Annotated in this window: 52 protein-coding genes, 1 other RNA gene and 1 pseudogene (1 of these 54 running past the window's edge); 38 read left to right on the forward strand and 16 right to left on the reverse strand. The window is 59.2% G+C overall.

What is annotated here, in order from left to right; all coding sequences use genetic code 11:
• Positions 1-495: 495 nt before the first annotated feature.
• From WMO17_RS09565 to WMO17_RS09605, 9 genes and pseudogenes are all read left to right on the forward strand, one after another.
• Positions 496-936: a hypothetical protein gene (locus tag WMO17_RS09565; RefSeq protein WP_005929376.1), complete on the forward strand. Its 441-nt coding sequence runs from the start codon at positions 496-498 to the stop codon at positions 934-936.
• 164 nt (positions 937-1100) lie between these two features.
• Positions 1101-1235, forward strand: a pseudogene (locus WMO17_RS09570) (DUF4367 domain-containing protein); the annotation flags it as partial.
• A 628-nt stretch (positions 1236-1863) separates the two neighbouring features.
• Positions 1864-2250 carry a hypothetical protein gene (locus WMO17_RS09575; protein ID WP_223382614.1) on the forward strand — a complete coding sequence of 129 codons (387 nt, stop codon included), beginning with the start codon at positions 1864-1866 and terminating at the stop codon, positions 2248-2250.
• Positions 2251-2259: 9 nt separating this feature from the next.
• The gene (locus WMO17_RS09580) at positions 2260-2799 is read left to right on the forward strand and encodes a hypothetical protein (protein WP_097775233.1); all 540 of its coding nucleotides are present in this window, start codon (positions 2260-2262) and stop codon (positions 2797-2799) included.
• A 90-nt stretch (positions 2800-2889) separates the two neighbouring features.
• Positions 2890-3228 carry a hypothetical protein gene (locus WMO17_RS09585; protein ID WP_133300805.1) on the forward strand — a complete coding sequence of 113 codons (339 nt, stop codon included), beginning with the start codon at positions 2890-2892 and terminating at the stop codon, positions 3226-3228.
• A 48-nt stretch (positions 3229-3276) separates the two neighbouring features.
• Positions 3277-3486: a hypothetical protein gene (locus WMO17_RS09590; RefSeq protein ID WP_097775234.1), complete on the forward strand. Its 210-nt coding sequence runs from the start codon at positions 3277-3279 to the stop codon at positions 3484-3486.
• 237 nt (positions 3487-3723) lie between these two features.
• Positions 3724-4029, forward strand: a complete 306-nt coding sequence (locus tag WMO17_RS09595; protein ID WP_035393314.1) for a type II toxin-antitoxin system RelB/DinJ family antitoxin — start codon at positions 3724-3726, stop codon at positions 4027-4029.
• Positions 4026-4346, forward strand: a complete 321-nt coding sequence (locus WMO17_RS09600) for a type II toxin-antitoxin system RelE/ParE family toxin (RefSeq protein WP_055192261.1) — start codon at positions 4026-4028, stop codon at positions 4344-4346. Before WMO17_RS09595 ends, WMO17_RS09600 begins: the two co-directional genes overlap by 4 nt.
• A gap of 13 nt (positions 4347-4359) precedes the next feature.
• Entirely contained in the window at positions 4360-5937 is a 1578-nt protein-coding gene (locus WMO17_RS09605) for a recombinase family protein (RefSeq protein ID WP_349137966.1), read from the forward strand.
• Between the two features lie 368 nt (positions 5938-6305).
• Here WMO17_RS09605 and WMO17_RS09610 read toward each other — a convergent pair whose 3' ends face one another.
• Positions 6306-7175: a patatin-like phospholipase family protein gene (locus tag WMO17_RS09610; protein WP_349137967.1), complete on the reverse strand. Its 870-nt coding sequence runs from the start codon at positions 7173-7175 to the stop codon at positions 6306-6308.
• Positions 7176-7403: 228 nt separating this feature from the next.
• Between WMO17_RS09610 and WMO17_RS09615 the strand changes: the two genes are divergently transcribed.
• A complete protein-coding gene (locus tag WMO17_RS09615; protein ID WP_005944437.1) occupies positions 7404-7997 on the forward strand; it encodes a xanthine phosphoribosyltransferase in 594 nt (197 codons plus the stop codon).
• 57 nt (positions 7998-8054) lie between these two features.
• Here WMO17_RS09615 and WMO17_RS09620 read toward each other — a convergent pair whose 3' ends face one another.
• Entirely contained in the window at positions 8055-9944 is a 1890-nt protein-coding gene (locus WMO17_RS09620) for a peptidoglycan D,D-transpeptidase FtsI family protein (RefSeq protein WP_349137968.1), read from the reverse strand.
• A gap of 102 nt (positions 9945-10046) precedes the next feature.
• Here WMO17_RS09620 and WMO17_RS09625 point away from each other — a divergent pair, with 102 nt between their 5' ends.
• From WMO17_RS09625 to WMO17_RS09645, 5 genes are all read left to right on the forward strand, one after another.
• Positions 10047-11186 carry an FtsW/RodA/SpoVE family cell cycle protein gene (locus tag WMO17_RS09625; protein WP_097781606.1) on the forward strand — a complete coding sequence of 380 codons (1140 nt, stop codon included), beginning with the start codon at positions 10047-10049 and terminating at the stop codon, positions 11184-11186.
• Between the two features lie 153 nt (positions 11187-11339).
• Positions 11340-12644: a UDP-N-acetylglucosamine 1-carboxyvinyltransferase gene (locus WMO17_RS09630; RefSeq protein ID WP_349137969.1), complete on the forward strand. Its 1305-nt coding sequence runs from the start codon at positions 11340-11342 to the stop codon at positions 12642-12644.
• Positions 12645-12752: 108 nt separating this feature from the next.
• Complete coding sequence (gene ftsZ / locus WMO17_RS09635) at positions 12753-13925, forward strand: cell division protein FtsZ (RefSeq protein WP_044954030.1); 1173 nt, start codon at positions 12753-12755, stop codon at positions 13923-13925.
• A gap of 35 nt (positions 13926-13960) precedes the next feature.
• Positions 13961-14500, forward strand: a complete 540-nt coding sequence (locus WMO17_RS09640) for a hypothetical protein (protein ID WP_242959991.1) — start codon at positions 13961-13963, stop codon at positions 14498-14500.
• Between the two features lie 149 nt (positions 14501-14649).
• On the forward strand, positions 14650-16998 hold the full coding sequence (locus WMO17_RS09645; RefSeq protein ID WP_349137970.1) for a diguanylate cyclase: 2349 nt from the start codon (positions 14650-14652) through the stop codon (positions 16996-16998).
• 65 nt (positions 16999-17063) lie between these two features.
• On the opposite strand, the gene WMO17_RS09650 is transcribed toward WMO17_RS09645, so the two are convergent.
• From WMO17_RS09650 to WMO17_RS09695, 10 genes are all read right to left on the reverse strand, one after another.
• Positions 17064-17645, reverse strand: a complete 582-nt coding sequence (locus tag WMO17_RS09650) for a hypothetical protein (protein WP_005944427.1) — start codon at positions 17643-17645, stop codon at positions 17064-17066.
• Between the two features lie 2 nt (positions 17646-17647).
• Positions 17648-17869 carry a YdbC family protein gene (locus tag WMO17_RS09655; protein WP_044954026.1) on the reverse strand — a complete coding sequence of 74 codons (222 nt, stop codon included), beginning with the start codon at positions 17867-17869 and terminating at the stop codon, positions 17648-17650.
• Positions 17870-17965: 96 nt separating this feature from the next.
• Positions 17966-18394 (reverse strand): hypothetical protein, encoded by a 429-nt coding sequence (locus WMO17_RS09660; protein WP_242961881.1) that lies wholly within the window; start codon positions 18392-18394, stop codon positions 17966-17968.
• 66 nt (positions 18395-18460) lie between these two features.
• Positions 18461-21265, reverse strand: coding sequence for an AAA family ATPase (locus WMO17_RS09665; RefSeq protein WP_349137971.1), 2805 nt, complete (start codon positions 21263-21265; stop codon positions 18461-18463).
• Complete coding sequence (locus WMO17_RS09670; protein ID WP_349137972.1) at positions 21262-22404, reverse strand: exonuclease SbcCD subunit D; 1143 nt, start codon at positions 22402-22404, stop codon at positions 21262-21264. The genes WMO17_RS09665 and WMO17_RS09670 overlap by 4 nt, the downstream gene beginning before the upstream one ends.
• Positions 22405-22617: 213 nt before the next feature.
• Positions 22618-23088 (reverse strand): peptidoglycan-binding domain-containing protein, encoded by a 471-nt coding sequence (locus tag WMO17_RS09675; RefSeq protein ID WP_349137973.1) that lies wholly within the window; start codon positions 23086-23088, stop codon positions 22618-22620.
• Positions 23089-23139: 51 nt separating this feature from the next.
• Positions 23140-23769, reverse strand: a complete 630-nt coding sequence (locus WMO17_RS09680) for a stage II sporulation protein R (protein ID WP_349137974.1) — start codon at positions 23767-23769, stop codon at positions 23140-23142.
• Between the two features lie 152 nt (positions 23770-23921).
• Positions 23922-24287: an endonuclease domain-containing protein gene (locus WMO17_RS09685; RefSeq protein ID WP_005944419.1), complete on the reverse strand. Its 366-nt coding sequence runs from the start codon at positions 24285-24287 to the stop codon at positions 23922-23924.
• Positions 24288-24373: 86 nt separating this feature from the next.
• The gene (locus WMO17_RS09690; protein ID WP_044954086.1) at positions 24374-25735 is read right to left on the reverse strand and encodes a DUF711 family protein; all 1362 of its coding nucleotides are present in this window, start codon (positions 25733-25735) and stop codon (positions 24374-24376) included.
• Between the two features lie 24 nt (positions 25736-25759).
• Positions 25760-26029 carry an ACT domain-containing protein gene (locus WMO17_RS09695; protein WP_005944416.1) on the reverse strand — a complete coding sequence of 90 codons (270 nt, stop codon included), beginning with the start codon at positions 26027-26029 and terminating at the stop codon, positions 25760-25762.
• Positions 26030-26261: 232 nt separating this feature from the next.
• Here WMO17_RS09695 and WMO17_RS09700 point away from each other — a divergent pair, with 232 nt between their 5' ends.
• The 4 genes from WMO17_RS09700 to WMO17_RS09715 are packed head-to-tail and all read left to right on the forward strand — an operon-like array spanning position 26262 to position 29077.
• On the forward strand, positions 26262-26741 hold the full coding sequence (locus tag WMO17_RS09700; protein WP_005935606.1) for an Lrp/AsnC family transcriptional regulator: 480 nt from the start codon (positions 26262-26264) through the stop codon (positions 26739-26741).
• Positions 26741-27925: a pyridoxal phosphate-dependent aminotransferase gene (locus WMO17_RS09705; RefSeq protein WP_154259293.1), complete on the forward strand. Its 1185-nt coding sequence runs from the start codon at positions 26741-26743 to the stop codon at positions 27923-27925. Before WMO17_RS09700 ends, WMO17_RS09705 begins: the two co-directional genes overlap by 1 nt.
• Before the next feature lie 10 nt (positions 27926-27935).
• Entirely contained in the window at positions 27936-28811 is an 876-nt protein-coding gene (gene ispE, locus WMO17_RS09710; protein ID WP_154259295.1) for a 4-(cytidine 5'-diphospho)-2-C-methyl-D-erythritol kinase, read from the forward strand.
• Positions 28812-28870: 59 nt separating this feature from the next.
• The gene (locus WMO17_RS09715; protein ID WP_143405596.1) at positions 28871-29077 is read left to right on the forward strand and encodes a DUF378 domain-containing protein; all 207 of its coding nucleotides are present in this window, start codon (positions 28871-28873) and stop codon (positions 29075-29077) included.
• A gap of 197 nt (positions 29078-29274) precedes the next feature.
• On the opposite strand, the gene WMO17_RS09720 is transcribed toward WMO17_RS09715, so the two are convergent.
• From WMO17_RS09720 to WMO17_RS09730, 3 genes are all read right to left on the reverse strand, one after another.
• Positions 29275-29922 carry an AhpC/TSA family protein gene (locus tag WMO17_RS09720; protein ID WP_044954019.1) on the reverse strand — a complete coding sequence of 216 codons (648 nt, stop codon included), beginning with the start codon at positions 29920-29922 and terminating at the stop codon, positions 29275-29277.
• Between the two features lie 92 nt (positions 29923-30014).
• Positions 30015-30219: non-coding RNA, 6S RNA (gene ssrS / locus WMO17_RS09725), on the reverse strand.
• 22 nt (positions 30220-30241) lie between these two features.
• The gene (locus WMO17_RS09730) at positions 30242-30553 is read right to left on the reverse strand and encodes a DUF1292 domain-containing protein (protein WP_044954017.1); all 312 of its coding nucleotides are present in this window, start codon (positions 30551-30553) and stop codon (positions 30242-30244) included.
• A 239-nt stretch (positions 30554-30792) separates the two neighbouring features.
• Here WMO17_RS09730 and WMO17_RS09735 point away from each other — a divergent pair, with 239 nt between their 5' ends.
• The gene (locus WMO17_RS09735; RefSeq protein ID WP_349137975.1) at positions 30793-31536 is read left to right on the forward strand and encodes a peptidylprolyl isomerase; all 744 of its coding nucleotides are present in this window, start codon (positions 30793-30795) and stop codon (positions 31534-31536) included.
• A 231-nt stretch (positions 31537-31767) separates the two neighbouring features.
• Here WMO17_RS09735 and ruvX read toward each other — a convergent pair whose 3' ends face one another.
• Positions 31768-32199, reverse strand: a complete 432-nt coding sequence (ruvX, locus tag WMO17_RS09740; RefSeq protein WP_044954016.1) for a Holliday junction resolvase RuvX — start codon at positions 32197-32199, stop codon at positions 31768-31770.
• Positions 32200-32341: 142 nt separating this feature from the next.
• Here ruvX and WMO17_RS09745 point away from each other — a divergent pair, with 142 nt between their 5' ends.
• The 18 genes from WMO17_RS09745 to WMO17_RS09830 all read left to right on the forward strand — a co-directional run.
• Positions 32342-35698: a PD-(D/E)XK nuclease family protein gene (locus WMO17_RS09745; RefSeq protein ID WP_349137976.1), complete on the forward strand. Its 3357-nt coding sequence runs from the start codon at positions 32342-32344 to the stop codon at positions 35696-35698.
• Positions 35695-39417, forward strand: coding sequence for a UvrD-helicase domain-containing protein (locus tag WMO17_RS09750; protein WP_349137977.1), 3723 nt, complete (start codon positions 35695-35697; stop codon positions 39415-39417). The genes WMO17_RS09745 and WMO17_RS09750 overlap by 4 nt, the downstream gene beginning before the upstream one ends.
• 421 nt (positions 39418-39838) lie before the next feature.
• Complete coding sequence (gene infC / locus WMO17_RS09755) at positions 39839-40417, forward strand: translation initiation factor IF-3 (protein WP_005944384.1); 579 nt, start codon at positions 39839-39841, stop codon at positions 40415-40417.
• An 18-nt stretch (positions 40418-40435) separates the two neighbouring features.
• On the forward strand, positions 40436-40639 hold the full coding sequence (gene rpmI, locus WMO17_RS09760) for a 50S ribosomal protein L35 (RefSeq protein ID WP_005928215.1): 204 nt from the start codon (positions 40436-40438) through the stop codon (positions 40637-40639).
• 54 nt (positions 40640-40693) lie between these two features.
• Positions 40694-41044, forward strand: coding sequence for a 50S ribosomal protein L20 (gene rplT, locus WMO17_RS09765; protein WP_005928218.1), 351 nt, complete (start codon positions 40694-40696; stop codon positions 41042-41044).
• 203 nt (positions 41045-41247) lie between these two features.
• The gene (locus WMO17_RS09770; protein WP_097781620.1) at positions 41248-42030 is read left to right on the forward strand and encodes a TrmH family RNA methyltransferase; all 783 of its coding nucleotides are present in this window, start codon (positions 41248-41250) and stop codon (positions 42028-42030) included.
• Positions 42027-43163, forward strand: a complete 1137-nt coding sequence (dprA, locus tag WMO17_RS09775; RefSeq protein WP_097775256.1) for a DNA-processing protein DprA — start codon at positions 42027-42029, stop codon at positions 43161-43163. The genes WMO17_RS09770 and dprA overlap by 4 nt, the downstream gene beginning before the upstream one ends.
• Before the next feature lie 128 nt (positions 43164-43291).
• Complete coding sequence (gene topA, locus WMO17_RS09780; RefSeq protein ID WP_097781621.1) at positions 43292-45376, forward strand: type I DNA topoisomerase; 2085 nt, start codon at positions 43292-43294, stop codon at positions 45374-45376.
• A gap of 12 nt (positions 45377-45388) precedes the next feature.
• Entirely contained in the window at positions 45389-46762 is a 1374-nt protein-coding gene (gene trmFO / locus WMO17_RS09785; RefSeq protein WP_005944377.1) for a methylenetetrahydrofolate--tRNA-(uracil(54)-C(5))-methyltransferase (FADH(2)-oxidizing) TrmFO, read from the forward strand.
• A gap of 15 nt (positions 46763-46777) precedes the next feature.
• Positions 46778-47794 (forward strand): phosphate acyltransferase PlsX, encoded by a 1017-nt coding sequence (gene plsX, locus WMO17_RS09790; RefSeq protein ID WP_005944376.1) that lies wholly within the window; start codon positions 46778-46780, stop codon positions 47792-47794.
• Positions 47795-48025: 231 nt separating this feature from the next.
• On the forward strand, positions 48026-48700 hold the full coding sequence (gene rnc / locus WMO17_RS09795; protein ID WP_097776548.1) for a ribonuclease III: 675 nt from the start codon (positions 48026-48028) through the stop codon (positions 48698-48700).
• Positions 48701-52258 carry a chromosome segregation protein SMC gene (gene smc, locus WMO17_RS09800; protein ID WP_349137978.1) on the forward strand — a complete coding sequence of 1186 codons (3558 nt, stop codon included), beginning with the start codon at positions 48701-48703 and terminating at the stop codon, positions 52256-52258. It begins immediately after the preceding gene.
• A gap of 31 nt (positions 52259-52289) precedes the next feature.
• Positions 52290-53240, forward strand: coding sequence for a signal recognition particle-docking protein FtsY (gene ftsY / locus WMO17_RS09805; RefSeq protein ID WP_005944371.1), 951 nt, complete (start codon positions 52290-52292; stop codon positions 53238-53240).
• 13 nt (positions 53241-53253) lie between these two features.
• A complete protein-coding gene (gene rdgB / locus WMO17_RS09810; RefSeq protein WP_349137979.1) occupies positions 53254-53946 on the forward strand; it encodes an RdgB/HAM1 family non-canonical purine NTP pyrophosphatase in 693 nt (230 codons plus the stop codon).
• A gap of 323 nt (positions 53947-54269) precedes the next feature.
• The gene (locus WMO17_RS09815) at positions 54270-54566 is read left to right on the forward strand and encodes a YhbY family RNA-binding protein (protein ID WP_005944364.1); all 297 of its coding nucleotides are present in this window, start codon (positions 54270-54272) and stop codon (positions 54564-54566) included.
• 2 nt (positions 54567-54568) lie between these two features.
• Positions 54569-55252 (forward strand): nicotinate (nicotinamide) nucleotide adenylyltransferase, encoded by a 684-nt coding sequence (gene nadD, locus WMO17_RS09820; protein WP_349137980.1) that lies wholly within the window; start codon positions 54569-54571, stop codon positions 55250-55252.
• Entirely contained in the window at positions 55203-55781 is a 579-nt protein-coding gene (gene yqeK, locus WMO17_RS09825) for a bis(5'-nucleosyl)-tetraphosphatase (symmetrical) YqeK (RefSeq protein WP_349137981.1), read from the forward strand. Before nadD ends, yqeK begins: the two co-directional genes overlap by 50 nt.
• A gap of 138 nt (positions 55782-55919) precedes the next feature.
• Positions 55920-56303, forward strand: the start of a protein-coding gene (locus WMO17_RS09830; RefSeq protein WP_349137982.1) for an LCP family protein. It continues 990 nt past the right edge of the window; the window shows 384 of its 1374 coding nt (coding positions 1-384); the start codon lies at positions 55920-55922; its stop codon lies off the right edge, out of view.

The following is a 56303-nucleotide window of genomic DNA, read 5'->3' on the forward strand; positions in this document are numbered from 1 at the left end:
AATGATTCTTCCACAAATTGGATAGAAAAGATCATGGAGGGTGTCGGTATTCACTAGATGGATTCTCAAGAAGCATAAACAGCCCGCTATTTGCAGAGAATTCTGGAAGAAAATTGAAGAAAGCATCCTTCCGGCAACAGCACCCCGGACGTTTGTGAACTCTCACAACAGAGATCAAGAACCAATCCCTGCTTTGCGCTTACACCGTTTTGGTGACATTTTTTCTCCGTCTTGCTACAATATTGTGGATTTTTTCTATTTGTGCTTTGCTATTATCAACATCTAAAATGGAAACCGTGATGGAGGTGATTCCAATGCAGATAATTTCCTTGAAAACAAATTGAATGCTTTGGCAAACGGTGGCCAGTTCTCCATTTCCTACGACATCACGATTCCGTAATAAAAGCATTAGATAATGGGTATAAAAGCCACGATTCTTTAGAGTCGAAAGAAAAGAATCGTGGCTTTGTACGTTTGAATTATGGAGCAAGCCAAATGAATAAGAAATTGGAATTTTTTAGCAGTATGGCGGTTGCCTTTATAGTTTTGATATTGGTCTTTCTTTGCATTCGTTTTTCAGGTCAGGGAAAATTTGCTACACATGGAGGAACCAATCCGTCTGATGTAAAATGTATTTATACTTCAGTTTGGCCGGATAATGAATACACTAGGCTTATTTGTGAGCCGGAAAGTGGAACGATAGAATATATATTGGATGGTTCTAATGCTGGGTATTATGCAATCTTTTATAATAATATCTCTGAAGAAGAAATACAAAAATATATTGACCAATTGAAAACCTTAGGATACGCTGAAGAGGCATCGGCTTCAGAAAGCGTTTCGACAGGCGTTTTGCTAAGAAAAGATGAAACATGGATAAGCATTGCATACTCAGAGGGAGGATTTGGAATCCGGATTTCAGTAGAAAAATCCTGAATAAAAGAGATGCTGGGGAATCCCGGTTATCCCTATGATGCAGTGGAAAGAAAATGGATTGCTCAATATTGGAGGCTCCAACCACAGCTTCTTTGTTGAAATGTTAATCAGTTAGATACCGCCAGACGGTTTATTTAGAACGAGGTTAAGTTGGAACAGCCGATGCCACACTCGGAACAAACAATAGCGGAGGCCGTACAAGATATGTGCTAGTATGGGAGAAAGATGGCATATCACATACGATCATTGGAAAGATACCGCGTGAAGAGATTCTAAAAATTGCAGAGAGCATTTCCTAACTGGCTGAATTTTTGCCCACACGCTTGTAATTATTTACAAATGTGTGGACACTTTTTCGTTGAAGCGTCCAAAGCTGACAAGATTTTGAACTTTTTTCAAAAAAGCTGTCACAAACGCAGTGTGAGCAACGTTGACTAAGCAAAAGCTCCTGGGGGAGTGTACAAAATGGAGGTTATTCATTAATCAAAATGACGAAAGAAGAAATCATTTCCATGCTATCAAAGGAATTGAACAGTGAATGGACGAATGGAGTCACATGTTTGATGGTGGAAAATTCCGATAGCTATATTCCAGTAATAGTTCATCACAATAAAAATGAACTTATTGTTGAAGTAGGAGAACAAGACAAGAAGATTTACCGCATCGGACGAAATGAGCTAAATAAAACATCTTAGTCATCACCAAAAAAATCATTGAAATCAGTCACAATTTGACGCATAGAATATGAATTCAAACTTGATATGAGGTGATTCCAATGCAGAAAAAATAGAACACATATTTCGAAAATATTGCTACCATCAAACTGTCAAAGAATACAAGTCAAACGGTTCTTTGATTCGTTCTAAAACGGATTACTATCAGGCTATTGGTGGTTAAGTCACTCCGTTTGTAAGGAAAGGGTTGAAAATGGATTTTCTTAAACAAAAAGGGCCATTAGCAAGAGAATTCTGCAACACGTTGATTTACATTATTTCGTTAGTGTCATTAAAGCCTTCAAGCCTTCAGAGGGTGTTGACAGAACTTCAATGGAATGGGATGTGGTTCTTTTCTCTGGCATTTTTCGCTGTCATCTTTATGGAAATGCTGTCCGATTTTTTGCTGGTTACAGATCGCTGCACTGCATGGAAAGCATTAAATGGAAATGTCAGCGAAGCCGAATTTCACAATCTTCAGCAGATTGTCCTATGCGAAAATCAGAAAGTTTCCATTGAGAAGAAACTTGCAAGTACGATACTACTGGTTCTGATGATATGTGCAACTGCTGCATTTGTGTGGTTTACCTTTTTGGTATAAGGTTTTGTTATGAAAGAGATAATTATTATACCACATATTGGAATTGGACAATTAAAATTAGGTATGGCACCAGATGAGCTAGAAAATGCTCTTCTACAAATGAAGAAACAGTGGTCGAATTCTTCTGATGAAGCAATGCAAATGGAGCGTTGTGCTGAAACTGGTGATCCTAATTTGATAACAGGACGATATATGGATAATGATTCGTTCTTTCTGGTGCAGTATCGGAACGGAAAAGCTACTGAAATCGGCATCCAGAGAGAGTTGTCTAAAGTGGCATCAATAAAATTGTTCGGGCTGGATATGTTTAATACAACCGCCGAGTGTATTATTGATAGCTTAATGAAAAAGGACAACGTTGTTTGCAACGAAAAGGACTTGCAACTGGGAACGGAATATCTTTTCCCTGAAATTGGAGTCCGACTTTGGAGAGAGCGAGCATTTCATCTCAAACTGTTGAAAGACCCGTTATACATGGAAGAGATGCAGGCTGTATTAGAAGACGAATATCAGTATCAATACTTCCAGATGGTTACTGTGATGGGTTGAATTGCTAACGATCAATGGGATTTGATATAACTTTTCCGCTTGTAGTACATAGCGATGACCACAGCTATCTGCTAATACGGGTGAACTAATTTGAAGTATTTTATTGACGAAGATCAAAGAAAAGCCTCACACAGCAGCTGCTACTTGGAATTTCAACAAGGGCAGTATCATGACAAGTGCTGGCTTGACACATCTATTAGCATCAGTGATGAAGTATGGAATAGCCGCCATGTTTCAGATCTGATTCTTGAAGTGATTCCAGAGTTTGACTTTTATGGAATAACAATCGTTACAAAAGTACAATGGGATAATATTTTAACAAAAAGTCAATCGGATGGATGTACTTGCAAAGAGATTATTGCAGAAGCAGTTCCTTGGGCAGCAAAGTGTTTTGAAACGAATGATGTGTTCACTATCATAGGGATGTGAGTCGAACTTTCTCGGAGAATAACAGTGATACACAAAGGAGAGTGTAACATGAAAAAAATTCTTACAGCAATCGTATCGGTAAGCATATTTATTGTTGGAATTTTGCTTATACTTTGTGCGGACACTAATTTTTTATGGTATGCCTTTAATCAAAATGTTCGCCTTACAGTAGTTGCAGGGATTCTCATTGCACTTGTTGGTGGCGTTGGTGTGATAATGAATCTTTGGTGTATTCTAAAAGAATTGTACAGTAAATAGTTTATTGAAGGTTAAACTTCCAGTCTGCCATGGTCGCAGCCAAGAGAGATAATATTCAAACTTACTACTCAGCAAAAGCTAGGCACACTCCAAGAATTTATTATAGAGGGTGAATATCCCGCGCTTTGAACAATTTAACGATGAATATATTGTGCGATATGGAGAATTTCATTTGCGCGTTCACCTCGAATTGACTTGCAACGCAAAATACGTTACAATAAATCCGAGGTGATAACCATGGAAAAAACAATGACGCTCAATCTCCGTGTGAACCCTACCGTCAAGCAGCAGGCCGAGGATGTGCTGAAGCAGCTCGGCATCCCGATGGCAACCGCCATTGATATGTACCTGCGCCAGATCACCCTGACTGGCGGCATCCCCTTTTCTCTGTCCCTGCCGAAAGCTCCTGCGGCTCTGAATGCTGACACCATGACCGATGATCAGCTTCATGCAGCCTTGCAGGTAGGCATTAAGGAAATTCAGAACGGTGATACCGTGGATGCGGCAAGCGCATTCGCACAGTTCAGGGAACAGCACAGATGAAGCAGTATGACGTGAAAATTTCTCGTGCAGCCCTCAGCGATATGGAGCAGATTTACAGCTATATTGCTGACCGTCTGCTGGAGCCTGACACGGCTATGGGGCAGTATAATCGTATTGCAGAAGCCATCCAATCCCTGAACATCCTGCCAGAGCGCTGTGCGCTAGTGGAAAGTGAGCCGGAGCGCACTCAAGGGCTGCGGCAGATGCTGGTGGACAACTACTCGGTGTTCTACATTGTGGGCGAGGATACCGTGTCGGTGGCTCGTGTGCTGTACAGTGCATCCGACCTTGTGCGCCGCCTGCGGAGAATGAAATGAAAGGGGTGTTTGCATGACCGCCGTGATTTACGCCCGCTATTCCAGCGATAACCAGCGTGAGGAATCCATCGAAGGCCAGATTCGTGAATGTACGGCCTACGCCGAAAAGAACGGCATCACTGTGGTCAAACACTACATTGACCGTGCCCTTTCCGCCAAAACCGACAACCGCCCGGATTTCCAGCAGATGATCAAGGACAGCGAAAAGCGGCTGTTTGACATTGTGCTGGTCTGGAAACTTGACCGCTTTGCCCGAAACCGCTATGATTCGGCCCACTATGAGTACCAGTTGGAGCGGAATCATGTCAAGCTGGTATCTGCCACGGAGCCTATCTCTGACAGCCCTGCGGGTATCATGGTCAAGAGTATGCTCACCGGCATGGCTGAATATTACTCGGCAGAACTTTCTGAAAAAGTTGTGCGCGGCATGACCGAGAATGTTCTGAAGGGGAAGTACAACGGCGGCACGATTCCCATTGGTTTTAAGGTGGATGAGGAGAAGTTCTTTCAAATCGACCCGCTGAAAGCTCCCTTTGTGGTAGAAGCCTTCCGGCGGTACAATGAGGGCGCGACCATGAAAGAACTGATGAACTGGCTGAACGACAGTGGCGTGACCACCAACCGCAATCAGAAGTTTACCTACAACAGTGTTCAGAAGCTGCTGACGAACAAACGGTACATCGGTGAAAACCACTTCAAGGACATCGTAATGCCCGACAGCATCCCGGCCATCGTGGACAAGGACTTGTTTAAAGAAGTGCAGCAAAAAATCAAGAAGAACAGCCGCGCTCCTGCCCGTCACAAGGCCGAGGTCGATTACTTGCTCACCACCAAGCTGTTCTGCGGAATGTGCGGCGCGATGATGTTCGGCGAGTGTGGTACGGGTAGAAACAAGGTCGTTCATCATTATTATAAGTGCGCCACCGCGAAGCGTTTCAAGACCTGCAAGAAAAAGACCGTCCGTAAAGAGTGGCTGGAAGATTTGGTCATAGCTGAAACCATGAAGCTGATTCAGGACGATGCCGTGATTGATGCCATCGTTGCGGAAGTGATGGAGTTGCAGGATCAGGAAAACACCACTCTCCCTTTGCTGGAAAAGCAGATGCGCGAGGTAGAGAATGGCATTGAAAATATGCTGAACGCCATTCAAGCGGGTGTGCTGACCAACTCCACCAAATCGCGTTTGGAAAAGCTGGAAGCCCAGCAGAAAGAACTTGAAGTTCGGATTGCCGAAGAAAAAATCGCTCGGCCTCGGTTGAGTGAAAATCAGGTTCGGTTCTGGCTGACCCGGTTCCGCAAGCTCGACCCGAACGTGAAAAGCCACCGGGAAACGCTTATCAATACATTCGTGAATGCTGTTTATCTCTATGATGAAAAAGTTTTGATTACATTCAACTACAAAGACGGCACAAAAACCATCACTTTCGATGAAATCGCCGCCAAAGATGCCCCAGAGGGCAATGGTTCGGATTTGGGTTGCTTCGCTCCACCAAAAAACCTCAACGTATGCAAGTACGCTGAGGTTTTTGTTTTGCTGCAAAGCCAGACTCACTGGGCGGGTGGATTCGAACAGCATCGGCCCGCCGAATAGTCCGGAGGGCAAAAAAGCCCCTGCGGGGCTTTTTAGATGCGCGGCTCGCGACATCCACCCGCGCCCACCAAAAAAACCTCAACGTATGCAAGTACGCTGAGGTTTTTGTTTTGCGACAAGGCTAAACTCATCGGGCAGGTGGATTCGAACAGCCGCGGCGCTGTCGCTGAAGATGGCGCAAAACAGCCCCGATGGACCGTCAGGTTCACCGGGGCTGCTGCTATACCATGATTTTGTTGACGTTAACATTTTCGTGATGCCGCGAAAACATCACATGTAGACCTTCTGGCTGCGCACCTGCGCTTCGATCAAAAGAGCTGCTTCCCCGTGGGGGCTATGCACATGCAGGATATCTGTTTGTGCCGCCGTTACTCTTCCGCTGCAGCTTTGGATTCGTTCACAAAGGCGGCAATCTTATCCACCTGAATTTCGGCAACGGCACGGCCGGTCTCGTAGACGCGGCGCAGCTGGACCGGATCGCGCTCCATGGAGCCGATCTCCAGCGGGATGGGCGGGCGGATGACGAACGCCTTGCCGGTCTGCTCCAGCATGGCAATGTGATCCAGCGTTTCGTTGTAGCGCTCGTGACGGTCGGCAACGGCTTCCACAAAAGCGGGGTAGCGCAGGTAGCGTGTCCGGATGACGGGCAGCATCTTGTTCTTCTTTTTCACAAAGCCCTTGGGCTGGGTCAGCACAATGAGGTTGCGTTTGTAGCCGATGGACTCGAAGAACCGCACGGGGATGGAATCGGCAATGCCGCCGTCCAGCAGCTGATAATGGCCGATCTTTACGATCTTGGCCGCCAGCGGCATGGAAGCGGATGCCTGCATCCACTGGATATCCTCGGCATCGCCGGTGCGGCACTTGTGATAGATGGGGTCGCCGGTACGCACATCGGTGCACACCACAAAAAAGTCCATGGGGTTCTCTGCAAATGCCTTTGCGTCGAACACGTCCAGCTTTTCTGGCACGGTGTGGTAGCAGAACTGCTCACTGTACAGGTTGCCGGTGCGCAGCAGGTTGCCGAAGCTTGCGTAGCGCTTATCGTTGCAATACTGGGTGTTGTAGCGGATCACACGGCCGATCTGATGGGACTTGTAGTTGCAGCCGAACACCGCACCGGCCGAAACGCCAATGGCACCATCCAGCACGATGCCATGCTCCATCAATACATCCAGAACACCGGCGGTAAACATGCCGCGCATGGCACCGCCTTCCAGCACAAGACCCGTTTTCATATATGCTCTCCCCTCCTGTGTGCCGGTGCACAGATGCCGGACACACCTTATATTAACTACAGTATACTCGAATCTGTAAAAAGTACAAGAGCGGAAAACCTATAAATTTATCAAGAAAACCTCTTGCCAAAGGAAAGAGCATCCGGTATACTAAGTGAAATAAAAAGAGAAATATGCGCTGCAAACGCATGGGCATGGAAAAGATCAGGTTGGAGGAACTGCTGCACTATGAAGATGCTGGAAGATCGTATTCGCAAAGATGGTATCGTACGCGAGGGCAATGTGCTCAAGGTGGATAGCTTTATCAACCACCAGATGGACATTCCGCTGTTCCGGGAGATGGCAAAGGAGTGGAAGCGCCTGTTTGCAGGCAAGCCCATCAACAAGGTGCTCACCATCGAGGCCAGCGGCATTGGCATTGCAGCCATCGTGGCCAGCGAGTTCAACGTGCCGGTGGTATTTGCCAAAAAGTCCATGAGCATCAATCTGGACTACAACAACTACGAGACCAAGATCCAGTCCTTCACCCACAAAAAGATCTACAATGTGATCGTCTCCAAAAAGTTTCTCACCCCGGAAGACCATGTGCTGATCATTGACGATTTCCTTGCCAACGGCTGTGCCCTGATGGGCCTGCTGGATCTGGCCCAGGAGGCCGGTGCCACAGTGGAGGGCATCGGCATTGCTGTGGAAAAGGGCTTCCAGCAGGGCGGCGAGCTGATCCGCAGCAAGGGCATCCAGCTGGAGAGTCTTGCCATTGTGGAGTCCATGAACAGCGAGACCGGCGAGATCGTCTTCCGCGAGCAGCCGCAGCAGAATTAAACAAAAAACATTGCAGCCCCGGGAAAGTCGGAAGACCTTTCCGGGGCCGTTTTTTGCTTACGCCCCGTCAAAGCTGTCACCGTCGGCGGGCAGGTCGGCAGCGGTCTGGGCGGGATCGGTATCGGTTTCCGGTTCCACGGCGCGGGGTACGCCCTTGTACACCAGCGTCTGTTCCAGAACCTCGGCGCACACCGGGGCTGAAAGGCTGCCGCCGGCAGTCGTCCAGCTGTGGGGTTCGTCCAAGCACACCAGACACAAAAACTGCGGGTCGTCGATGGGAGCCACGGCCACAAAGCTGGCAATACGGGCTTTTTCGTCGGCGCTGTCCAGCTTCTGGCTGGTGCCGCTCTTGCCGCCCACCCGGTAGCCTTGGATGCGGGCATTGCGCCCGCCGCCGTAGAGCACCACGGCTTCCATCATCTCACGCATGGTTTCAGAAGTTTCCGGTTTGATCACCTGCCGCCTGCACACCGGCTCTGTGTGCTGAAGAATGCTGCCGTCCGGGTTCAGGATATCGCTGACAAGATAAGGCTGCATCAGCCTGCCGCCGTTCACCACAGCGCACACGGCTGCGGCCATTTCCATATAGGAGATCTTGCTGCTCTGGCCGAAGGCGCAGGAGGCCAGCTCCACCGGCCCCATGCGGTCGGCGGTGTAGTACAGACTCTTTTTGGGCTCGGCGGGCAGATCGACCCCGGTTGGCTCCCGCAGGCCGAAAGCGGCAAAGTAATCGCAGAAGGCTTTCTTGCCCAGCCGCGCGCCGATCTGGATAAAGCTCTGGTTGCAGGAATTTTCCAGCGCCTGGGTCACGGTCTGGCTGCCGTGGCGCTTGTGGTTGGCGCAGTGGAACCGTGTGCCCGCCACCGAGATGGACTCGCCGCAGTAAAAGGTGGAGTTTTTGCTCACAGCCCCGGCATCCAGCGCGGCGGCGCAGGTGATGAGCTTGAACACGCTGCCCGGCTCGTACAGGTCGCTGACGGCCTTGTTGCGCCACTGGGTCTGCTGGGCCAGCTGCAGGGCGGCAGCGCGCTCGCTGCCGGTAAGGGCATCCACGGCCTTGCGGGCGGCTGCATCGTAGATCACGCGCGGCTGGTTCGGGTCGTAGGCAGGCGTGGTGGACATGGCCAGCACGGCCCCGGTGTTCACGTCCATCACGATGCCTACGGCGCGCGCCGCCACATGATGCTCCTTGACCGCATAATCCAGCGCGTTTTCAAGGTAATGCTGGATGTTGGCATCGACAGTCAGCCGCAGGCCGCTGCCTTCCAAGGGCACTTTTTCGGTCTCGTAGCTCTGCTCCAGTGTGTAGCCCCAAGCGTTGACGGCGGTGAGCACCACACCATTCTGCCCGGTGAGCACATCGTTATATTTCAGCTCCAGCCCGCTCACACCGGCGTTGTCTACATTGGTAAAGCCCAGCACACTGGCCAGAAATTCCCCCTCCGGGTACCAGCGCTTGGAGTCCTGATTGATGCGGATGCCGGTGATGCTGTTCTCTTCACAAAAATCCCGTACGCGGTCGGCGGTGCCGCGCTCCACGCGGTAGCGCAAAAGGCAGTCGTTGGAGGTGCGGTCACTGAATTTTTCCAGCAGCTTCGCTTCGTCCAGCTCCAATATTTCCGCAAGGCCCTGCGCGGCAAGGCTGAGCTTTTCCTCCGGCATCTCGCGCGGGGAGGCCCGCAATGTCCAGCAGCTGCTGTTGGCGGCAAGCAGTACACCGTCGGCGCTGTAGATACGGCCCCGGTCGGCAGGCACCACAGTATCGCGCAATTGCTGGCCGAGGGCACGGCTCGTATACCAGTCGCCTGAAAACAGCTGCAGATACGCCAGCCGCGCGGCAAGCCCCGCAAAGTAGACGCAGCACATCAACGCGGCCACCAGCCGTGCCCGGGCATGGAATGCCCGTTCCGGCAGGGTGCGCAAGGGGCGCGGCTCCGGTTTTGGCATGGCAGGCACCTCCTTCTCTGGGCAAGTGTATGCGCCGGTGTGCCGGGGATATGACTAACCGGCACCGCCGCCGCGTACAATAAAGGAACGGAGGTGATACGGATGCACAAAGCTGCTGCCCATGCAAAGCGCGGCCTGCCGCTGCGGCATCTGCCGGCCATGGACCTGCCGTTTCTGGTGCTGGTGCTCACGCTGGTGGGTTTTGGCCTTGTAATGCTGGGCAGTGCCAGCAGTGCAGTGGCGCTGTACCGGCGGGGCGATGCTTTTGCCTACCTGCGGCCGCAGCTGCTGTATGCTGCGCTGGGCATCGGGGCCATGTGGGTGGCAAGCCGGGTGGACTACCATATTTACCACAAGCTGGCATGGCCGCTGCTGGCGCTTTCAATGGTACTGCTGACGGCGGTGCTGTTCATGCCGGAGTACAACGGCTGCAAGCGCTGGCTGGTGCTGCCGGGCCTGGGTACACTGCAGCCCAGCGAGATCGCCAAATTTGCGGTGGTGCTGGTGTTTGCGCATATCATTGCGCTCAACCACGACCGCATGGGCAGCTTTGCGGTGGGGGTGCTGCCCTTTGCACTGGTGCTGGGAGCGGTGGCCGTGCTCATGCTGCTGGAACCGCACCTCTCCGGCACCGTGCTCATTTTGGGCATCGGCGCGGTGCTCATGTTCGTGGGCGGCACCGGCCTCAAGTGGTTCGTGCTGGCCGGGGCGGGCGGTGCAGCGGCCATTGGAGCTGCCATCATCATTATGCCGGACCTTGTGCCCTACGCGGCCAGCCGTCTCAGCTCATGGCTGGACCCCTTTGCCGATCCGCTGGGCGACGGCCACCAGACCATCCAGAGCCTGTATGCCATCGGCTCCGGGGGCGCGGCGGGCCTTGGCCTTGGCAGCAGCCGCCAGAAGCACCTGTTCGTGCCCGAACCGCAGAACGACTTCATCTTTTCCATCCTGTGCGAGGAGCTTGGCTTTGTGGGAGCCTGCGCGGTGATCCTGCTGTTTGCGTTGCTGCTGTGGCGGGGCATCACGCTGGCGGCGCATGCACCGGATCGGTTCGGTGCGCTGCTGGTAGTGGGCTTTGTGGTGCAGGTGGCCCTGCAGGCAGTGCTGAATATGGCGGTAGTCACCAACACCATCCCCAATACCGGCATCAGCCTGCCGTTTTTTTCCTCCGGCGGCACCAGCCTGATGATGCTGCTGGGCGAAATGGGCATCGTACTGTCGGTGTCCCGCGGGGAGACATAAAACCGGGCGCTCCCTGCCATAAAATGACAGCATCCGCTGCCGGTTCAGCTACAAATAACCAGACAAACAAATGGCACAACTGCAGACAAAATAAACAAAAAGCCTTCGCGCCGCATAGCATGAGGTATCTTTTGCGGAACGGGGGCTTTTTGCATGGGCGGAGATCTTATCATCACAGGCGGCATGCCGCTGAACGGCACAGTACACATCCCGGCAGCCAAAAACAGCGTGCTGCCGCTGCTGGCAGCGGCCCTTTTGTGCAATGGCACGGTGCGTTTTCTGCAGGTGCCGCATCTTGCGGATGTGGACACCAGCGTGGAGCTTTTGCAGGGTGCGGGCTGCACGGCCCGCTGGCAGGGCAGCGACATCACGGTGCAGGGCGTGCCTTCCACCTGCCGCCTTGCGCCGGAAGCCGCTGCGCGGATGCGGGCATCCATTTTGTTCTGCGCACCGCTTCTGGCACGGCTTGGCCGGGTGGAAACGGTGCTGCCCGGCGGGTGCCGCATTGGTGCAAGGCCGGTGGACCTGCACCTTTCCGGCCTTGCGCAGATGGGCGTGCACTGCCGGGAGGAGGGGGAAAGGTTGATCCTGACAGCGCCTGCCGGGCTGCACGGTGCGGACATTACACTTGGGTTCCCCAGCGTGGGTGCTACCGAGACCCTGCTTCTGGCAGCAGCTGCGGCGCAGGGCGAGACGGTCCTGCGCGGGGCCGCACGAGAACCGGAGATCAGCGATCTGGCGGCATTCCTGAACCGCTGCGGCGGCTGTGTACAGGGCGCGGGCACCAGCACCATCCGGGTGCAGGGCAGACGAATGCTGTATAGCTGCAGCTTTGCGCCCATGGCCGACCGCATCGTGGCATCCACCCTTGCCTGTGCCTGCGCGGCGGCAGGAGGCCGGGTGGAACTGACCGGCTGCAGGCCGGAGACCTATGCACCGCTGCTGGAAATTCTGGCACAAATGGGCTGCAGGGTAGAAACAGGGCCGGAAAGTGCGGTCATTACCCGGCTGGGCGCGCTGCACGGCGCGGGCAGAGTGTTTACCGGGGTATACCCGGCACTGGCAACAGACGCAGCGCCGCTGCTTGCTGCTGCCATGCTTGCCGCCGACAGCGCCAGCAGCATCGAGGATGTGGTGTTTGAGCGGAGATTCGGCTGTGCAGAGGGTTTTGCGGCTTTTGGAGCCGCTGTGCAGGTGCAGGGACGCACACTGGACATCCGGCCGGTGCGGCAGCTGCAGGGCGCGTGTGCACGGGCTGCGGACCTGCGCGGAGGCGCGGCACTGGTGGTGGCCGCGCTGGCGGCAAGGGGACGGAGCCGCATTACCGACACCGGTTACATCGACCGCGGATATGCCGGTTTTGCACAGATGCTGGCGGAACTTGGTGCCCAAATTGAGCGGGAAATGCCGCGGGAAAGCGCCAGCGAGAAAAAAACACCTTCAAAAAAGCAAAATTGACTTGCATTCAGGGCAAAAAGATGATACGATACAGTTATATAAGTGTAAGCAGATAATTTCTGTGCGCTATGCGCAGTTTTACGATAAAATCCGATGGAGGACAAAGTTATGGCACTCATGCTCGATGAAGAAATGGACGAAAACGTTACGACGATCAAGGTGATCGGCGTGGGCGGCGGCGGCGGCAACGCTGTCAACCGCATGGTCAGCGACGGCCTGCAGGGCGTCGAATTTATCGCAATGAACACCGACCAGCAGGCTCTGGCCAAGAACCACGCTGCCACCAAGGTGCAGCTGGGTTCCAAGCTGACCAAGGGCCGCGGTGCCGGTGCAGACCCCGAGATCGGCCAGCGCGCCGCTGAAGAGAGCAAGGACGAGATCGCAAATGCGCTCAAGGGTTCCCAGATGGTGTTTATCACTGCCGGTATGGGCGGCGGCACCGGCACCGGTGCAGCACCCGTTGTGGCCGAGGTGGCACATGATCTGGGCATCCTGACCGTTGGAATCGTCACCAAGCCCTTCTCCTTTGAGGGCAAGCGCAAGATGGGTCTGGCAGAGCAGGGCATTGCAAACCTGCTCATGCATGTGGACAGTCTGATCGTCATTCCCAATGAGCGCCTGAAGATGATCAGCCAGGAAAAGATCACCCTGATGAATGCCTTCCAGGCAGCCGATAACGTGCTGCGTCAGGGCGTTGAGTCCATTTCCGCTCTGATCAATGTGCCTGCCTTCATCAACCTGGACTTCGCCGACGTGCGCTCCATCATGAAGGATGCCGGCTACGCACACATGGGCGTGGGCAGCGCCAAGGGCGCAGGCAAGGCCGAGAACGCCGCAAAGGCTGCTATTTCTTCTCCGCTGCTGGAGACCAGCATTGCCGGTGCACACGGCGTGATCATCAACATCACTTCCAGCCCGGACATCGGTCTGGAAGATGTGGAGACCGCAGCAGGTCTCATTACCCAGAGCGCACATCCTGATGCAAACATCATCTGGGGTACTGCGTTCGACGAGAACCTCTCGGACGAGATGCGTGTGACTGTGGTTGCTACCGGTTTTGACAACAAGAGCGCAAGCGACCTGCGCAGCAGCATCAGCAATGCAATGGGCGGCGCACAGTCCACTCCGTCTGCTGTGTTCAGCAGCGAGACTGCAAGCCCGGCAGCTTCTGCCGCAGGCGGCGCTGCACCGGCACCCACTGCTGAAAAGCCCGTGGAAGAGGACAACAGCGATAATGGCTATTACGACCAGCTGATGGCCATGCTGAACAAGCGCAGATAAAAGGCTGGCCGTCATAAGCGGATCAGGCGTATCGGATGGATCGGAGGGACACCATGGCGCAGGGCAGGCAGCAGAACAATGGTTCGCGGCAGCGCTGTGCCCAGTCTGCCGCAGCAAAGGCTCCGGCAGAGCCGCCCAAGGCGGTGTGTGCCCAGCTGGAGCAGATGAACCGAAAGCTGGCAGCGGCCAGTGCGGAAATTTTGCGCTATCAGACCCGTCTGTTTGCCTGTGAACGGCAGATGGCCGCGCTGCGGCAGGAAAATGCCCAGCTGGAAGCGGCCTGTGAGCAGGCGCGGCAGGAGGCTGAGTGCGCGAGCGCTCATGCAGAGCAGCTACGTCAGGAGCTGGCCCGCCATGCCGAAGCTGTGCGGCCTGTGCCGGTTGCGGCACATACGCCCCCGCAGCCGGAACCATCGGCAGCGCAGAGTCAGCGGCCGGAGCCGGAGGCCGAACAGCCCCCACAGCCCGGGCCGGAGGCTCCGCAGCCTGCTCAGCCGGACTGGAAGCCCCAGACCAGATTGGAGCACCTCTCGGTGGAGCTGATGAACTGGTTCGACGATATGATGGGCGCATGACGGAAAGCTGGATGACCTGCAAAAAAAGCAGATATGAGTGAAATGAAAAGCTGCTGCAAAGCGCAAAGCTGTTGCAGCAGCTTTTTTTGTGGTCCGGTAGGAAACGGAAGACCCTGCGGCCGGAAGTACAGGAGCGAGGAGCGGTTGAGATGGAACCAAAACAGAAAATACTGATCGTGGATGACTCGGAGATCAACCGCGCCATGCTCAAGGAGATTCTGGGTGAGGGCTACGAATATCTGGAAGCCGAGAACGGCCTGCGCGCGATCGAAATTCTGCGCAGACGCACCGATATCGCGCTGGTGCTGCTGGACCTGATCATGCCGGAAATGGACGGCTTTGATGTGCTGCGGGTGATGCAGTGCTATGCATGGCAGGAGGAAATCCCGGTCATTGTGATCAGCGCGGCAGAGGACAACCGAAGCGTCGAGCGCGCCTATGATATGGGCGTGGCCGATTACATCCGCCGCCCGTTCGAGCGGGTCATGGTGCTGCGCCGGGTGAAGAATGCGCTCATGCTTTACGCAAAGCAGAAGCGCCTTACCCGCCTTGTGACCGATCAGGTGTACGAAAAAGAGCACAACGGTGTGCTGATGATCAGCATTCTGAGCCATGTGGTGGAGTTCCGCAACAGCGAGAGCGGCCAGCATGTGCTGCACATCCGCACCCTGACCGGCCTGCTCCTGCATCAGCTGGCGCAGAAGACTGACCGCTACCAGCTGGATGAGAGTGATATCTCGCTGATCAGCACAGCATCGGCGCTGCACGATATCGGCAAAATCATGATCCCGGAAGAGATCCTGAACAAGCCCGGCCGCCTGACCGAGGAAGAGTACGCCACCATCAAGACCCACACCACCGAGGGTGCCAGGATCCTGAAGGAGCTTGCCATCGGGCAGGACGAACCGCTGGTAAAGGTGGCACACGCTATCTGCCGCTGGCACCACGAGCGGTGGGACGGCGGCGGCTACCCGGACAGGCTCAAGGGCGACGAGATCCCCATTGCAGCACAGGTGGTGGCACTGGCCGATGTGTACGACGCACTGACCAGCGAGCGCTGTTATAAGCAGTCCTACAGCCACGAAAAGGCCGTTGACATGATCCTGCACGGCGAGTGCGGCAGCTTCAATCCGCTGCTGATGGAATGCCTGAAAGAATCCTCGGAGTTGCTGCGCACAGAGCTGCAGCGCTCGGAGTATGACCGCGGTTTCCGCCACGAGACCCGCCGCCTTTCGGAGGAGATCCTGCACCGCGAAGCTCTGCCCCGTGAGGATCGTGCCCAGCGCCTGCTGGATCTGGAACGGGAGCGCACCGCTTTTTATGCCGAGCAGCGCGGCGGTATTCAGTTCGATTACGATATACTCAGCGGCAGCGTGACCGTGGTGAACCGCTACGAGGACCCGGTCAACCGAACCCAGAAGCTGGACTTTGATAAGGGCATGGGCCTGACATTTCTCTCCGGCAAGGACCGCCGCAAGCTGCTGGATGCCATTGCAGACGCAACGCCGGAAGAGCCGGATGCCGCATTCCCGGTGCTGATCGCGGTGAATCAGGAATACCGGCTGCACCGGCTGGTGATGCACACCATGTGGAGCCGCGCCGGTGTGCGCCACTGCGTAAGCGTGGTGGGCCAGATCACAGATGACCATGCCCGCCTGCAGGAGCTGATGCTGGGCGATGTGAACAGCGACCAGCCGGAAGCACTGCTGGAACGCCTGAAGGGCATTTTTGACATTGTGCGTCTGGTGGACCCGGAAAGCACCAAGGTGCTGAGCCTGGGCAAGGATGGCCGGCTGACCGAGATGCCCGGCACCTGCCACATGGTGTGGAACAAATCGGGCCGGTGCGAAAACTGCATTTCCAGTAAGGCCCTTGCCCGCAAGGAATCCCTGAACAAGATCGAGTTCAAAGACGATCAGGCTTATTTTGTCATGGCAAAGTATGTGGAAGTGGGCGGACGCGGCTGCGTGCTGGAAATGGTGTCCAAGCTTTCGGACGGACGCTGGCTGGATATGGGCGGCCGCCGGATGCTGCTGGACCGCGGCTCCAACTTTGACCGCAGCGCCTTTGTGGATTCGCTGACCGGGGCATACTCCCGCCAGTACTTCGAGTGCTTCCTTGCGGAGAGCGAACAGGTGGAAGGCGTAGTGATGATCGACGTGGATCACTTCAAGGAGGTCAACGACCGGTTCGGCCATCTGGTGGGTGATAAGGCCCTGCAGAGCGTGGCACAGTCCATCCTGAGCAACCTGCGCCAGACCGATGTGCTGGTGCGCTACGGCGGCGATGAATTCCTGCTGCTGGTGCCGCACATCCGGCCCGGGGAACATGTGATACAGCGCGTGCGGGAGGCTGCGGCGAGTGCCAGAGTGGAAGGCTACCCGGAGCTGGAGCTTTCGGCCAGTGTTGGCGGTGTGTGCGGTGTACATCCGCTCACCGAGGCCATCCGTCAGGCAGATGAAAAAATGTACCAGAACAAGGCCGAGCGCAAAAATTAAACAAAACAAAGCCCGGACAGGCTGCAGTGTCGCACTGCTGTGCCTGTCCGGGTATTTTTGTTTTTTCAGCGCACAGCGCTGGTGCGGTGCTCCATCAGATAGGTGGCTTCCAGATCAGCGATGTGCAGCTTGACGGCAAGGGGATACTTGTCGTAGGCTTCCGAGATGGCAAAGCAGCCGCCCCGGGCCGCATCGTCAAAGCCGCCCATGTGCCAGCGGATGGCAACGGCTTCCTCGATGTGCAGTTTCATGAACCGCTCGATGAGGAATACGCTCTTTTCGCCGTGGCCGTAGGGGAACAGATCCTCCACGCTGTAGCTGGGCACCTTTTCCCACTGGCCGGTGGCTTCGTTTTTCACGTTGCGGGTGCCGGGCTTGTAGTAGTTGGCCTTGCACAGATCGTGTAGCAGTGCACAGATGGCAAAGGTCTCCTCGCTGTCGCCCTCGGTAAAAAAGGTGTCGTGCAGCGCGTGATAGACGTTCAGGCTGTGCATACACAGCCCGCCCTCACACGCACCGTGGAACCGGGTGGAGGCCGGTGCCGTAAAGAAATCGGTCTTATGGTCCAGCCAGTCCAGCAGCTTTTCGCTGCCGGGGCGGGTGATGTGCTGCTGCCAGATCTGCAAAAACTCTTCGCGGCCGCCCATGCTTACAGCTCCAAATCGTCCAGAAGGCCCTTGAGGATGGCCATTTCGTCGTGGCTCAGGGAAATGCCCTTGCCCATGCGGGTGCCGTCCGGGGACCAGTCGCGGATGTCGTACTTGGGTTCGCCGTCGTTCCAGCTGATGAGGTTCAGCTGACGCTCCCAGCCGCGGGGGCGCTCCGAGAGAACTGCAATGCGCTGAACAACTTCATATTTGATCTCTGCCATGATGCAAAACCTGCCTTTATCTTTGTTTGCTACCATAATAAGGGAAGCGGACGCAGATTTCAACAGGTAGAGCAAAAATAATTTGAAAAATTTTTGTTAGCCGTAGGGTGCATCCTCACGCCAGTCCACAAGGCTCAGCACCTGAGAAGCATCCTCGTCCGGGGCCGGATGGCAGGAATGGGTGTGCTGGTCTGTGCTGAACAGTCCGGGTGCATAGTGGGCCATCACGCTGGTCTGCACATCCCCGGCCAAAAATTCCCGGGCGTTCTTCTGGTAACAGGCGGCCGGGGTGCCGTTGGTCATGGGCACACCCTGCGGGGCGCTGTTTGTGTCCGGGTGCGGGGTCTGGCCCGGTGTTTCGATCTGCGGCGGCACCTGTGTGCCGGGGGCAGCGGGGTAGCCTGGCAGCAGGGGATCCGGCTCCCTGCCTAGCGGTGGGCTGCAGCGGGTGCAGCTGTTTTCCGGTGCGGCGGCAGTGCCGGGCTGGTGTTCCAGCTCGTGGCGGATAAAGGGCGTCAAGCTCATTGGAAAATCACCTCCGCCCATAGGATGCCCCGAAAAGACGCAACTTATAAAGGGGCCTGCGGTGTTTCACACGATCAGTTCTACGGTAGAGCCGCCGGTGCGGGCTTTGCGCACCACAACCTGTCGGTCGATGCGGTCTTTCAGAGCACCTACGTGGGAGATGATGCCCACCAGCCGGTCGCCCTCGGTCAGCCCTGCAAGTACGCGCATGGCCTGTTCCAGCGATTCGTCATCCAGACTGCCGAAGCCCTCGTCGAGGAAGAGCGTGTCCAGACGGATGCCGCCTGCCGTGCTCTGTACTTCGTCCGAAAGGCCCAGTGCCAGCGCCAGCGATGCCTTGAAGCTTTCACCGCCGGAAAGGGTCTTGACGCTGCGGCGGGTGCCGTTGTAGTGGTCGATGATGCCAAGGTCCAAGCCGGACTGGCTGCGCTGGTTCTCGGCACCAATGCGCTCCAGCTCGTACTGCCCGGCGGTCATCTGCATCAGGCGGGTGTTGGCGTGGCGCAGGATGCGGTCCAGATAGTTCATCTGGATGTAGGCTTCCAATTTGATCTTCTGTTTGCTGGTCAAGGTGCCGCCCGCCGTGGCGGCAAGGGCACTCACCCACTGCCAGCGCTGTTCAAGCTGAGTGCGCGCTTCGGCAGCGGTGCGGTATTTTTCAGCGGCTGCACGGTTGGGCAGCCGCTGTGCGGCCAGCTGCTGGGCCTGCTCCCGCAGGGCAGTGCGGGCGGCGGCAAGGCGGACCTGTTCTGCCTGTAAAAATTCCAGCGGCTGGGCAGGCCCGGTGGTTTCGGCAGTGGCTTGCTGGGTCTGCAGGGCATCCACAGCGGCTTTGGCAGCGGCATAGGCCTGCTCTGCCTGTTTGAGGGAATGCTGAGCCTGCTCCATGCCGGTGCGCAGGGCGGTGCGGCTGGCTTCCAATGCATCCAGCGCGGCCTGTGCCTCGGCCCGCTGCGGATAGGGCAGGGCTGCACGAGCGGCAGCGGCCTGCTGTTCCAGCGCATCGGCGCTGGCATTCTGCGCGGCGGCGGTGCTGTCAGCTTCAGCGGCGGCCTGTTCCAGTGCCGGGCGCTGGCGGCTTTTTGCCTGACGGTCGGCCTCCAATGCGGTGCGGCGGGCGCAGTCTGCTTCGGCCTGCCGAAACGCGGCGACACACTCGGCCTGTGCTGCGTGCAGGGCACAGGCTTCTTCCGTCAGGACAGCGTTCATCCCCTTGAAGGTCAGCTGTACCGTCCCATCCGGGGAAGTGAAGCGCTCTGGCAATAGGCTCTCGGCATCCCGGCGCAGGGAGCGGCGGGCTTCGTCGGCTGCGGCAAGGGCGCTCTGTGCGGCAGTGCTGGCAGTCTGGGCCAGTGCATCGGCCTTTTCGGCTTCCTGCTTGGCGGCATCCACCTGCGCCTGCGTGGGGGCTGTGTGGGGCAGTTGGGCCTTTGCCGGGTGGTGGACGCTGCCGCACACGGGGCAGGGTGCACCCTCGGCCAGCGCCTGCGCCAGCAGTCCGGCCTGTGCGTCCAGAAAGGCTTTGTCCAGCGCATCCCGCCGGGCATGGGCCTGCTCCTTGGCTTCGGCGGCAGTGCGGTAGGCATCCTGCGCACGGTGGGCCTTTTGTGCCTGCTGCTGGCAGGCGGCAAGCCGCTGGTTCAGGGTGGTAAGGGCGGTGCTGCGCTGGGCCAGCTCCTTTTCCCGGTTCTGCAAGGCCAGCAGCCGGGTGGGAGCATCTTCCAGCGCGGTCAGCTCCTTTTCAGCAGCGGCCAGCGTTGTGTCCAGTGCGGCCAGCTGGGTGCGTTTCGCTCTGGCCTTGGCAGCGGCCAGCTGGGCAGCATCCCGCGCGGTCTGCTGCTGATGGCACAGGGCATCCAGCTCATCGTAGGCGGCAAGGGCCGTCTGTGCCTGCGTCACCTGTCCGGCAAGAACATCCAGCTGGGCGGCATCGCCTGCGTGGCGGGCGCTCTCGGCACGGGCAGCTTCCAGCACAGGCAGGGCAGCGGTAAGCTCTGCCTGCTTTGCGGCCAGCTTTGCGGCCAGCTGTCGGGCCTGCTGGGCAGCACCCAGCTGACGTTGTACTTCGTCCAGCTTGGCTTCGGTGTCCTTGAGGGCAGCAGCAACGGTCTCCTGCGCGGCCTGCTGGCGGGCCAGCAGACCTTCCAGCAGGGCAAGGGCCGTCTCCGGCTCGGTCTGGGCGTTCAGTGCGGCAAGGGCATCGGCATCCGGGTCGTCGGGAGAAAACCGGATGCCGGAGAGCAGACTGTCCAGCTTTGCATTCTGGGTGGTGCGCTGCTGGCTGAGGGCGGCGCTTTCGGCCTGCAGGCGCTCTTGCAGCCGGGCATAGCGCTGGGTGCGGAACAGCTTGCGGAAAATGCGGCTGCGCTCCTCGGTGGAAGCGTTGAGCAGCTTTGTGAACTGACCCTGCGCGATCATGGCGATCTGGCAGAACTGGCTGTAGTCCAGCCCGATGATCTCCTGCACGGCGGCAGTCACATCCTTGGCTTTGGTCACCGGCGGACGGCCATCGGAATAGGTGAGGGTGGCATCCGCTTTTTCGGTGGTCATGCCCTCGCCGCGGTTTTTGGGGCGCTGGTACTCCGGGTTGCGGCGCACGGTATAGCGCTGGCCGTTCACCTCAAATTCCAGCTCCACAAAGGTGGGTGTTTTAGGGCCGGCATACTTGCAGCGCAGCATGGTGCCCTCGCGTACGCCGCCGCTGGAATGATCGTACAGCGCATATGTAATGGCATCGAACAGGGTGGTCTTGCCTGCGCCGGTATCGCCGGTGACAAGGTATAAGCCGCCCCTGCCCAGCTTTGCCAGTTCCAGAACCGTCTCGGCGGCATAGGGGCCAAAGGCCGAAAGAGTGAGCTTCAGCGGTCTCATGCGTCCTCGCCCTCCTTCCAGATCTCCTCAATGAGCTGCTGGCAGAATGCCGCCTGCTCCGCCGTCAGCGGCTGATTGTTCTGCAGCTGGTAGAACGCCGAGAAGTGCTCCAGCGGGGTGATGCTCTCGGCGCGCTCCGGTGCGGTGATCTCCTGATCTTCCCGGGTGCGGAGGTTATCGTAGTCCAACCGCATCAGGTTCGGGTAGATCACCCGCAGGCGGGCCAGCGCGTCCGGCACGTCCTGCTCATCGGTCAGGGTGATGTGCAGGTAGTCGTCCACCGCAGTGCCGTCGTAATTGCGGCGGTCGGTCAGCTCCATGTAGCTGCCGCGCACTTCCCGCAGGTCGTGCTTCGGGGTAAGCGGCGTGGTGGTGATGGAAACTTCGCCCCTGAGACCGAACTCCACAAAGGTGGCGCTCTTGTGCTGGTCTGCTTCCGAAAAGGAGTATTTCAGCGGGGTGCCGCAATAGCGCACGGCATCGCGGCCCACCTTCTGGGGGCTGTGCAGGTGGCCCAGCGCCACGTAGTCAAAGGCATCGAACAGGCTGGCATCCACGCTGTCCACACCGCCCACCGAGACTTCCTCGCTCTCGCAGCAGGCAGCACCGGCCACGAACTGATGGGCCACCAGCACGCTGCGGTGGGCCGGGTCCGGCGGGCAGTGGCGCAGCACGCAGGCAAGGGCATCGTTGTAGCTCTCCACAGGCTCGTCCGGCCAGACATGCCGCACCATGGCGGGCTTGAGGAAGGGCAGAAGGTACACGTCCAGCGTGCCGTACTCGTCGGTGAGGGGGATGGGCACCGGCGCACCGGAGAACACCGGGCTGACGTACACCCGGCTGTTTTGCAGCAGGGCCGCGCCGAAGGCGATGCGGTCGGCGGAGTCGTGGTTGCCGCTGATGGCGAACACGGGCAGCCTGCGTTCGGCCAGCTGGGTCAAAAACCAGTCCAGCAGGCGCACGGCTTCGGCAGGGGGAACGGGCTTATCGTAGAGGTCGCCCGCCAGCAGCACACCGTCCACGGGCTTGCTGTCCAGCAGGGAAAGGATCTGTTCCAGAATGTACCGCTGGTCGTCCAGCATGGAGAACTCGCACACCCGCTTGCCCAGATGCAGATCGGAAAGATGCAGAAAACGCAAACGGAAACACCGCCTTTTCAGAGTTTTCTCTATTATACAGCAGGGCGGGGGTGGGGGCAAGGAAAACTCCCCCAGTCATCGCTGCGCGATGCCAGCCCCCTCGGGAATGGGGCCTTTGGCAGTGCGGAAAAGCTTCCGGTTTTGCCAGAGACTCCCTCTTTGAGGGAGCTGGCACGGCGCAAGCCGTGACTGAAGGAGTTCGCTTCCCTTAAATCAGAACATCTTCTCCCACGTTTCTTCGCCGACCACGCCGTCGGCGGTAAGGCCGCTGCGGCGCTGGAACCGCTGCACAGCCGCTGCCGTTGCTGCGCCGAACCTGCCGTCGGCGTTCAGCCGTTCACCCAGTGAATTGAGCTTCTGCTGCACCAGACGCACCGTGCCGCCGGAAGAGCCGCTGCGCAGGGCAATGCCGGGGTAGGGCACATGCAGGCCGTGCGTGGCCGTGTAGCGGGTGTAGAGCACGTTCCATGTGTTCGCGCCCACCTTGCCGTCCACATTCATCTTGTTTTTCAGCTGGAACTCCTTCACGGCGTTCTCGGTGGAAATGCCGAACTTTCCATCGGCCTTCAGCTCGCTGTACCATGTGCAGGCGTCGCGCACACCGTTGAGCCAGGTCTGCACAAGAGCTACGTCCGGCCCGGAGGAGCCGCGCTGGAGCAGGGAATAATAAGCAGGGATCGCCATAATGATCACACGCTCCTTTCGCTACATGCTATGCGGCGAAAGCGCCGGGCGTTACCCAAGCAGCACCACGTCCTCCCGGCGGGCGGTGCGCTGCTGCACCCATTCCACCAGCCGGAGCCGGAGAATGTAGTTCCCGCAGACGAGGTCGTTTTCGGCGGGCCGGGCGTAGCCCCCGCAGGCAGAGCGGCACAGGCCCGGATAGAGCACGCACCACCAGTTGCGGCCTTTTCCGGCACCGAGATCGATGCGCAGCGCGTCGTACCGCCCGGCGGGAAGGATGCCCGAAGCGTAGCGCCGGGTGGAAAAGTACATGTTTATCAGCTGCACCCGCACCGGCGTGCGGATGTTCAGCTGTGCCAGCGCGTGCCGGGCCGTGAGTTGCAGCTCAAATAGATGCCGCGCCGCCCAGGCGATCGCTTCCGGTTTGCTCTGTGCCGGGCAGGCGGTGTCCAGATAGGCAAGCACGGCATCCCGCACATGGAGCTTTGCGCTCTGGCTGGCAATGGAATCGCTCTCAGCCCGGATGTGCAGGCGCAGGGTGTCGGCGCACACCAGCGCCCCGGTGTCCAGCTGGGTGCGGCCCCATGCAAATGCCTGCCATGCGCCACACAGAGCAAGGGCGAGAAACAGGCCAAGGCAGAGCAGAGCCATCTGAGAACGTGTAAGCATTCTGGATAACATAAAAACAGACCCTTCTTCTGGAAATGTTATCCAGAGGATGGGCCTGTTGAAAAGAATTTATTCAGGAAAGAACGAACCCTCTCAGGCATTGCTGCGCAATGCCAGCTCCCCCGAGGGGGGAGCTTTTGTGCATATACCGGGAAAGTGCAGCTTCAAAGGCGAGATTGAATCGTCTGATGGATTTTTTCACAGACTGCTTCAAACTGAAGATCCACTTCATAATTAGAAAAACGAAGAACATCCAAGCCGTACTGCGAAAAGATGCTGCTCCGTTCACGGTCATACAGAAGCCCTTGTTCGGTGGTGTGTTGTGCTCCATCCAATTCGATGACCAGTTGTGCGCGAGAACAGTAAAAATCAGCAATAAAAGATTCAATGATGCGCTGCTTATAAATTTTTACCGGGTAGCGGCGCAAAAACTGATACCATAGTTTTCTTTCCTGCGGCGTCATTTCGCGGCGCAGCTCGCGTGCACGAGGCAGCATATCGCCATTTTTGGGAACGATGTTCGGTTTCATAGGAAACACCTGCTTTCGGTTTGAAAAAAGCTCCCCCTTTCGGGGGAGCTGGCATCGAGCGTATGCGAGATGACTGAGAGGGTCCTTTAGTTCTTCAGCGACTGCATGGGGGCAGGCAGGCGGCCGCCGCGGTTGATGAACACGGACGGGTCGTGCTGGTTCACGGCCATGATGGGGCCATAGCCCAGCAGACCGCCAAAGTCCAGCACCTCGCCGGCCTTGCGGCCAATGGCGGGAATGACGCGCACGGCGGTGGTCTTGCTGTTCACCATGCCGATGGCGGCTTCGTCAGCGATCAGGGCGCTGATGACAGCCGGGGTGGTGTCGCCCGGGATGATGACCATATCGATGCCCACCGAGCAGACGGCGGTCATGGCTTCCAGCTTTTCAATGGTCAGGCATCCGGTCTCGGCGGCGTGGATCATGCCGGCATCCTCGCTGACCGGGATGAAGGCACCGGACAGACCGCCTACATGGTTGGAGGCCATCACGCCGCCCTTCTTCACGGCATCGTTCAGCAGGGCCAGACAGGCGGTGGTGCCGCAGCAGCCGCAGGTCTCAAGGCCCATCTCTTCCAGAATGTTGGCCACACTGTCGCCGATGGCGGGGGTAGGTGCCAGCGACAGGTCGATGATACCGGCGGGCACACCCAGTGCCTGAGAAGCCAGATTGGCCACCAGCTGGCCCACGCGGGTGATCTTGAAGGCGGTGCGCTTGACCAGCTCTGCCACCTCGTCGATGGGGGCATCCTTGGGCAGGCGGGCCAGTGCAGCGCGCACAGCGCCGGGGCCAGAAACGCCCACATGGATCTCACAATCCGGCTCGCCGGGGCCGTGGAATGCACCGGCCATGAAGGGGTTGTCCTCCGGTGCGTTGCAGAACACCACCAGCTTTGCGGCACCGATGCACTGACGATCAGCCGTCAGCTCGGAAGCCTTCTTGACGGCCTCGCCCATGAGCTTGACGGCGTCCATGTTCAGTCCTGCCTTGGTGGCACCGATGTTCACCGAGCTGCACACGATGTCGGTCTCGGCCAGTGCGCGGGGAATGGACTCGATCAGGCGGCGGTCACCGGCAGAAAAGCCCTTGTGCACCAGAGCACTGTAGCCGCCCACAAAGTTTACACCCACCTTTTTACCGGCGGCATCCAGAGTTTTTGCAAACTCCACAGGGTCGGCATCCGGGCAGGCACCCAGCAGCATGGCGATGGGTGTGACACTGATGCGCTTGTTGATGATGGGAATACCGTACTCGGCACTGATATGCTCCACCGTGGGCACAAGGTTTGCGGCCTTGGTGGTGATCTTGTTATAGATGTTCTCGCACGCCTTCTTCGGGTCCGGGTCGATGCAGTCCAGCAGGCTGATGCCCATGGTGACGGTGCGCACGTCCAGATTGTCCTGAGTGAACATCTCGATGGTCTCGAGGATGTCACCGGTATTAAACATACTCATAGCTGTGTACTCCCTCCATCAGATGGTGTGCATGGCATCAAAAACTTCCTGACGGGTAACATTGATCTGCATGCCCATCTCGGCAGCCAGCGCGTCGGTACGCTTGTGCAGCTCTTCGTGGCTCACATTGCAGTTGCTGATATCCACCAGCATGATCATGGCGAACATGCCCTGCAGGATGCTCTGGGTCACGTCCTCGATATTGATATTCAGTTCGGTGCACAGACCAGCGACCTTGGCAACAACGCCCACGGTATCGTGACCAATGACGGTAATGAATGCTTTCATCGTTTCCACCCTCGTTTTCCTTTTGATGAACGGTGCCGCAAGCGTTCCGGCACACTCTTACTCTTCCAGTATAGCAGATTTGGCAAAATTTGAACACACTTTTTGTAAAAAAGAACAGACACGAGGGGAAAAAGACATTCTATCCCAAAAATTGGGTGCAATCTTTTACAGCTTGTGCTATACTTATAGATAATTTATTTCCCGATTACGGGCTGAGAAGGAGCAAAATACTATGGAACAGCTTTTGAAGATCCTGGAAGACAATGCGCGGCTGCCCATTGAGGATATCGCCACGATGCTGAATAAATCCCCCGCCGAGGTGGCGGCCATGATCGATCTGGCCCGGGCGCAGGGCATCATCAAGGGCTACAAGACCCTCGTGGACTGGGAAAAGGCCGGGGTCAACCGTGTGGAGGCCGTCATCGAGCTGAACGTCAGCCCCAAGAAGAGCCGCGGCTTTGACGAGATCGCAGCCACCATTGCCGCCTTTGACGAGGTGGAGAGCGTGCTGCTGATGAGCGGCGGCTACGACCTGCAGCTGGTGATCAAGGGCCAGACCTTCCAGGAGATCGCTCTGTTCGTGGCAAAGCGCCTTTCTCCGCTGGACGATGTGCTGTCCACCGCCACCCATTTTGTGCTGCGCACCTATAAAAAGGAGGGCCGCCTGTATCAGGACGAAGAAATCGATGAAAGAGAGTGCACGGTGCTGTGATGGACTACGATAAACTGATCGCGCCTGCCGCTGAGGCCATGCGCCCCTCCGGCATCCGCAAATTTTTCGATCTGGCTGCCGAAATGCCCGAGTGCATCAGTCTGGGCGTGGGCGAGCCGGACTTCAAAACGCCATGGGCTGTGCGCGAAGCCGGCATTGAGAGTCTGGAACATGGCCGCACCCGCTACACCTCCAACGCAGGCCTGAAGGAGCTGCGCGCCGAGGTGGCAAAGTATCTGGAACGCCGCATGGGCCTGCACTACGACCCGCTGCACGAGGTGCTCATCACGGTGGGCGGCAGCGAAGCCATTGATATGTGCATCCGCACGCTGGTGCAGCCCGGGGACGAGGTCATCATCCCGGAGCCCTGCTTTGTGTGCTACGAGCCCATCACCACCCTGTCCGGCGGTGTGCCGGTGCATGTGGCCTGCCGTCAGGAGGACGAGTTCCGCCTGCGTGCCGATGCGCTGAAAGCAGCCATCACCCCCAAGACAAAGCTGCTCATCATGCCGTTTCCCAACAACCCCACCGGTGCGGTGATGGAGCGCGAGGATCTGGAAGCCGTTGCAGAGGTGCTGCGCGGCACCAACATCATGGTGCTCTCGGATGAGATCTACGCCGAGCTGAACTACGGCCTGCGGCCTCATGTTTCCATTGCCACCCTGCCCGGCATGGCCGAGCGCACCATCGTGGTGAACGGCTTCTCCAAGACTTACGCCATGACCGGTTGGCGTCTGGGCTATGCCTGCGGCCCGGCACCCATCATCCGGATCATGACCAAGATCCACCAGAGCGCCATCATGAGCGCTCCCACCACCAGCCAGTACGCCGCCATCACTGCTCTGAAGGAGTGCGACGGCGAGATCGACCGCATGCGCGACGAGTACAATATGCGCCGCCGCCTTGTGGTGAAGTCCTTTAACGATATGGGCCTGACCTGCTTTGAGCCGCGCGGCGCGTTCTACGCCTTCCCCTGCATCAAGAGCACGGGCATGAGCAGTCAGGATTTCTGCACGAAGCTGCTGGAACAGAAGCATGTGGCCATCATCCCCGGCGACGCCTTTGGCGCTTCCGGCGAAGGCTACGCCCGCATTTCCTACGCCTACAGCGTGGAGCATCTGAAGGAAGCGCTCCGGCGCATCCGGGAATTCCTGCAGGAAAACAGCATCTATCACGGCATCTGAGGAGGAACAAATGGCAAGGCTGAACTGCGTGACCATTCTGGCCCCCGCAAAGCTCAATCTGGCGCTGGACGTGGTGGGCCTTCTGCCGGGCGGCTACCATGATCTGGACATGACCATGCAGGCCATCACCCTGTACGAGCGGGTGGTGCTGCGCCGCAGCCCCTACCTGAACCTGCGTCTGCCGGGCAGTCTGGTGGCCCCCAATAACAAAAACACTGCCATCAAGGCAGCGCTGGCCTTTTTTGACTACACCGGTCTTCTGGCGGGCGTGGACATCACAATCTATAAAAATACCCCGGTGCGGGCGGGCATGGCGGGCGGCAGTGCCGATGCCGCCGCTGTTCTGGTGGGCATGAACGAGCTGTACGGTGCGCACCTTTCCATGAGTGAGCTGTGCGCGCTGGGCGCAAAGATCGGTGCGGATGTGCCCTTTGCCCTGATGGGCGGCACCTGCCGGGTGCAGGGTGTGGGCGATTTTCTCAAAGCGCTGCCGCCGGTGCCGGAGTGCTGGTTCACGGTGGTGATGCCGGACTACGGCGTTTCCACCCCGGAGGCCTTTGCGGCCTATGACCGGGTGGGCAGCAGCATCCACCCGGACTGCGGAGCGCAGGAAGCCGCTATCCGTGCCGGAGATCTGGATGCCCTTTGTGCCGCCGCCGGCAATGCGCTGGAAGAGTGCAGCGGAGCAAAGGATACCGGGGCCATCAAGGCCCTGCTGCGGGAGCATGGCGCTGTCACCGCCCTGATGACCGGCAGCGGTGCGGCGGTGTTCGGCGTATTCCGGGACGAAGGGGCCGCACGGGCTGCTGCACAGGCCGCAAAGCGGCGCTGGAAGCAGGTGTACGTGGCGCAGCCTGACCGCGGCGGCGCACGGGTGAGCCGATAAAAATGCATAGACCTCCTTCCCACGGGGCATACTGCCCGCAAAGGAAGGAGGTCTTTTTTGTGCAGACCTTTTATAAAATCTGTCTGATCTTAATGATCGTGGGCGGCATCAACTGGGGCCTTGTGGGGCTGTTCCAATTCGATTTTGTGGGCTGGCTGCTGGGCGGCAGCGCATCCATCTGGTCGCGCATCGTGTTCACGCTGGTGGGCATCGCAGCCCTGTGCGGCATCCCGGGGCTGTTTTCGGACGATAGTTCTGAAAATTGAAAGCGGCCTCGCCCTCTCAGGCGCTGACGCGCCAGCTCCCCCAAAGTGGGAGCCTTTGGCAGTCAGTGCGGACTTCATCGTTATGCCAAGGCCTCTCCCTTTGGGAGAGGTGGATTTGCGAAGCAAAGACGGAGAGGGCGAGCTCGCTAAAACAAAAGCACCTGCGGTTGATTCTGCAGGTGCTTTTGCTTGTTGACTCAATTACTGCTTCCGTCAAGATCATCCCAGCCTACCAGATCCGGCAGGGTGAGCGTCTCGTCGGAGCAGTGGGGGTGTGCACGCCGCTGGTCCTCGGCCATGGTGCGCACCACCTCGCGGGTGATCTCGCGGATGGCGGCGCAGTCCTCCGGCAGGTCGGTCTGGCTGCGGCCGGAGTGGGTAAACAGGATCTTACCCATGTGGCCCACCACCAGCGTCAGCGGCAGCTGCTGCGGAGCATTGCTGTTGTAGCGGTAGCCCTGCTCTTTGGCCGCTTTGTAGATGCGCTGGGCCGCAAAGCTCCAGCTCAGGATGCCGCGGGCCTGTTCTACGCCAAGGTAGCCGTACAGCACCCCCGGCGCGTCGCAGATGAGGGTGAAGGGAAACTCGGCCCCCTGTGTGGCCTTTGCCACCATGCGGGGCGAGGAACGCACCACGCAGGCCAGCCGCACGCCGCGCAGTCTGGGCAGGGTCTGCAGGTAGCGGGTCAGATATTCCCGCGTGACAGGGTGGTCAAAGGCAGGCAGGAAGATCATGACCAGAGGGTGCTCCCCTTCGCACAGCTTGTAAAAATCATTGCCCGGTGTGGTGGGGGTATCAAAGGTAAAGCGGGGGATGGAGGTGCCCACCAGATGTTCTGACTTCATGCCGCAATGCACATCCTTTCAAGATAATAAAAAATCCACACACTGCATCTCTGCAGAAAGTGCAGAGGACAGAGGTGGATGGATTGCTATAAAAAGATCCCGCCCGGTCGTCTGCGGTCAATCAAACCTACCCTTACGGACAGGTGGGTGCCCTGTCTCCGGGTTCGCGCTTCCTCATCGAGCCTTCATGGTCGACCCATGACGGGGAGGTCTGCAATCCACCGGGGAACTCCAAGCTCCCGTTGAATGATTAGTAGGATCATATAAACCGCAACAAATCGAGCCGGGCAGGAAGTTTTGCCGGGTAATTTGTCTGGAATTATTCTTCGATGTCGTACTCGTCGCTCAGGCGCTCTTCAAACAGCTTGCCCAGCTCCAGCAACAGCTCGTCGTCGTCCACGACATCCAGATATTCGCCTTCATCGTCTTCGCCAACGCTCAGAATGACCAGCTGAGCATTCTCAGCTTCCTCTTCGGTCTCGGCGTATTCCACAGCAGCCAGATAATGCACACCCTTGTGGTCCAGCGCATCGATCACTTCAAATGTGATCTCGTTGCCGTCCTCATCCTCCAGGGTCATCAGGTCGGGCTGATCTTCTTCGGTATTAGGGTTCTTGATTTCGTCAGACATAGATATTGTCTCCTGTATCGTGTCATAAAACGGGCTGTTTGTGTGCCGCCCGCTTGGCCTGCATATAGTGTAGCGTTTTTTTGCCTGCTCGTCAAGATGCTTTTTCGCACAGAAATTGTGCAGCAAATTTTCACGCATTTGCTCTCGCACTCTGCGGAAGAATATGATATACTATCCTCTGAATCTTCTGTGCACGGTGTGCCGTGCAGGTTACTATAGAGTATGGAGCGTGGGCGGAAATGATGCATAAAAAAAGATGGGCGGCGTTTGTGCTGGCAGCGGCGCTGGTGCTGACGGGCTGCAGTGCCGGGAGCTTTCTGCACTTTGGCAAAGGCAGCGGCGGCAGTACAGTCCAGAAGATCGACCGCCCGGCAGTGGAATCGGCAGAGCTGCAGTTTGCCCACCCTGCGGCGGGGGACACCATTGCGGTGTTCGATACCTCGGCAGGCGTGTTCAAGGCGGTGCTTTTCCCGGACAAGGCCCCGCAGGCCTATGATAACTTTGCGGGCCTTGTGCAGGCAGGCTACTACAACGGCCTGACCTTCTCCCGCGTGGAGAGCGGCTTTGTGGTGGAGGCCGGGCAGGGGGCCGACGGCAGGGGCAGTACCATCTGGAACGGCAGCCGCTACCCGGCTGAGACCACCGACAACCTGCACCATTATTCCGGTGCCCTGTGTATGGGCACCGATGCTTCCGGCGAGTGCGCCAGCGTTTTTTACGTGATGCAGACGCTGCCGGGAGACCAGTCGGTGACGCAGGAGCTTGTGGACCAGATGAACAGCGCGGGCTACCGCGCAGAGGTGGTTTCGGCCTATCAGACCGCCGGCGGCGCGCCTTATCTTGACTACACCGATACCGTGCTGGGGCAGGTGTACGAGGGCATGGACGTGGTGGATGCCATCGGCCAGACCGCCGTGGACGAAAACCAGAAGCCCCGTGAGGACATCACCATCAACAGCGTGAGCATCGAGACCTATCAGTGAACCAAAAGGCACCCGCAGCGTTCAAAACTGCGGGTGCCTTTTTTATAACTCCTTCAGTCGCCTGTGGCGACAGCTCCCTCAAAGAGGGAGCCCTTGGCAGTGCGGCAAAGTTTTCCTTTTCGCCAGAGCCTCCCTCAATGAGAAAGACTTCCCCCGGCCGGGGGAAGATGTCACGCAAGTGACAAAAAGGGGAGCAGTGGCATCGCGCCAGCGATGACGGAAGGAGTTGAATCAGATTTCCCCCGGATGTTCCTTCCGCCATGCAAGATAATCGTCCAGAATAACGGTGGCGCTGACCGAATCCAGGATCTCCTTGCGCTTTGTGCCAAAGGTGCCGCTTTCGTCCAGAATGTCGGCGGCGGCGCAGGTGGTCTGGCGCTCGTCCCACATGCGTACCGGCAGGCCGCTCCAGATCTCGACCGTCTTTGCCAGCTTGCGGCTCTTGATGGCGCGTTCGCCCTCGGTACCATCCATGTTCAGCGGCAGGCCGATCACGATCAGCTCGGCTCCGATCTCCTTGGCCACTTCGCACACCCGTGCCGCCACCTTGTTGCGGGCTTTCAGGGTGATCTGCGGGGTGATGGCCGTTGTAAGGAACTCGGTGCGGTCACAGGTGGCAAGGCCGGTGCGGCTGTCGCCGTAGTCAACAGCTAAAATTTTCATACAGGCTTCCTCTCTTGTGTGGAAAAGTTTGTCGGTTCAAGTGTACCACAGCTGCAGGCTAAAGGGTAGAGAATCACACTTTTTTTGAGAGGATTTTCGTGTTACAATAAACAAAGATCGTTTTTTTAGGAGGAAGTGCCCCATGCTCAAACTGGTTTTAGGCGGCTCCGGCAGCGGCAAAACGACGCTGCTCTATTCTCGCATCCGTGCCCGGGCCGAGGCAGGCCGGCGCAGCATCCTTCTGGTGCCGGAACAGTTCACTTCCAGCACGGAGGGCCGCATCTACCGGGAACTGGGCGATGCTCTTTCCGGCATGGTGGAAAGCTTTTCCTTTACCAGTCTGGCCGAGCGCATCCTCTCTGCCGAGGGCGGCGCGGCGGTGCAGACCCTTTCGGACGCGGGCCGCGCCGTGCTGGTGCGCCGCGCGCTGGAAGAGCTGCAGGATCATGTGCATTACTACTACCGCCACCGCCGCAGTGCGGCCTTCTGCCAGATGGCGGCCCAGACCATCGACGAGCTGAAAAGTGCCGGCCTTTCCGGCGCACAGCTGGCAGAGCTTGCGCCGGACTGCGGGCCGGAAAGCGGCAAGCTGAGCGAGCTGGCACTGATTTTTCAGGGGTACGAAACGCTGCTGGCGGGCACCGGCATGGACCCCGCCGACCGGCTGGAGCTGGCGGCTGACCGGCTGGAAGCCGCTCTTGCCCGGGGCGAACTGCCGGACTTTCTGCGGGAGCGGGAAGTGTTCATTGACGAGTTCGATACCTTCAACGCACCCAAAAAGCGGCTGATGGGCGCGATGCTGGCGGCGCTGCCCACCGTCACGGTGGCCCTGTGCGACGACGGTGCGCCCATGGTGCCGGGGGATATGGGGCTTTTTTCCGGCGCAAAGCAGGTGGCCGCACAGCTGCGGCAGCTGGCCCGCAAAAACGGTGCTGATGCGGCAGTGCCGGAGCTGCTGCGCCGCGACCTGCGCCATAAGGATGCACCCGGCCTTGCGGCTGTGACAGAGCTTTTGGAGACTGGCACCTGTGAGGTGCCGCCCGCTGCGCCGGAGGTGCGGCTGTTTGCCGCTGCCAGCCGGGAAGAGGAAGCCCGCTGCACCGCTGCGGCCATCCGCCGCCTGATGCGGCAGGGCGTGCGCTGCAGCAAAATGGCCGTGGTCTGCCGCAATATCCCGGATTACCGTGCGGCCATCCGGTACGAGTTCCGCATGGCAGATATCCCGCTTTACTGCGATGAACCCACCACCCCGGAGTTCAGCGCCCCGGCTACGGCGGTGCGTGCACTGCTGGCACTGCTGCGCGGTGCGGATATGACCGAAAACCTGACCATTCTTGCCAAGACCGGCCTGTGCGCTCTGACCGAGCCGCAGGTCTGCGCGCTGGAAAACTATGCCTATACCTGGTCACCCAATGCGGCGGCATGGCGCACAAAATTTGAGAAAAGCCCCAAGGGCTTCGGCGAAAATGAACTGTCCGATGAGGATGCAAAAACGCTGGAGGATGCCGAGACTGCCCGCCAGCTGCTGGTAACAGCCGTGGACGAACTGCGCAGCAAGGTGCGGGGCGGCAGCGCCGAACAGATCAGCCGGGAACTGTATTTCTGCCTGAAAAAGCTGGGTGCAGAAGAGCAGCAGGCAGCGCTGGTGGAAGCCGTCCGCACTGCCCGGGGCATCCCGGCGGCAGAGGAAGTGGCCCGCGAGTGGAACGTGGTGATGCAGCTGCTCAACGAGATGGCCCACCTGCTGGGCGGGCAGGGTGTGACCTTTGCAGAATATGAGGACCTGTTCAGCCTGCTGCTGCGCTCTTCGGACCTTGGGCACATCCCGCAGACGCTGGATGCCGTGGTGCTGGCAAGCGCGGGCAAAATGCGTCTGGACGCGCCGGACTATGTGTTCGTGCTGGGCCTTGCAGAGGGCGAATTTCCCTGTGCACCGTCCGAGACGGGCCTTCTGACCCACGCCGACCGCGATGTTCTGATGGCAAAGCAGATCGATCTGCCGGACTGCTTTGAGAACCGCGTGGTGCGCGAGCAGGTGTGCGTTTACAAAGCCCTCACCGCACCGGCAAAGGGGTTGTGGCTCAGCTGGCCCAAGGGGCAGGGCAAGACCCTGTGCGCAGCGCTGGAACCCATCGTGGAAGCCCTGCACCCGGCGGCACCGGAGCTGGAGCTTCCCGACCTTGCAGCCACCCCCGCCGATGCACTGGATACGCTGGGCGGCTGGCCGCTGACCGACACGGAACGCGCCAGCCTGACTGAGGCGCTGCGTCTGCCGCAGACGGATGCGCCCCGGGGCCTTGCTCTGCTGCGCCGCATGGAGGAGGAACCGCCCCGGCAGGTGAACGATCTCCCCGCGCTGAGCGGCCTGCTGGGGCAGCGGCTGCGCATTTCGCCCAGCCAGCTGGAAAAATACTATACCTGCCGGTATGGCTATTTTTTGCAGTATGTGCTGGGCCTGAAGCCCCGCAGACGGGCCGAGCTTTCTGCCGACCAGAGCGGCACCCTGATGCACTGGGTGCTGCAGATGGCGCTGGACCCGCACCCGGATGCGGATAATCCCTGCGCCGGGCTGGCCCCATTTCTGGAGCTGGACGATGATGCCATGGCAGAGCTTGCCAGCCTGCTGGTGGACGAATATGCAAAGCGCTATCTGCCGGAGGATACGGCCCGGTTCGCCTATCTGCTCTCGCGGCTCAAAAAAAGCATGACAAGCCTTTTGTGCTACCTGCGGGACGAACAGAAGCAGTCCTGCTTCCACCCGGCAGCCTGTGAGCTGCGCATCGGCTCCGGGGAGGACGCCGTGCCCGGGCAGGTGTATCATCTCTCGGACGGGCGCACCGTGCAGCTGGTGGGCACGGTGGACCGCGCCGACGAGTGGGTGGAGGAAAACGGCACCCGCTGGGTGCGGGTGGTGGACTATAAGACCGGCACCAAAAAACTGAACCTGAAAGAGGTCTACTGCGGGCTGGACTGCCAGATGCTTTTGTATCTGTTCAGCCTGACGCGGGATAAGAGCGGCCGCTTTACCGGTGCGGAACCGGCAGGCGTGCTGTATCTGCTGGCAGACCCGGCCCCCAAGACCACCAACCGCCAGCAGGCACAGCAGGACGTGCAGTACGAGCTGGACGGCCTTGTGAGGGACGAGCAGAAGGTGTTCGATGCCATGGATGCGGATGAGACGGGCCGCTACCTGCCCTTTGGCTACCGCAACGGTGTACCCAGCCCCAGCCAGAAGGATAAGCGTGCCGATATTGCAAAGCTCAACCGCATCCAGCTGCATCTGGATGATCTTGTCACCCAGATGGGCCAGCAGCTTTACGATGGGCAGATCGCTGCGGAACCGCTGGTGGCCGGGGCGGGCAGGAACCCCTGCGTCTGGTGCGACTACAGCTTTATCTGCTGCCACGAGACCGGCATCGGCGAGCGGGCGCTGGAGGCCCCGGCCAAGCCCTTTGAGCCGGAAGAGACTGAGAACGAGAAGGAAGGTGAGCAGGCATGAGTGAACCCAAATGGACTCCGGCCCAGCGCGCTGCTATTGAGGACCGGGGTGGTGCGCTGCTGGTGAGCGCAGCGGCGGGCAGCGGCAAAACAGCCGTGCTGACCGAACGCGCCGTGCGGCTCATCACCGATCCGGACCACCCGGTGGATGCGGACAAACTGCTCATCGTCACCTTTACCAATGCGGCGGCGGCAGAGCTGCGGGCACGCATCGGGCAGGCACTGCTGCGGCTCAGCCAACAGCAGCCCCACAACACGAGCCTGCGCCGCCAGCGGATGCTTTTGCAGCGCGCACCCATCTGCACCATTGACGCGTTCTGTCTGGACCTGCTGCACAAGCACTTTCAGGCACTGGACATCCCGCCGGACTTTGCCCCGGCAGACCCCGGCAGCGTGGAGGTGCTGCGGGCTTCGGCGCTGGCCGAAACGCTGGAAAATGCCTACCGCGACCCGGACTTCTGTGCCTTTGCAGACCTTTACGGAAAGGGCCGCACCGATCAGGCCGCAGGCAATACCATCCTGCATGTGTACGATTTTCTGCGCGCTCTGCCGGACTACGACCGCAGGCTGGACGAATATCTGACACCATGGCAGCGGGAAAACGGCTTTGCTTTTACCTGCTGGCATGACCTGCTGCTGGCGGAGGCGGCCCGCTGCGCAAAGGCCGCGCGGGAACTGCTGACGGCAGCGCTGGCAGACTGTAAGGAAGACTTTGTCCTTGCACAGGCACAGGCCGAGGAAAAAGGCAAGACCGCTGCTTCCAAGGCAAAGGCCGTGGCCGGTGTCAACGATAAATTTGCAGAGCCGCTCTCCCGGCTGGAAAGCGCCGCCGCCTTGCTGGGCGAGGTGGAACGGCTGGCTGCGGCAGGGCAGTGGACACCGCTGTACGATAAGCTGACACCCTATGTGCTGGGCATGGAGGAGATACCCGGCTTCAAGGGCATGAAAAAACGGCTGACCGGCGATCATAAGGCGGCGGTCAGAACCCGCGCAGACGAAGCTGCCAAGCTGTTTGAGCACATTACGGAGCTTGTCTCCTGCAGCGAGGAGGAAGCCGAAGCCGACCGCAGAGCGGCCCTGCCCCGGCTGCGGGCGCTGTTTGCCGCCGTGCGGGATTTTGATGCCCGCTTCTCGGCAAAGAAAAAGGAACGCAAGCTGCTGGAATTCAGCGATTTTGAGCATCAGGCCCTGCGGCTGCTGCGCACACCGGATGGCGTGTGCACCCCGCTGTGCCAGAGCATCCGGCAGAGCTATGCCGCCGTGATGGTGGACGAATATCAGGACACCAACGCTTTGCAGGATGCCATTTACCGCTGTCTTGCTTCCCCGGCGGGGGATGACCTGTTCCTTGTGGGCGACCTGAAGCAGAGCATCTACCGCTTCCGTCAGGCCGACCCAAGCATCTTCCGGGCTAAGCTGAACGCATGGGCACCGTTGCCCAGCGGCACTGCCCGCCCCCGCCCGGAGGGGGGTACGGCAGGCGGAAACGCTCTGCTGGCGCTGGATGCGAACTTCCGCTCCGCCCCGCAGGTGGTGGCAGGCATCAACTTTATCTTTGAACAGCTCATGACCCCCCAGCTGGGCGATACGGCTTACGGCGACGGCCAGCGGCTGGTGTGCGGTGCACCCGGCGAATACGCCGGCAGTGTGGAAGCGCACTTCCTGCCCGACGACACCGCTGAGACCGACGCGGCGTGGATCGCCCAGCGCGTTGAAGAACTGGTGAAAAACGGCGAACCAGTGCGGGACGGCAGCTCCACCCGCCCGGTGCAGTACGAGGATTGCTGCATCCTGCTGGCGGCGCGCGGCGACTTCCTCGCTTATGAGGAAGCGCTCACGGCCCGGGGCATCCCGGTGTATGCGGATGCGCGCGAAAACCTGATGGAAGCAGCGCACATCCGGCCGCTGATCTCGCTTTTGAAGGTCATCGACAACCCGGCGCAGGATATCTACCTTGCCGCCGCCATGCTGGGGCCGATGTTCGGCTTTACGGACGACGACCTTGTACGCCTGCGTGCCCAGAGCGCCGCAATGCAGAAAAAGGCGCAGGAGGAACAGGGCGCGAAGGAAACGGGCAAAAGGGCTTCCCGCATGAGTCTGTACGGCGCAGTGCTGCAGGTGGTGCAGAATGGTGATGAAACTCCGTTCACCCAAAAGGTGAAAGACTTTTATGACCGACTCACCGCACTGCGGCGCATGGCCCGCAGTGCCCCGGCAGAACAGCTGCTGGAAGAGATCTTTGTCTCCACCGGCTATCTTGCTGCGCTGGGCGTACTGGAAAACGGTGCGCACCGCCGGGAAGATGCCCGGCGCTTTGCGGCTTTCTGCGCACAGACCGGTGCAAACGGCATCTCGGCGCTGGTGCGTGCCATCGACGCGGCGGCGCAGGCCGGTTCTACCGGGCAGGACACTGTGCCCGGCGGTGCGCGGCCTGGCTGTGTGACCATTATGACCATCCACCGCTCTAAAGGCCTGCAGTTCCCGGTGGTGTTCGTGGGCGACACGGCCCGGCACTTCAACCTGAGCGACACTTACCAGCCGGTGCTGCTGCACCGGGAATACGGCGCGGGCCTGCGCCTGCGCCCGGAACAGGGCGAGAGCATGTACAAGACTGCAGCCTACGCAGCCCTTGCCAGCGTCCATGCGCAGGAAACGCGCAGCGAGCAGATGCGCCTTTTATATGTGGCGCTCACCCGTGCACAGGATAAGCTGATCCTCACGGTGCCGCTGGGCATGACCAAGACCGGCAATCCCTTTGCCAAGGCGGCAGCATTCCTTGCTGCGGGCGCGGGAGAAACGCTGAACCAGCAGGCGGGCAGCTTTGCCGACTGGCTGCGTGCAGCGCTGCTGGTGCATCCCTTCGGCGGACCGCTGCGGCGGCTGGCAGGAGATCTGGAACTGCCCTTTGTGTTTACGGAAAGTGAGATCATGGTCACGGTGCAGGAAGCTCAGCCGGAGCCGGAAACACCGGAACAGGAACCGGAAGCGGCAGAGCCTGTCCCGGCAGACCCGGCATTGGTGGCTCAGCTGCAGGAGGGCTTTGCATGGCGGTATCCGGCGGCAAAACTGGCTGCGGTGCCCGCCAAGGTCAGCGTGACCAGCATCGTGCACAAGGCCGAGCAGACCACGCTGGAACGCCCTGCTTTCCTCTCCAAAGACGGCCTGACTGCCGCCGAGATGGGCACGGCTCTGCACGCTTTTCTGGAACATGCGGACTTTGCCTCCCTTGCTGCTGCCAAAGCGGCGGGCACGCTGGAGGAAGCCATCCTTGAAGAGCGCCAGCGGCAGGTGGACACCCGGCTGGTGGCCCCGGAAATTGCGGAAAAACTCAATGCAGGCCGCATCCGCCGCTTTGCCGAGAGCGAAGCCTTTGCAAAGATCTGCGCAGCCGAAAAGGTGCTGCGGGAGCTGGCCTTCATCACGGCGCTGCCCGCGTCGGCCGTGCTGACGGCACAGGGAGCTTCCGCGCAGGAAGCCGCCGCCGTGCAGGATGAGCAGGTGCTGGTGCAGGGCATTGCAGACCTTGTGCTGGTGTTCCCGGATCATCTGGAACTGCTGGATTACAAGACCGACCGCCGCAAGACCGAAGCGGACTTCCTGAGCGCCTACCGCCCGCAGCTGAACCTCTATGCTCTTGCCATCGATAAGCGCTTTGCGCCGAAGAAGGTAACGTATAAGGGCATCTACTCGCTGGAGCTGGGGAGGCTGATCGAAGCGTAGGAGAACGTCGGTGCCGCCCACTCCGGCCTGCTTCCGCTCGCCAGTCCATCCAGCGTGAGAAGCCCTCGCACTTCCCGTTAAGGCTTTTTGGTCGATTTTAATTGCAGCCTACACTTTAGACCATGGCTTCGCGTCATCCTGCCGGAGTGGGCGGCACCGATGCCCGGGCAGATGCTGCTCCCTGATGGCCTGCCTTTCGGAAAAGTCATATTTTTCCCGCAAAACGCATAAAAAGTGCTTGACAGCGCTTTCTGCCTGTGGTAGAATAACCGAGTAAAGAAAGCAGCTACGGCCTGTGCCGCGCTCGCCTTGCGAGGGAAAGATCCCCCGGGCTATACCTGAAGGCAGTTCATTACGAGTGGACTGCGGCTTTGAGTGAATTTTTGCGCGGCTGTCCTGAAAATGGGCGGCCGCGTTTTCTATGCCAAATATTGCAACAAAATGGATTTTGTTTGGAGGTGCATTCATTATCGCTACCGCTGGAAAGTCGAAGGAACTGGAGATCAACGGTCAGATCCGTGACCGTGAGGTCCGTCTGATCGGTGCAGACGGCGAGCAGAAGGGCGTTGTGTCCATTCAGGTGGCCATGCGCGCTGCTGAAGATGCTGGTCTGGATCTGGTCAAGATCGCACCGCAGGCTGTTCCGCCTGTGTGCAAGGTGCTGGATTACGGCAAGTACCGTTTTGAACAGCAGAAGAAGGAGAAGGAAGCCAAGAAGAACCAGAAGGTGGTCGAAGTTAAAGAGACCCGCCTTTCGCTCAACATTGACACCAACGACTTCAATACCAAGCTGAACCAGACTGCCAAGTTCCTGGCAGCTGGCCACAAGGTTAAGGTTTCGATCCGCTTCCGCGGCCGTGAAATGGCGCACAGTGCTCTGGGCGCAGACGTGCTGAAACGTTTTGCCGAGGCTCTGCCTCAGGCATCCACCGATAAGCCGCCGGTGCTCGAGGGCCGCACGATGTCCATTCTGCTGATCCCGAAACCCAATAAGGACTAATTTTAGGAGGAAACTAAAATGGCTAAGATGAAACTGAAGACGCACTCCGGCGCTAAGAAGCGCTTTAAGCTGACCAAGAACGGCAAGATCAAGCGCGGCCACGCATTCCGCAGCCACATCCTGACCAAGAAGACCACCAAGCTGACCCGTGGCTACCGTCAGCCCAGCTACGTTGATAAGACCAACGCAGCTACCATCAAGAGCATGCTGCCCTACGCCTAAGAGCGAGCCGCAGGCAAACACATTCTATTGAGACAACTAAAGGAGATATAAAAAATGGCACGTATCAAGGGCGCAACCATGACTCACAAACGTCGTAAGAAGATGCTGAAGCTGGCCAAGGGCTTCTACGGCTGCAAGAGCAAGCACTTTAAGATGGCCAAGCAGCAGGTCATGAAGAGCGGCAACTACGCTCTGGCTGGCCGCCGCATGAAGAAGCGTCAGTTCCGCAACCTGTGGATCTGCCGCATCAACAACGCAGTTCGTCCTCTGGGCATGAACTACTCCACCTTCATGGCTGGTCTGAAGAAGGCTGGCATCGAGCTGAACCGCAAGATGCTGTCTGAGATGGCTATTAACGATCCCAAGAGCTTTGCAGCTCTGGTCGAGACCGTCAAGAACGCCTGATTAGGAACTTGAATCGTGACGCCCGCGCGTATACGCGGGCGTCCGTTTTGTATCCGGGGTTCTTACGGCAGGGGAACATGTTTTTCAGGGCAGCGCCCTGCCGCAGGAACACTTTGTGGCAGACGCTGCCCTTTTTGCATTTTTTGAACAAGACGGCAGACTACTTTTTGAACGACAGTACAGCGAAAGGTTGAATACACACGATGGACGAAAAAATCACCAGCCGGGAAAACGCAAAGATCAAATACGCCTGCCGCCTTTCTTCCAGCGCGGCATTCCGCCGCAGCGAGGGCCGCTTTCTGGCCGAGGGCCGCAAGCTCTGCCCGGAACTTGCCCGCGGTGCGCAGCTGGAGACCTTATTTTATACGGAGAGCGCTATGGCAAAGTGCCCGGAGCTTGCTGGTCTGCCCGGTGAACACTACCTTGTGGAAGACCATGTGGCCGATAAGCTGGCCGATGTGGGCACCCATCAGGGAGTGTTCGGCGTGTTCCGCACCCCGGTGCACACACTGGACGAAGTGAAGGCGGGCGGGCGGTATCTGGCGCTGGAACGGGTGCAGGACCCCGGCAATGTGGGCACCCTGCTGCGCTCTGCTGCGGCCTTTGGCTTTGACGGTGTGATCCTGAGCGACGGCTGTGCCAGCGTGTGGGCCCCCAAGACCCTGCGGGCTTCCATGGGAGCCGCCGCGCGCATCCCGGTAATCGAAGCCGGTGCCATGCCCGATGCCATCACCCAGCTGCGCGCAAAGGGTATCACCTGCCTTGCTGCCGCGCTGTACAAGTCTCAGCCGCTGAGCGCGGCGCAGGCAAGCTGCCCCGGCGGCGTCTGCGTCGTCATCGGCAGCGAGGGTCAGGGCCTGACCGATGAGACCATTGCTGCCTGCAGCAGCACGGTGCGCATCCCCATGACCGACCGGGTGGAAAGCCTGAACGCCGGCATTGCGGGCAGCATCCTGCTGTGGCATTTCCGGGAGGAAAGCCTATGAGCGGCCTTGCAGGGCAGACCAGCCTTTTCCCGCCGGAGCCTGCCCCGGATCCGCTGCTGTGCTGGCTGTGGCTGGCCCATGTGCTTGGCCCAGCCAGCGTTCACGCGGGCCGTGTGCTGGATGCCTTTGGCGGTGCACAGGAAGCATGGGAAGCTCGTGATACGGCAGAATTTCGTCTTGCAGCGGGAGAGGCAGCAGCTCTGCGGGCGCAGCAGCTGGCCCCGGAACAGTACCACCCGCTGGTGATGCGGTGCGATGATCTGGGGGTGCGCATCCTGCCGTTTGACGACCCGGACTATCCGCTGGCGTTTTCCCGCATCCCGGATATGCCGCTGGTGCTCTACTGCACCGGCGATCCGCTCTGGCTCAACGAGCCGGGCGCGGTGGGCATCGTGGGCAGCCGCAAGCCTACCGAATACGGCTTGAACGCAGCGGCGGACATTGGCGGGGAACTGGCCCAAAGCGGCGCTTTGATCGTCAGCGGCCTTGCGGACGGGCTGGACAGCGCCGGGCACCGCGCTGCTGTCAAAAACAACTGCCCTACCATTGCTGTGATGGGCGTGCCCATCGACCGCACCTATCCTGCGGCCAATGTGGTGCTGCGGCACAAGATCGAGCAGAAGGGCTGCGTGATCAGTGAGTACCCGCCCCGCAGTGAGGGCGTTGGCCCAAATGGATTTTTGCAGCGCAACCGGCTCATTGCGGCGCTCAGCTCTGCATTGCTGGTGGTGGAAGCGCAGGAAAAAAGCGGCACCATGTCCACTGTGTCTCACGCCGAACGCTATGGCAAGCCGGTGTTCGCGGTGCCAGGCAGCATCTACTCGCCCAATTCCGCAGGCACAAACGGCCTTTTGCGGGACGGCAGAGCGCGTGCCGTGTGTTCTGCTGCTGACCTGCTTGGCCCGCTGGGCCTGCGCCGGCAGAGCGCAGCGGCGGTGACGGCAAAGCAGCCGGAGCCTCTGAGCGAGAACGAGCGGAAGGTGCTTTCCTGCATTGGGCCGCAGCCCCTTGGCATTGAGGAGCTTTGCGTGCGCAGCGGCCTGCCCACAGCGGTGCTGTTGGGCACCCTGATGAAGCTGGAGCTTTCCGGCCGGGTGCTGTGCATGCCGGGCAAGCGGTATGTGATAAAATAGTATAATTTCTGCTGGCGCAGCACACAACAGCTGTGGTATGATATAAAAATAGAGAATCCCGTACTGTGCAGTTGCACGGTGCGTTCCTGATAGAGAAGAAAGAAAATTTGAAATGGGAGTAAACTCGAATGGCGAAACTGGTTATCGTGGAGTCGCCTGCTAAGGCGAAAACCATTGGCAAGTATCTGGGCGATGATTACGAGGTCACCGCAAGCATGGGCCATATCCGTGACCTGCCCGCTTCCCAGCTGGGCATCGATGTGGAGCACGGCTATGCCCCACAGTACATCAGCATCAAAGGCAAGGAAAAGCTCATCAAGGAATTGAAGAGCAAGGCCAAACACGCAGACGGCGTGCTGCTGGCAACCGACCCGGACCGTGAGGGCGAAGCCATCAGCTGGCATCTGGCAAACATTCTGGGGCTGGACCCCCACGAGCCGAACCGCGTGACCTTTGACGAGATCACCAAAAAGGGCGTGAAGGAGGGCATGGCCCATCCCCGCGCCATCGACGAAGATCTGTTCAACGCACAGCAGGCCCGCCGTGTGCTGGACCGTCTGGTGGGCTACAAGCTCAGCCCGTTCCTCTGGCGCAAGGTGCGCCGGGGCCTTTCCGCAGGCCGCGTGCAGAGCGTGGCCGTGCGCCTGATCGATGACCGCGAAAAGGAGATCGAGAGCTTCAAGCCCGATGAATACTGGAACGTGGATGCCACCCTCGGCGCAGGCCACAAGAGTTTTACCGCCCGGCTGGCCACCGATGCCAGCGGCAAAAAGCTGCTGCCCAAAAGCGAAGCCGAGGCCCGCGCCATTGAAAAGGGTCTGGAAGGGGCCGAGTACGTGGTGGCAGAGCTGAAAAAGGGCAAGCGGGCAAAGCAGCCCACTCCGGCTTTTATCACCAGTACCCTGCAGCAGGAGGCATCCCGCCGCTTGGGCTTTACGGCCACCCGTACCATGCGCGCTGCCCAGACCCTGTACGAAGGCGTGGACATTGCAGGCCACGGCACCATGGGTCTGATCACCTACATGCGTACCGACAGCCTGCGCATCTCGGATGAAGCCGTTGCCGCCGCAAAGGAATATATCGCAGGGGCCTACGGTGAAGCCTATATCTGCCCCTACAAGCGCACATGGAAGACCAAGAGCGCCACTGCCGCACAGGATGCCCACGAGGCCATCCGTCCCTCGGTGCCGTCCCTGACACCGGACGAGGTGGACAAGAGCATCAGCGGCGACACCGCAAAGCTCTACCGCATGATCTGGAGCCGCTTCATGGCCAGCCAGATGGCAGACTGCCAGCAGGACACCGTGTCCGTCACGGTCAGCGCGGCGGACTACCGTTTCAAGGCCAGCGGCTATACCGTTACCTTTGACGGTTTCACCGTCCTGTACGAGGAAGCCACCGACGAAAAGGAAAAGAAGGAGACCGCCCTGCCTCCGCTGGAGCAGGGTCAGGTGCTGAAGCTGCGCGACCTCAAGAGCGAGCAGAAGTTCACCCAGCCGCCCGCCCGCTACACCGAAGCGACCCTCATCAAGGCACTGGAAGAAAACGGCATCGGCCGTCCCTCCACCTATGCGCCCATCATCACCACCATCATCGACCGCGGCTATGTGGAGCGCGACCAGAAAAAGCTCAAGCCCACCCTACTGGGCCGGGCGGTGGATGGCCTGATGCTGGAACAGTTCCCCCACATCGTGGATGTGGACTTCTCCGCCCAGATGGAAAAGAATCTGGATAAGATCGAGAGCGGCAAGGCTGACTGGCACAAGACGGTGGATGACTTCTACCAGGGCTTTGCGGCAAGCCTCGAGCAGGCCGAAAAGAACATGGAAGGCAAGAAGGTCAAGGTGCCGGATGAGCCTTCCAGTGAGGTATGCGACCTGTGCGGCCGGCCCATGGTCATCAAGGTGGGCAAGTACGGCAAGTTTTTGGCCTGCAGCGGCTTCCCGGAGTGCCGGGGCACAAAGCGGCTGGTTAAGGATACCGGCGGCATCTGCCCCAAGTGCGGCAAAGGCCGTATGCTGGAGCGCAAAAGCTCCAAGGGCCGCATCTATTATGGCTGCGAGCGCTACCCGGACTGCGACTTTATGACATGGGACATGCCGGTGCCCACCAAGTGCCCCAAGTGCGGCAGCACCATGTTCCGCAAAGGCTCCAAGCTGTATTGCGCAAAGGAAGGCTGCGGCTACGAGATGCCGGTGCCGAAAAAGGACTAAAAGGATAAAACTATGAACTATAAAGTAACCGTGCTGGGCGCGGGTCTTGCGGGCTGTGAAGCCGCCCTCTGGCTGGCGGGCAAGGGCGTGCAGGTAGACCTGTACGAACAGAAGCCCGTGCATTTTTCGCCCGCACACAAAAGCGCAGGTTTTGCAGAGCTGATCTGCTCCAACAGCCTGAAAGCTGAGCGGCTGGACTCTGCTTCCGGCCTGCTGAAGGAAGAAATGCGGCGGATGGGCAGCCAGCTGCTGAACGCCGCCGAGATGGCCCGCGTGGCCGCTGGCGGTGCGCTGGCGGTGGACCGCGACGCATTCAGCGCCGAAGTGACCCGCATGGTGGAAAGCTGTGAGAATATCACCGTCCACCGGGAGCAGGTGGAGCACATTGACGAGACTGCCCCCATTCTGGTGGCCACCGGCCCCCTGACCGATGGCGCACTGGCCGATGAGATCGGGGCCTTGACCGGTGACGAGCGGCTGCACTTCTACGATGCTGTGGCCCCCATCGTCACCGCCGAAAGTCTGGACTACAACAAGGTGTTTGCCGCCTCCCGCTATGACCGGGGCGAGGCCGACTACCTGAACTGCCCGTTCAACAAGGAAGAGTACGAGAATTTCCACGCAGCTCTCGCTTCGGCAGAGCGTGCCCCTCTGCACGACTTTGACACCGGGGCCGAGCAGTCTGCTCAGCCCGACCCGGATGCCCACGGCAAAAAGGCCGACACCGTCACCGTGTATGAGGGCTGTATGCCCATCGAGATCATGGCCGCCCGGGGTGCCGACACCATGCGGTTCGGTCCCCTGCGCCCGGTGGGCCTTGTGAATCCCAACACCGGACACCGTCCGTGGGCCAATGTACAGCTGCGGGCCGAAAATAAGGAACGCACCCTGTATAACATCGTGGGCTTCCAGACAAACCTCAAGTGGGGCGAACAGAAGCGGGTGTTCAGCATGATCCCCGGGCTGGAAAATGCCGAGTTTGTGCGGTACGGTGTCATGCACCGCAACACCTTCCTCGATGCGCCCCGGGTGCTCAGCGCCCAGCTGTGCCTGAAAGAACACCCCAATGTGTTCTTTGCGGGCCAGATCACCGGCTTTGAGGGCTATATGGAAAGCGCTGCCTGCGGCCTGCTGGCGGCCCGCAGCCTGTATGCCCGGCTGGAAGGCAAAGAACTGCCCGCCCCGCCTGTGGATACTATGTGCGGTGCGCTGGTGCAGTACCTGACCACCGAGAACAAGAACTTCCAGCCCATGGGCGCGAATATGGGCATCCTTCCTCCGCTGCCGGAGGAGAGCCGCCCGCGGGACAAGCGCCTGCGTTACATGGCACAGGCTCAGCGCGCTGTTGCCAGCTTCCAGCACTGGCTGGATGAAACTTCTCTTTAAGAAGGGAGAAAAGCTATGAAGATTATCGTGGATATGATGGGCGGCGACAACGCCCCTCTGGCTGTACTGGAGGGTGTCGCACAGGCCGTGAAAGAGTACGGCATCACCGTCGTCGGTGTGGGCGACGAAGCGCTGGTGCGCAGGACCGCACAGGAGAACAGCATCCCGCTGGATGGCATTGAGCTGGTGAACTGCACCGAGGTCATCGATATGTGCGATGAGCCTGCCCGCGCCATCCGCCAGAAGAAGGATTCCTCCATCGTGGTGGGCCTGAACATGCTGAAAGACGGCAAGGGCGACGCCTTTGTCTCCGCCGGCAGCACCGGTGCGCTGCATGTGGGCGCAAGCCTCATCGTGCGCACACTCAAAGGCATCAAGCGCCCGGCTCTGGCTACCATGGTGCCCGCCAAAAAGCAGGCTTATCTGCTGCTGGACTGCGGTGCCAATGTGGAGTGCCGCCCCGAGATGCTGGCAGCTTTTGCCGTGATGGGCAGCTGCTATGTGAATAAGGTGGAGGGCCGCCGCAGCCCCAGCGTGGCGCTCGCCAACAACGGTGCGGAGGAGAGCAAGGGCACCCCCATGCTCAAGGAAGCCCACCAGCTGCTCAAGACCACCCCCGGCATCCGCTTTGTGGGCAATATTGAACCCCGCGATGTGCCTAATGGCGAAGTGGACGTGGTGGTGTGCGACGGCTTCACCGGCAACGTCATCCTCAAGCTGACTGAGGGCGTGGCAAAAATGCTGCTGGGCATGCTGAAGCAAATGTTCCTCGCAAACCTCGGCGGCAAGCTGGCCTACCTGCTGCTCAAGGGCAGCGTGGCAGACCTGAAGCATCAGATGGACAGCGAGGAGTACGGCGGCGCACCCTTCCTGGGGGCCAAGCAGCCGGTCATCAAAGCCCACGGCTCTTCCAAGGCCAAGGGCATCAAGAACGCCATCCGTCAGGCAAAGATCTGCGTGGAGAACGATCTGTGCGGCACCATGCAGTCTGCGCTGGACGAGCTGGCTGCGGCACAGAAAACTGAGGAATAAGGGAAGCGGGCTTGCCCTCTCCGTCATTGCTTCGCAATGCCACATTCCCCACTCTGTCGCTATTGCGACATCTCTCCCCGGCCGGGGAGAGTCTTTCCTCAGAGTGAGAGGCTTTGGCAGTTCGTGCAGACTGCATCGATTTGCCAAGGGCTCCCCCTTTGGGGGAGCTGGCGAACGGACGTGAGCCTGAGAGGGCGAGGATGCTGACCATCAATAAGGGAGCTAAAACATATGAGCCATCAGTTGGAAACAATTATTGGTTATAAGTTCAAAAACCCGGAGCTGCTGGAGATCGCGCTCACCCATACCAGCTATGCCAACGAGAGCCGCACCCCGGTCAAGCACAACGAGCGGCTGGAATTTCTGGGCGACAGCGTGCTGCAGATCGTCTCGGCAGACTATCTGTTCCACGCCTATGCCGACCGGCCGGAGGGCGATTTGACCCGCATCCGCGCCAGCCTTGTCAGCGAGGGTGCACTGTTCCAGTTCGCGCAGGAGATCGATCTGGGTGAGTACCTGCGCCTTGGCCGCGGCGAAGAGCGCTGCGGCGGACGCAACCGCCCCAGCGTTGTGTCCGATGCGTTTGAAGCGCTGATCGCGGCTTTGTATCTGGATGGCGGCATGGATGTGGCCCGCAGCTTCATCCTGCCCTTTATCACCGAGGGCAAGCACGCCGAGGCTGACTACAAGACCCGCCTGCAGGAGATCGTGCAGCAGAACCCGGAAGAGCGGTTGAGCTATGTAGTAGAAAGCGAGTCCGGCCCGGATCACGACAAGCATTTCGTGGTGGCTGTGCGGTTCAACTCTGACCGCGTGGCCCGTGGCGAAGGCCGCAGCAAAAAGGCCGCTGAGCAGTGCGCCGCAAAAGAAGCGCTCAAGCTGCTGGGCGTGATAAAGGAAAAGTAAATGGTATTCAAGGAACTGGAGATCCAGGGCTTCAAGAGCTTTCCCGATAAAGTCAAAATTCGGTTCGACGCAGGCGTTACCGGCGTGGTGGGTCCCAACGGCTCCGGCAAGTCGAACCTTTCGGACGCAGTGCGCTGGGTGCTGGGCGAGACCAGCTCCCGCCAGCTGCGCGCGGCAGGCAAGATGGAGGACGTGATCTTCGGCGGCACCCGGCGGCGCGGAGCCATGGGCTTTGCGCAGGTGCGGCTGACGCTGGATAACGCAGACCACACCTTTGATGTGGATGCGGACGAAGTGACCATTGGTCGCAAATATTACCGCTCCGGCGACAGCGAGTATACCATCAACGGGCAGGTGTGCCGGTTGAAGGATGTGTACGAACTTTTGCTGGATACCGGCATTGGCCGCGACGGCTACTCGGTCATCGGGCAGGGCCGCATTGCGGAGATCGTGGCCGCAAAAAGCAGTGAGCGCCGCGAGATCTTTGAGGAAGCCTGCGGCATTGCCAAGTACCGCTACCGCAAGACCGAGGCGGAACGCCGCCTTGCTGCGGCGGGCGAAAACCTTGAACGCCTGCGGGACATCCTTGGCGAGCTGGAAAGCCGGGTAGGCCCGCTGGAAAAAGAGAGCGCCAAGGCAGAAAAGTTCCTCGAGTTGGCCGCACAGCGCAAAACGCTGGAAGTGACCCTGTGGACCGACGGTGTGCACCGCGCGCGCGAAGCCGTGCGCCAGCAGGTGCGGGACTACGAGACAGCACAGGCCGACTACGAGCGCTTTGACCGGGAGACGAAAGCCGCTGAGCAGGAGGCTGAGGAGATCCGGATGCAGGCACAGCAGCTTACGGTTGCTGTTGAGCGCCTGAATGGGGATATCCGCAGCATCACCGAGCAGATCAGCGGGTCGGAAAGCCGTATCGCTGTGCTGGAAAACGACATCCTCCGCAACGAGGAGAGCGCCGCATCCCTGCAGGAAGAGATCAGCGCCGGGGAACAGGACAGCACCGAGGCACAGGCCGCCTTGCAGCGCCACCGGGCCGTGGCAAAGACCATGGAAGCGGAGGGCGAAAAGCTGGCGGCAGAGATCGAGGCACTGAACGCGGAGATCGCACGTCTGACCGATGCCAGCAGTGCCAGCGGTGCCCGCAAGGATACCCTGAAAGCAGAACTTGCCGGCCTGACAGCCCGGCGCACCGAAGCGCAGGTGGCGCAGGCCGCTGCCGAAGCTGCCGGGGAAACAGCCCGCCAGCGCCTGCCTGCCCTTGAGCAGAGTGTGCAGGAAAGCACCGCCCAGCGGGACGAAGCAAAGCAGGATCTGGACGACACCATCAAGTATCGCCGGATGCTGGAAGAAAACGAGAAGCAGCTGGCAAATGTCCGTTCCGGCGTGGAACTCAAGCTGAAAGGCCGCAAGGCTGCGCTGGACGATGCCGACCGGGACGAGCAGCGGCTGGGCCGGGAACTGGATACGGCCCGCCAGCGCCTTTCCGTGCTGCGGGAACTGGAAAAGAACATGGACGGCTACCAAAACTCGGTCAAGGCCGTCATGCGTGCTGCCGGTGCACGCCGCCTGCGGGGCATCATCGGGCCGGTGTCCGCCATCTTAAAGGTGGAGCCGGGCTGTGAAGTGGCTGTGGAAACGGCTCTGGGCGGTGCGCTGCAGAACATCGTGGTAGAGAACGAAGCCGCTGCCAAAGCGGCCATTGCCCTGCTGCGCAATGACAATGCAGGCCGCGCCACCTTCCTGCCGCTGGATACCGTCCAGCCCGGCGTGTTCCGTGGCCGACTCTCCGGTACGGCACGGCTTGCCTCCAGTCTGGTGCAGGCCGACCGCCGGTATGACAACATCGTATCGAACCTGCTGGGCCGCATCATCGTGGTGGACGACATCAACGAAGCTTCTCGCGTGGCGCGGGACAACGGCTTTCGCAGCAAGGTCGTGACCATGGATGGTCAGGTGATCAATGCAGGCGGCAGCTTTACCGGCGGCAGCGTCCAGCGCAGCGCAGGCCTGTTCACCCGCAAGCAGGAGATGGAAGAGCTGCGGGTGAAAGCGGCCAAGTTACAAAAAGACTGTCTTGCTGCACAGGAAAAGACCGACCGCTGCAAAGAGCAGGTAGATGCCCTTCAGGCAGAGCTGACCGCCACGGCCAGTGAACAGATCACCGCCGCCAACGACAAAGTGCGTGCCGAGGCAGAGCAGAAGCGGCTGGAAGCTGCTGCCGCCCAGCTGGAAACGGCCCGCAGCAACGGCCAGCAGCAGATCGACGCTTTGCAGGCGGCCTTGACAGAGAGCCGTGGCAAAGCAGAGGAAGCTGCCAGCCTGCAGGCCCGGCTGACGGCAAAGATCGACCTGCTGACGGCGGAGATGAACCGAATTGCCGAAGGTGACGACAACTTTGTGGCCCAGCAGACCGAACTGAGCCAAAAGCTCAGCGCAAAGCGGCTGGAACAGGTGACCCGCCAGAAGGATGCAGAACTGGCCTACAGCCAGATCGCAGCGCTGCAACAGCGGGCACAGGATGCCGTTGCCCGCCGCGCCACGCTGGAAGAAAGCCTTGCGGCACTGGCACAGCGCAGCGAGAGCTGTCGGGCAGAAATTGCAGCCATCCGGCAGGCAAAGTCCGACAGCCAGACCGAGATCGCCCAAAAAGAAAAGGCAATCCGCGAAGCTACCGAAAAGCGGCTGGAACGCCAGCAGGCTGAAACAGCGGCACTGAGCCGGGCGCGCACTTCCTCCGACAGCCGCGAGGAAATGGGGCGCGAGATGGCTCGCCTTGCAGAGCGCAAGGCCGCTGCCGAGACCGAGTACGACCAGACCGTGGCAAAGCTGTGGGATGAATACCAGCTCTCGGTCAGTCAGGCGGAGAACCTTTGCGTGGAGTTTGAAAGCCTGACGGCCCTGCGCGCACAGGTGGCCGACCTGCGCGGCAAAATTCGCGCCCTTGGCAGCGTGAATGTGAGCGCCATCGAGGAATACAAGGAGGTCAAGGCCCGCTACGATGCCCTGATGCATCAGGTGACCGATGTGGAGGAAAGCCGCAATGAGCTGACCCGCATGATCTCCAAGCTTTCGACACAGATGCGGGAGATCTTCTCCGACAGCTTCCGCGCCATCAACGAAAACTTTGGCCGCGTATTTACCGAGCTGTTCGGCGGCGGCGAAGCCAGCCTTGTGCTGGAGGATGAAAGCGATGTGCTCTCCTGCGGCATCGGCATCCGGGTGGCACCGCCGGGCAAGGTAATCAAGAATCTGGAAGCGCTTTCCGGCGGCGAGCAGGCGCTGGTGGCCATCAGCATCTACTTTGCCATTCTGGCGGTCAACCCGGCCCCGTTCTGTATTCTGGACGAGATCGAAGCCGCTCTGGACGATGCCAATGTGGTGCGTTTTGCCCAGTACTTACGCCGGGTGAGCGACAAGACCCAGTTCATCGTCATCACCCACCGCCGCGGCACAATGGAAGCCGCGAATGTGCTTTACGGCGTTACCATGCAGGAGGACGGCGTGTCCAAGCTGCTCAAGCTTGATCTGGAACAGGTTGACGCAACGCTGGTTTCCTGATATATATTAAAGAAAAAGATAGGAGGACACCATGGGGTTCTTCGGATTTGGCAAGAAAAACAAAGAAAAAGAACAGGAAAAAATGAAAACGGGTCTGGAAAAGACCCGCACCGGTTTCTGGGGCAATATCCTCAACACCCTCACCGGCAGCGTCATCGACGATGATATGTACGATGATCTGGAAGAGCAGCTCATCCTTGCAGATGTGGGCGGCGAGGTGGCCGTGCGTCTGGTGGACAAGCTACGCGACCGTGTGCACGAAAAGGGCCTGAAGACCGGCGAAGAGGCGGCGGATGCCCTGCGCGACATCATTGCCGAGGAAATGACACCGGATGCCGAGATGGATCTTTCCGGCAAGCCGGCCGTCATTCTGGTCATTGGCGTGAACGGCGTGGGCAAGACCACCAGCATTGCAAAGCTGGCCGATCACTACACCCGCGAGGGCAAAAAGGTGATGCTGGCCGCAGGCGATACCTTCCGTGCTGCAGCCAGCGAACAGCTGGAGATCTGGGCTGACCGCGCCGGTGTGCCCATTGTGAGCGCAGGCGAGGGCGCAGACCCGGCGGCTGTCATTTTCGACACCGTAAAGTCTGCCACCGCACGCGGTTATGACATGGTCATTGCCGACACCGCAGGCCGTTTGCACAACAAGGCAAACCTGATGGCAGAGCTTTCCAAGATCAGCCGCAGCGTCAAGAAGGCCAGCCCGGAAGCCAGCCTTGAAACGCTGCTGGTGCTGGATGCCATCACCGGCCAGAACGCCATCAGTCAGGCCAAGGAATTCTGCAAGGCTGCAGATGCTACCGGCATCATCCTGACCAAGCTGGACGGCACCGCCAAGGGCGGCTGCGTGGTGGCGGTCAAGCAGCGTCTGGGCCTGCCGGTGCGCTTCATCGGCGTGGGCGAGGGCATCGACGACCTGCTGCCCTTTACCCCGGAGGGCTTTGTGGAAGAGCTGCTCCCGCGCCAGTGGAAGCACTAAGGAGGGTCGCAGCATGAAAATTTGTGCAGCTACCGGCAACGCCGGAAAGCTCCGCGAACTGCGCCGCATTCTGGAAGCGCAGGGCCACGAGGTGGTCAGCCAGAAGGAGCTGGGCATCACCATCGAGCCGGAGGAGACCGGCACCACCTTTGCCGAGAACGCCCTCATCAAAGCTGAAACCATCTGCAAGGCATGCGGTCTGCCCACCATCGCCGATGATTCCGGCCTGTGCGTGGACGCACTGAACGGTGCGCCCGGCGTCTACAGTGCCCGCTACTGCGGCCGCCACGGCGACGACGAAGCCAACAACGATAAGCTTCTGGATGCCATGCAGGCTGTGCCTGCCGGGCAGCGGGGTGCAAAGTTCGTGTCCGCGGTGTGCTTCATCCTGCCGGATGGGCGGCATCTGACCTGCATGGGCGAGTGCCCGGGCAGCATCGCCTTTGAGCGGCTGTGCGGGGACTACGGCTTTGGCTACGACCCGCTGTTCATCCCCAACGATTGCGGCGTTGGAAAGCACGATAAGCGCCCCAACACCGAGGGCCGCAGCTACGCCCAGCTGACCCCGGATGAAAAGGACGCCATCAGCCACCGCGGCAATGCGCTGGCAGTGCTGGAACAGCAGCTGCCGGGATTTCTGAGTGCAGCCAAGGAAGAAGGCGTCGTCGCACAGGTGTCTGGAAAAGTGGAGATCAGGCTGAAATGATTGTAAGCCTGAAACGGGCTTGCCCTCTCCGCCTCACGTTGTTCGGCACCTCTCCCAAAGGGAGAGGCCTTGGCAAAACCACAAACTTTATCTCCTCGCCAGAGGCTCTCCCTTTGGGAGAGCTGGCGCGAAAGCGCCTGAGAGGGCGAGGACGCTGGCAGATACGTCCCATCCCGTGAAAAAGTAAAATTGAAAAATCTGCAGATTTTTCAATTTTACAAAAAAATCATAGAAATTCCGCTGATATTGTCAGAGCGCAAGCGGAGACAATTCTAAATCGTTTCTTTATCGAAATATCAACCTCAAAATAAAGGAGAAAAACTATGCTGACAAGCAAACAGCGCGCCATCCTGCGCGGCAAGGCAAACACCATGGACCCCGTTTTCATCGTGGGTAAGGGCGAGATCGACGAGACCATGATCCAGGGCGTGAAGGACTGTCTGGATGCCCGTGAGCTCATCAAGCTCAAGGTGCTGGAAAACAGCATGTACAATGCCCGTGAAGCTTCGGTCAAGCTGGCTGAGGCCACCGGTGCCGACTGCGTACAGGTGATCGGCTCCAAGTTCGTGCTGTACCTGCAGAAGAAAAAGGACAGCGCCTACGCTGATCTGCTGAAGTAAAAATGAAAGTTCTTCTCTACGGCGGTACATTTGACCCGCCCCATAACGGACACCTGAACAATCTGCGCGCTGCCGCTGCCCGCGTGCAACCGGATAAGGTGGTGGTGATGCCTGCCGGGCTTTCGCCCTTCAAGCAGAAGACCTCTGCGCCGGGCGCACTGCGGCTGGAAATGTGCAGCTGCTTCCATGCACTGGAAGAGGATGCGGACACTATCCCGCAGCTGGAAGTCAGCGGCTGGGAGATCGAGCAGGCCGCTGCCGGAAACCGCAACTATACGGTGCTCACGGTGGAAAAACTGGCCCGGGACTACCCCGGGGCACAGCTGTACCTTGCCATTGGCAGCGATATGCTGCTGAGCTTTGACGGCTGGCACCGCTGGCAGGATATCCTGCGCCTTGCCCATCTGGTGGTCACCAGCCGCCATATGGGCGACGACCCCGAGCTGCACGCAAAGGCTCTCCGGCTGGACCCCACCGGGGCACGCATCCTGTTTGCACCGGTACAGGCGCTGCCCATGGCCAGCAGCGAGATCCGTGCACGCCTTGCAGCAGGGGAAGCCTGCGAAGCAGAGCTGCCGCAGGCCGTGTGGGAGGTCATCCGCCGGGAGAAACTCTACAAAAAGGAAGTATCAGCCAATGAACCTCAAACAGGCAAAGGAGCTTGTGCGCAGCCGCTTGAGCGATAAGCGCTATGAGCATACCTTGAATGTGAAAAAAATGGCCGTCAAGCTGGCAAAGATCTACGGTGAGGATGAGGAGCGGGCCGCGCTGGCAGCCCTGCTGCACGACTCCGCCAAGGAGATCAGCAAGGATGAGATGCGCGAGATCCTGCGCGCTTACCCCCAGTATGCCGAGGGCGGCGAAGAGCGCCCGGCCCCGGTGTGGCACGGCGTGTGCGCCGCCATTCTGGCCCGCACCCAGTGGGGTGTGACCGACGAAGCGGTGCTTAGCGCTATTGCCTGCCACACGGCGGGCAAACCCGGCATGACCCGGCTTGACAAAATTTTGTATCTGGCCGATATGACCAGCGCGGAGCGGGACTGGCCCGGCGTGGAAAAGCTGCGCAAGCTGGAAAAAAAGAATCTGGATGCCGCTATGCTGGCCGCGCTGAAGCAGACCAACGATTTCGTGCTCTCGCAGGGCAAGCCCCTTGACCCGATGTCCAAGGCTGCCTATGAGGATATCCTTGCCCGCAGCGGGAAGAATGAACGGTGAGAGCACAGCTGCTCTGAAACAAGCGGAAACAGAAAACGGATTGCAGATTTCGTCGGATAATGCTATACTTAAGAGCATGACAGGTCTGCAGGAACATTTTTTTGCAGGACCGCGAAAATCTGGAGGATACAAAAAAGCATGAGCCAGACGCCACGCCATATCAATACTTCGCGTTCTCTGAACCGGCCGGATCCGGCAGCAGCCGCACCGCGCCACGCTGCGTCCAGCACGGATGCAAAGCAGAGCGCAGGCGGTGCACACAATGAGCCGCCGCGCCGCCCGGCACAGGGAGCAGGGCAGAAGCCGCCGCGCCGCCGCAAAAAGAAAAAGAAAATGCCCCTCTGGCTGCCTTTTGCAGTGGTCATGGCCATCATCGCGGTGATCTCCGGTGTGGTGGTGTACGGAGTCAGCCTTGTAAACAAGGTGGAGGACAGCATCCGCCCGGACGACAGCACCCCTACCATTGAGGAAGAGGTGAAGACAGCCGAGGAATACAAGGGCGATGTGGTGAACATTCTGGTC

The organism is Faecalibacterium faecis, assembly GCF_040096475.1.
Taxonomy (GTDB): domain Bacteria; phylum Bacillota; class Clostridia; order Oscillospirales; family Ruminococcaceae; genus Faecalibacterium; species Faecalibacterium taiwanense.

Excerpts from the sequence above, each read along its gene's own strand:
- WMO17_RS09565 (WP_005929376.1), top strand. The coding sequence starts at position 496 with ATGAATAAGAAATTGGAATTTTTTAGCAGTATGGCGGTTGCCTTTATA.
- WMO17_RS09575 (WP_223382614.1), top strand. The coding sequence starts at position 1,864 with ATGGATTTTCTTAAACAAAAAGGGCCATTAGCAAGAGAATTCTGCAAC.
- WMO17_RS09580 (WP_097775233.1), top strand. The coding sequence starts at position 2,260 with ATGAAAGAGATAATTATTATACCACATATTGGAATTGGACAATTAAAA.
- WMO17_RS09590 (WP_097775234.1), top strand. The coding sequence starts at position 3,277 with ATGAAAAAAATTCTTACAGCAATCGTATCGGTAAGCATATTTATTGTT.
- WMO17_RS09595 (WP_035393314.1), top strand. The coding sequence starts at position 3,724 with ATGGAAAAAACAATGACGCTCAATCTCCGTGTGAACCCTACCGTCAAG.
- WMO17_RS09600 (WP_055192261.1), top strand. The coding sequence starts at position 4,026 with ATGAAGCAGTATGACGTGAAAATTTCTCGTGCAGCCCTCAGCGATATG.
- WMO17_RS09605 (WP_349137966.1), top strand. The coding sequence starts at position 4,360 with ATGACCGCCGTGATTTACGCCCGCTATTCCAGCGATAACCAGCGTGAG.
- WMO17_RS09610 (WP_349137967.1), bottom strand. The coding sequence starts at position 7,175 with ATGAAAACGGGTCTTGTGCTGGAAGGCGGTGCCATGCGCGGCATGTTT.
- WMO17_RS09615 (WP_005944437.1), top strand. The coding sequence starts at position 7,404 with ATGAAGATGCTGGAAGATCGTATTCGCAAAGATGGTATCGTACGCGAG.
- WMO17_RS09620 (WP_349137968.1), bottom strand. The coding sequence starts at position 9,944 with ATGCCAAAACCGGAGCCGCGCCCCTTGCGCACCCTGCCGGAACGGGCA.
- WMO17_RS09625 (WP_097781606.1), top strand. The coding sequence starts at position 10,047 with ATGCACAAAGCTGCTGCCCATGCAAAGCGCGGCCTGCCGCTGCGGCAT.
- WMO17_RS09630 (WP_349137969.1), top strand. The coding sequence starts at position 11,340 with ATGGGCGGAGATCTTATCATCACAGGCGGCATGCCGCTGAACGGCACA.
- ftsZ (WP_044954030.1), top strand. The coding sequence starts at position 12,753 with ATGGCACTCATGCTCGATGAAGAAATGGACGAAAACGTTACGACGATC.
- WMO17_RS09640 (WP_242959991.1), top strand. The coding sequence starts at position 13,961 with ATGGATCGGAGGGACACCATGGCGCAGGGCAGGCAGCAGAACAATGGT.
- WMO17_RS09645 (WP_349137970.1), top strand. The coding sequence starts at position 14,650 with ATGGAACCAAAACAGAAAATACTGATCGTGGATGACTCGGAGATCAAC.
- WMO17_RS09650 (WP_005944427.1), bottom strand. The coding sequence starts at position 17,645 with ATGGGCGGCCGCGAAGAGTTTTTGCAGATCTGGCAGCAGCACATCACC.
- WMO17_RS09655 (WP_044954026.1), bottom strand. The coding sequence starts at position 17,869 with ATGGCAGAGATCAAATATGAAGTTGTTCAGCGCATTGCAGTTCTCTCG.
- WMO17_RS09660 (WP_242961881.1), bottom strand. The coding sequence starts at position 18,394 with ATGAGCTTGACGCCCTTTATCCGCCACGAGCTGGAACACCAGCCCGGC.
- WMO17_RS09665 (WP_349137971.1), bottom strand. The coding sequence starts at position 21,265 with ATGAGACCGCTGAAGCTCACTCTTTCGGCCTTTGGCCCCTATGCCGCC.
- WMO17_RS09675 (WP_349137973.1), bottom strand. The coding sequence starts at position 23,088 with ATGGCGATCCCTGCTTATTATTCCCTGCTCCAGCGCGGCTCCTCCGGG.
- WMO17_RS09680 (WP_349137974.1), bottom strand. The coding sequence starts at position 23,769 with ATGTTATCCAGAATGCTTACACGTTCTCAGATGGCTCTGCTCTGCCTT.
- WMO17_RS09685 (WP_005944419.1), bottom strand. The coding sequence starts at position 24,287 with ATGAAACCGAACATCGTTCCCAAAAATGGCGATATGCTGCCTCGTGCA.
- WMO17_RS09690 (WP_044954086.1), bottom strand. The coding sequence starts at position 25,735 with ATGTTTAATACCGGTGACATCCTCGAGACCATCGAGATGTTCACTCAG.
- WMO17_RS09695 (WP_005944416.1), bottom strand. The coding sequence starts at position 26,029 with ATGAAAGCATTCATTACCGTCATTGGTCACGATACCGTGGGCGTTGTT.
- WMO17_RS09700 (WP_005935606.1), top strand. The coding sequence starts at position 26,262 with ATGGAACAGCTTTTGAAGATCCTGGAAGACAATGCGCGGCTGCCCATT.
- WMO17_RS09705 (WP_154259293.1), top strand. The coding sequence starts at position 26,741 with ATGGACTACGATAAACTGATCGCGCCTGCCGCTGAGGCCATGCGCCCC.
- ispE (WP_154259295.1), top strand. The coding sequence starts at position 27,936 with ATGGCAAGGCTGAACTGCGTGACCATTCTGGCCCCCGCAAAGCTCAAT.
- WMO17_RS09720 (WP_044954019.1), bottom strand. The coding sequence starts at position 29,922 with ATGAAGTCAGAACATCTGGTGGGCACCTCCATCCCCCGCTTTACCTTT.
- WMO17_RS09730 (WP_044954017.1), bottom strand. The coding sequence starts at position 30,553 with ATGTCTGACGAAATCAAGAACCCTAATACCGAAGAAGATCAGCCCGAC.
- WMO17_RS09735 (WP_349137975.1), top strand. The coding sequence starts at position 30,793 with ATGATGCATAAAAAAAGATGGGCGGCGTTTGTGCTGGCAGCGGCGCTG.
- ruvX (WP_044954016.1), bottom strand. The coding sequence starts at position 32,199 with ATGAAAATTTTAGCTGTTGACTACGGCGACAGCCGCACCGGCCTTGCC.
- WMO17_RS09745 (WP_349137976.1), top strand. The coding sequence starts at position 32,342 with ATGCTCAAACTGGTTTTAGGCGGCTCCGGCAGCGGCAAAACGACGCTG.
- WMO17_RS09750 (WP_349137977.1), top strand. The coding sequence starts at position 35,695 with ATGAGTGAACCCAAATGGACTCCGGCCCAGCGCGCTGCTATTGAGGAC.
- infC (WP_005944384.1), top strand. The coding sequence starts at position 39,839 with ATGCCAAATATTGCAACAAAATGGATTTTGTTTGGAGGTGCATTCATT.
- rpmI (WP_005928215.1), top strand. The coding sequence starts at position 40,436 with ATGGCTAAGATGAAACTGAAGACGCACTCCGGCGCTAAGAAGCGCTTT.
- rplT (WP_005928218.1), top strand. The coding sequence starts at position 40,694 with ATGGCACGTATCAAGGGCGCAACCATGACTCACAAACGTCGTAAGAAG.
- WMO17_RS09770 (WP_097781620.1), top strand. The coding sequence starts at position 41,248 with ATGGACGAAAAAATCACCAGCCGGGAAAACGCAAAGATCAAATACGCC.
- dprA (WP_097775256.1), top strand. The coding sequence starts at position 42,027 with ATGAGCGGCCTTGCAGGGCAGACCAGCCTTTTCCCGCCGGAGCCTGCC.
- topA (WP_097781621.1), top strand. The coding sequence starts at position 43,292 with ATGGCGAAACTGGTTATCGTGGAGTCGCCTGCTAAGGCGAAAACCATT.
- trmFO (WP_005944377.1), top strand. The coding sequence starts at position 45,389 with ATGAACTATAAAGTAACCGTGCTGGGCGCGGGTCTTGCGGGCTGTGAA.
- plsX (WP_005944376.1), top strand. The coding sequence starts at position 46,778 with ATGAAGATTATCGTGGATATGATGGGCGGCGACAACGCCCCTCTGGCT.
- rnc (WP_097776548.1), top strand. The coding sequence starts at position 48,026 with ATGAGCCATCAGTTGGAAACAATTATTGGTTATAAGTTCAAAAACCCG.
- smc (WP_349137978.1), top strand. The coding sequence starts at position 48,701 with ATGGTATTCAAGGAACTGGAGATCCAGGGCTTCAAGAGCTTTCCCGAT.
- ftsY (WP_005944371.1), top strand. The coding sequence starts at position 52,290 with ATGGGGTTCTTCGGATTTGGCAAGAAAAACAAAGAAAAAGAACAGGAA.
- rdgB (WP_349137979.1), top strand. The coding sequence starts at position 53,254 with ATGAAAATTTGTGCAGCTACCGGCAACGCCGGAAAGCTCCGCGAACTG.
- WMO17_RS09815 (WP_005944364.1), top strand. The coding sequence starts at position 54,270 with ATGCTGACAAGCAAACAGCGCGCCATCCTGCGCGGCAAGGCAAACACC.
- nadD (WP_349137980.1), top strand. The coding sequence starts at position 54,569 with ATGAAAGTTCTTCTCTACGGCGGTACATTTGACCCGCCCCATAACGGA.
- yqeK (WP_349137981.1), top strand. The coding sequence starts at position 55,203 with ATGAACCTCAAACAGGCAAAGGAGCTTGTGCGCAGCCGCTTGAGCGAT.